Annotated in this window: 58 protein-coding genes; 29 read left to right on the top strand and 29 right to left on the bottom strand. The window is 68.3% G+C overall.

The features are described from left to right. Positions 1-123: 123 nt before the first annotated feature. Complete coding sequence (locus tag NK1_RS06200) at positions 124-1,218, top strand: TIGR03857 family LLM class F420-dependent oxidoreductase (RefSeq protein ID WP_084460626.1); 1,095 nt, start codon at positions 124-126, stop codon at positions 1,216-1,218. 104 nt (positions 1,219-1,322) lie between these two features. Here the strand turns inward: NK1_RS06200 and NK1_RS06195 are convergent, their stop codons facing one another. The 6 genes from NK1_RS06195 to NK1_RS06170 all read right to left on the bottom strand — a co-directional run bounded on the left by NK1_RS06195 (position 1,323) and on the right by NK1_RS06170 (position 5,756). Continuing rightward, the gene (locus NK1_RS06195; protein WP_063007610.1) at positions 1,323-2,057 is read right to left on the bottom strand and encodes an SDR family oxidoreductase; all 735 of its coding nucleotides are present in this window, start codon (positions 2,055-2,057) and stop codon (positions 1,323-1,325) included. 232 nt (positions 2,058-2,289) lie between these two features. Then, the gene (locus NK1_RS06190) at positions 2,290-2,916 is read right to left on the bottom strand and encodes a TetR/AcrR family transcriptional regulator (RefSeq protein ID WP_063007609.1); all 627 of its coding nucleotides are present in this window, start codon (positions 2,914-2,916) and stop codon (positions 2,290-2,292) included. After that, complete coding sequence (locus NK1_RS06185; protein ID WP_063007608.1) at positions 2,913-3,290, bottom strand: hypothetical protein; 378 nt, start codon at positions 3,288-3,290, stop codon at positions 2,913-2,915. The genes NK1_RS06190 and NK1_RS06185 overlap by 4 nt, the downstream gene beginning before the upstream one ends. A gap of 58 nt (positions 3,291-3,348) precedes the next feature. Beyond that, the gene (locus NK1_RS06180) at positions 3,349-4,269 is read right to left on the bottom strand and encodes an NADP-dependent oxidoreductase (RefSeq protein WP_063007755.1); all 921 of its coding nucleotides are present in this window, start codon (positions 4,267-4,269) and stop codon (positions 3,349-3,351) included. Positions 4,270-4,310: 41 nt separating this feature from the next. Beyond that, positions 4,311-4,949: an HD domain-containing protein gene (locus tag NK1_RS06175; protein WP_063007754.1), complete on the bottom strand. Its 639-nt coding sequence runs from the start codon at positions 4,947-4,949 to the stop codon at positions 4,311-4,313. Positions 4,950-5,033: 84 nt separating this feature from the next. Next, positions 5,034-5,756, bottom strand: coding sequence for a hypothetical protein (locus NK1_RS06170; RefSeq protein ID WP_157104103.1), 723 nt, complete (start codon positions 5,754-5,756; stop codon positions 5,034-5,036). 500 nt (positions 5,757-6,256) lie between these two features. Between NK1_RS06170 and NK1_RS34910 the strand changes: the two genes are divergently transcribed. Then, complete coding sequence (locus NK1_RS34910; protein WP_167354227.1) at positions 6,257-6,424, top strand: hypothetical protein; 168 nt, start codon at positions 6,257-6,259, stop codon at positions 6,422-6,424. A 159-nt stretch (positions 6,425-6,583) separates the two neighbouring features. On the opposite strand, the gene NK1_RS06165 is transcribed toward NK1_RS34910, so the two are convergent. Further along, positions 6,584-7,018: a hypothetical protein gene (locus tag NK1_RS06165; protein ID WP_063007606.1), complete on the bottom strand. Its 435-nt coding sequence runs from the start codon at positions 7,016-7,018 to the stop codon at positions 6,584-6,586. 434 nt (positions 7,019-7,452) lie between these two features. Here NK1_RS06165 and NK1_RS06160 point away from each other — a divergent pair, with 434 nt between their 5' ends. The 5 genes from NK1_RS06160 to NK1_RS06140 are packed head-to-tail and all read left to right on the top strand — an operon-like array spanning position 7,453 to position 13,583. Beyond that, positions 7,453-8,274: an FAD binding domain-containing protein gene (locus NK1_RS06160; RefSeq protein WP_063007605.1), complete on the top strand. Its 822-nt coding sequence runs from the start codon at positions 7,453-7,455 to the stop codon at positions 8,272-8,274. Further along, positions 8,271-10,985 (top strand): molybdopterin-dependent oxidoreductase, encoded by a 2,715-nt coding sequence (locus NK1_RS06155; protein ID WP_063007604.1) that lies wholly within the window; start codon positions 8,271-8,273, stop codon positions 10,983-10,985. The genes NK1_RS06160 and NK1_RS06155 overlap by 4 nt, the downstream gene beginning before the upstream one ends. Positions 10,986-10,999: 14 nt before the next feature. Then, positions 11,000-11,968, top strand: coding sequence for an antibiotic biosynthesis monooxygenase (locus tag NK1_RS06150; RefSeq protein WP_063007603.1), 969 nt, complete (start codon positions 11,000-11,002; stop codon positions 11,966-11,968). 35 nt (positions 11,969-12,003) lie between these two features. Further along, positions 12,004-13,083 (top strand): hypothetical protein, encoded by a 1,080-nt coding sequence (locus tag NK1_RS06145; RefSeq protein ID WP_063007602.1) that lies wholly within the window; start codon positions 12,004-12,006, stop codon positions 13,081-13,083. Then, the gene (locus tag NK1_RS06140; RefSeq protein WP_245660365.1) at positions 13,053-13,583 is read left to right on the top strand and encodes a nucleoside deaminase; all 531 of its coding nucleotides are present in this window, start codon (positions 13,053-13,055) and stop codon (positions 13,581-13,583) included. The genes NK1_RS06145 and NK1_RS06140 overlap by 31 nt, the downstream gene beginning before the upstream one ends. Before the next feature lie 21 nt (positions 13,584-13,604). Here the strand turns inward: NK1_RS06140 and NK1_RS06135 are convergent, their stop codons facing one another. Continuing rightward, positions 13,605-14,720 (bottom strand): XdhC family protein, encoded by a 1,116-nt coding sequence (locus NK1_RS06135; RefSeq protein WP_063007600.1) that lies wholly within the window; start codon positions 14,718-14,720, stop codon positions 13,605-13,607. A gap of 132 nt (positions 14,721-14,852) precedes the next feature. Continuing rightward, on the bottom strand, positions 14,853-15,104 hold the full coding sequence (gene tatA / locus NK1_RS06130) for a Sec-independent protein translocase subunit TatA (RefSeq protein WP_063007753.1): 252 nt from the start codon (positions 15,102-15,104) through the stop codon (positions 14,853-14,855). 299 nt (positions 15,105-15,403) lie between these two features. Between tatA and NK1_RS06125 the strand changes: the two genes are divergently transcribed. Then, a complete protein-coding gene (locus NK1_RS06125; RefSeq protein ID WP_167354226.1) occupies positions 15,404-16,525 on the top strand; it encodes a PucR family transcriptional regulator in 1,122 nt (373 codons plus the stop codon). Between the two features lie 334 nt (positions 16,526-16,859). Then, complete coding sequence (locus tag NK1_RS06120) at positions 16,860-17,714, top strand: Cof-type HAD-IIB family hydrolase (RefSeq protein WP_063007752.1); 855 nt, start codon at positions 16,860-16,862, stop codon at positions 17,712-17,714. Positions 17,715-17,724: 10 nt separating this feature from the next. On the opposite strand, the gene NK1_RS06115 is transcribed toward NK1_RS06120, so the two are convergent. Beyond that, complete coding sequence (locus NK1_RS06115) at positions 17,725-17,976, bottom strand: hypothetical protein (protein WP_157104102.1); 252 nt, start codon at positions 17,974-17,976, stop codon at positions 17,725-17,727. Here NK1_RS06115 and NK1_RS06110 point away from each other — a divergent pair. The 6 genes from NK1_RS06110 to NK1_RS34900 all read left to right on the top strand — a co-directional run bounded on the left by NK1_RS06110 (position 17,963) and on the right by NK1_RS34900 (position 20,306). Then, on the top strand, positions 17,963-18,211 hold the full coding sequence (locus NK1_RS06110) for a hypothetical protein (protein ID WP_157104101.1): 249 nt from the start codon (positions 17,963-17,965) through the stop codon (positions 18,209-18,211). The two genes, NK1_RS06115 and NK1_RS06110, sit on opposite strands and share 14 nt — an antisense overlap. Before the next feature lie 57 nt (positions 18,212-18,268). Continuing rightward, on the top strand, positions 18,269-18,649 hold the full coding sequence (locus tag NK1_RS06105; protein ID WP_174552698.1) for a hypothetical protein: 381 nt from the start codon (positions 18,269-18,271) through the stop codon (positions 18,647-18,649). Positions 18,650-18,770: 121 nt separating this feature from the next. Continuing rightward, the gene (locus tag NK1_RS34905) at positions 18,771-18,926 is read left to right on the top strand and encodes a hypothetical protein (protein ID WP_086007330.1); all 156 of its coding nucleotides are present in this window, start codon (positions 18,771-18,773) and stop codon (positions 18,924-18,926) included. A 162-nt stretch (positions 18,927-19,088) separates the two neighbouring features. Further along, entirely contained in the window at positions 19,089-19,715 is a 627-nt protein-coding gene (locus tag NK1_RS06100) for a nitroreductase family protein (RefSeq protein WP_063007596.1), read from the top strand. A gap of 217 nt (positions 19,716-19,932) precedes the next feature. Next, on the top strand, positions 19,933-20,073 hold the full coding sequence (locus NK1_RS34230; RefSeq protein ID WP_157104100.1) for a hypothetical protein: 141 nt from the start codon (positions 19,933-19,935) through the stop codon (positions 20,071-20,073). Between the two features lie 77 nt (positions 20,074-20,150). After that, a complete protein-coding gene (locus NK1_RS34900) occupies positions 20,151-20,306 on the top strand; it encodes a hypothetical protein (protein WP_167354225.1) in 156 nt (51 codons plus the stop codon). A 31-nt stretch (positions 20,307-20,337) separates the two neighbouring features. On the opposite strand, the gene NK1_RS06095 is transcribed toward NK1_RS34900, so the two are convergent. The 3 genes from NK1_RS06095 to NK1_RS06085 form a co-directional block, all read right to left on the bottom strand. Then, on the bottom strand, positions 20,338-21,204 hold the full coding sequence (locus NK1_RS06095; RefSeq protein ID WP_063007595.1) for an alpha/beta fold hydrolase: 867 nt from the start codon (positions 21,202-21,204) through the stop codon (positions 20,338-20,340). Between the two features lie 144 nt (positions 21,205-21,348). Continuing rightward, positions 21,349-22,029, bottom strand: coding sequence for a DedA family protein (locus NK1_RS06090; protein ID WP_063905914.1), 681 nt, complete (start codon positions 22,027-22,029; stop codon positions 21,349-21,351). 76 nt (positions 22,030-22,105) lie between these two features. Next, positions 22,106-22,750, bottom strand: a complete 645-nt coding sequence (locus NK1_RS06085) for an alpha/beta hydrolase (protein WP_063007594.1) — start codon at positions 22,748-22,750, stop codon at positions 22,106-22,108. A 37-nt stretch (positions 22,751-22,787) separates the two neighbouring features. Here NK1_RS06085 and NK1_RS06080 point away from each other — a divergent pair, with 37 nt between their 5' ends. The 6 genes from NK1_RS06080 to NK1_RS06055 all read left to right on the top strand — a co-directional run bounded on the left by NK1_RS06080 (position 22,788) and on the right by NK1_RS06055 (position 28,544). After that, a complete protein-coding gene (locus tag NK1_RS06080; RefSeq protein WP_063007593.1) occupies positions 22,788-23,714 on the top strand; it encodes an alpha/beta fold hydrolase in 927 nt (308 codons plus the stop codon). A gap of 85 nt (positions 23,715-23,799) precedes the next feature. Further along, positions 23,800-24,570 (top strand): maleylpyruvate isomerase N-terminal domain-containing protein, encoded by a 771-nt coding sequence (locus tag NK1_RS06075; protein ID WP_063007750.1) that lies wholly within the window; start codon positions 23,800-23,802, stop codon positions 24,568-24,570. Between the two features lie 53 nt (positions 24,571-24,623). Beyond that, entirely contained in the window at positions 24,624-25,730 is a 1,107-nt protein-coding gene (locus tag NK1_RS06070) for an NAD(P)/FAD-dependent oxidoreductase (RefSeq protein ID WP_063007592.1), read from the top strand. A 108-nt stretch (positions 25,731-25,838) separates the two neighbouring features. Next, a complete protein-coding gene (locus NK1_RS06065; protein WP_063007591.1) occupies positions 25,839-26,207 on the top strand; it encodes a nuclear transport factor 2 family protein in 369 nt (122 codons plus the stop codon). A gap of 45 nt (positions 26,208-26,252) precedes the next feature. After that, positions 26,253-27,068 (top strand): alpha/beta fold hydrolase, encoded by an 816-nt coding sequence (locus NK1_RS06060; RefSeq protein ID WP_063007590.1) that lies wholly within the window; start codon positions 26,253-26,255, stop codon positions 27,066-27,068. A gap of 42 nt (positions 27,069-27,110) precedes the next feature. Further along, positions 27,111-28,544, top strand: coding sequence for an MFS transporter (locus NK1_RS06055; RefSeq protein ID WP_063007589.1), 1,434 nt, complete (start codon positions 27,111-27,113; stop codon positions 28,542-28,544). 50 nt (positions 28,545-28,594) lie between these two features. Here the strand turns inward: NK1_RS06055 and NK1_RS06050 are convergent, their stop codons facing one another. Beyond that, positions 28,595-31,342: an AAA family ATPase gene (locus NK1_RS06050; RefSeq protein WP_063007588.1), complete on the bottom strand. Its 2,748-nt coding sequence runs from the start codon at positions 31,340-31,342 to the stop codon at positions 28,595-28,597. 111 nt (positions 31,343-31,453) lie between these two features. Here NK1_RS06050 and NK1_RS06045 point away from each other — a divergent pair, with 111 nt between their 5' ends. Next, the gene (locus tag NK1_RS06045; RefSeq protein WP_063007587.1) at positions 31,454-31,882 is read left to right on the top strand and encodes a nitroreductase family deazaflavin-dependent oxidoreductase; all 429 of its coding nucleotides are present in this window, start codon (positions 31,454-31,456) and stop codon (positions 31,880-31,882) included. A gap of 55 nt (positions 31,883-31,937) precedes the next feature. Here the strand turns inward: NK1_RS06045 and NK1_RS06040 are convergent, their stop codons facing one another. The 6 genes from NK1_RS06040 to NK1_RS06015 all read right to left on the bottom strand — a co-directional run bounded on the left by NK1_RS06040 (position 31,938) and on the right by NK1_RS06015 (position 37,795). Next, on the bottom strand, positions 31,938-33,212 hold the full coding sequence (locus tag NK1_RS06040) for an MFS transporter (RefSeq protein ID WP_063007586.1): 1,275 nt from the start codon (positions 33,210-33,212) through the stop codon (positions 31,938-31,940). Beyond that, complete coding sequence (locus NK1_RS06035) at positions 33,209-34,318, bottom strand: PLP-dependent cysteine synthase family protein (protein ID WP_063007585.1); 1,110 nt, start codon at positions 34,316-34,318, stop codon at positions 33,209-33,211. Before NK1_RS06035 ends, NK1_RS06040 begins: the two co-directional genes overlap by 4 nt. 98 nt (positions 34,319-34,416) lie before the next feature. Next, positions 34,417-34,812, bottom strand: a complete 396-nt coding sequence (gene lpqS, locus NK1_RS06030; RefSeq protein ID WP_157104099.1) for a putative copper homeostasis (lipo)protein LpqS — start codon at positions 34,810-34,812, stop codon at positions 34,417-34,419. A gap of 325 nt (positions 34,813-35,137) precedes the next feature. Beyond that, complete coding sequence (locus NK1_RS06025; protein ID WP_036504207.1) at positions 35,138-35,746, bottom strand: sigma-70 family RNA polymerase sigma factor; 609 nt, start codon at positions 35,744-35,746, stop codon at positions 35,138-35,140. Positions 35,747-36,210: 464 nt separating this feature from the next. Then, positions 36,211-36,411 carry a hypothetical protein gene (locus NK1_RS06020; protein ID WP_036504209.1) on the bottom strand — a complete coding sequence of 67 codons (201 nt, stop codon included), beginning with the start codon at positions 36,409-36,411 and terminating at the stop codon, positions 36,211-36,213. A gap of 193 nt (positions 36,412-36,604) precedes the next feature. Then, entirely contained in the window at positions 36,605-37,795 is a 1,191-nt protein-coding gene (locus tag NK1_RS06015) for an alcohol dehydrogenase catalytic domain-containing protein (RefSeq protein WP_063007583.1), read from the bottom strand. Between the two features lie 126 nt (positions 37,796-37,921). Between NK1_RS06015 and NK1_RS06010 the strand changes: the two genes are divergently transcribed. Then, positions 37,922-38,296, top strand: a complete 375-nt coding sequence (locus NK1_RS06010) for a hypothetical protein (RefSeq protein ID WP_063007582.1) — start codon at positions 37,922-37,924, stop codon at positions 38,294-38,296. Positions 38,297-38,300: 4 nt separating this feature from the next. Here NK1_RS06010 and NK1_RS06005 read toward each other — a convergent pair whose 3' ends face one another. Together NK1_RS06005 and NK1_RS06000 are read right to left on the bottom strand one after the other, a co-directional pair. Next, positions 38,301-38,750 carry an STAS domain-containing protein gene (locus NK1_RS06005; protein WP_063007581.1) on the bottom strand — a complete coding sequence of 150 codons (450 nt, stop codon included), beginning with the start codon at positions 38,748-38,750 and terminating at the stop codon, positions 38,301-38,303. 235 nt (positions 38,751-38,985) lie between these two features. After that, positions 38,986-39,159 (bottom strand): CsbD family protein, encoded by a 174-nt coding sequence (locus NK1_RS06000; RefSeq protein ID WP_030518399.1) that lies wholly within the window; start codon positions 39,157-39,159, stop codon positions 38,986-38,988. 184 nt (positions 39,160-39,343) lie between these two features. Here NK1_RS06000 and NK1_RS05995 point away from each other — a divergent pair, with 184 nt between their 5' ends. Further along, positions 39,344-39,940 carry an Rv1733c family protein gene (locus tag NK1_RS05995; RefSeq protein ID WP_157104098.1) on the top strand — a complete coding sequence of 199 codons (597 nt, stop codon included), beginning with the start codon at positions 39,344-39,346 and terminating at the stop codon, positions 39,938-39,940. 24 nt (positions 39,941-39,964) lie between these two features. Here the strand turns inward: NK1_RS05995 and NK1_RS05990 are convergent, their stop codons facing one another. Continuing rightward, entirely contained in the window at positions 39,965-40,168 is a 204-nt protein-coding gene (locus NK1_RS05990) for a DUF8691 family protein (RefSeq protein ID WP_063007579.1), read from the bottom strand. Positions 40,169-40,201: 33 nt separating this feature from the next. Beyond that, a complete protein-coding gene (locus NK1_RS05985) occupies positions 40,202-40,576 on the bottom strand; it encodes an SHOCT domain-containing protein (RefSeq protein ID WP_063007578.1) in 375 nt (124 codons plus the stop codon). A gap of 625 nt (positions 40,577-41,201) precedes the next feature. Between NK1_RS05985 and NK1_RS05980 the strand changes: the two genes are divergently transcribed. The 4 genes from NK1_RS05980 to NK1_RS05965 all read left to right on the top strand — a co-directional run bounded on the left by NK1_RS05980 (position 41,202) and on the right by NK1_RS05965 (position 49,154). Further along, entirely contained in the window at positions 41,202-41,633 is a 432-nt protein-coding gene (locus NK1_RS05980) for a low affinity iron permease family protein (protein WP_245660376.1), read from the top strand. Between the two features lie 221 nt (positions 41,634-41,854). After that, positions 41,855-42,316 carry an ATP-binding protein gene (locus tag NK1_RS36145; protein WP_084460623.1) on the top strand — a complete coding sequence of 154 codons (462 nt, stop codon included), beginning with the start codon at positions 41,855-41,857 and terminating at the stop codon, positions 42,314-42,316. A gap of 200 nt (positions 42,317-42,516) precedes the next feature. Continuing rightward, the gene (locus tag NK1_RS05970) at positions 42,517-46,770 is read left to right on the top strand and encodes a HAMP domain-containing protein (RefSeq protein ID WP_063007575.1); all 4,254 of its coding nucleotides are present in this window, start codon (positions 42,517-42,519) and stop codon (positions 46,768-46,770) included. Next, a complete protein-coding gene (locus NK1_RS05965; protein ID WP_063007574.1) occupies positions 46,770-49,154 on the top strand; it encodes a SpoIIE family protein phosphatase in 2,385 nt (794 codons plus the stop codon). The genes NK1_RS05970 and NK1_RS05965 overlap by 1 nt, the downstream gene beginning before the upstream one ends. 57 nt (positions 49,155-49,211) lie before the next feature. Here NK1_RS05965 and NK1_RS05960 read toward each other — a convergent pair whose 3' ends face one another. The 4 genes from NK1_RS05960 to NK1_RS05945 all read right to left on the bottom strand — a co-directional run bounded on the left by NK1_RS05960 (position 49,212) and on the right by NK1_RS05945 (position 54,271). Next, positions 49,212-50,255, bottom strand: a complete 1,044-nt coding sequence (locus NK1_RS05960; protein ID WP_063007573.1) for a YdcF family protein — start codon at positions 50,253-50,255, stop codon at positions 49,212-49,214. 185 nt (positions 50,256-50,440) lie between these two features. Then, positions 50,441-52,393, bottom strand: a complete 1,953-nt coding sequence (locus NK1_RS05955) for a VWA domain-containing protein (RefSeq protein ID WP_063007572.1) — start codon at positions 52,391-52,393, stop codon at positions 50,441-50,443. Then, the gene (locus NK1_RS05950; protein ID WP_063007571.1) at positions 52,390-53,784 is read right to left on the bottom strand and encodes an ATP-binding protein; all 1,395 of its coding nucleotides are present in this window, start codon (positions 53,782-53,784) and stop codon (positions 52,390-52,392) included. The genes NK1_RS05955 and NK1_RS05950 overlap by 4 nt, the downstream gene beginning before the upstream one ends. Positions 53,785-53,833: 49 nt before the next feature. Beyond that, on the bottom strand, positions 53,834-54,271 hold the full coding sequence (locus NK1_RS05945) for an STAS domain-containing protein (RefSeq protein WP_063007570.1): 438 nt from the start codon (positions 54,269-54,271) through the stop codon (positions 53,834-53,836). A 177-nt stretch (positions 54,272-54,448) separates the two neighbouring features. On the opposite strand from NK1_RS05945, the gene NK1_RS05940 reads away from it, so the two are divergent. After that, on the top strand, positions 54,449-55,417 hold the full coding sequence (locus NK1_RS05940; RefSeq protein ID WP_063007569.1) for a TIGR03557 family F420-dependent LLM class oxidoreductase: 969 nt from the start codon (positions 54,449-54,451) through the stop codon (positions 55,415-55,417). 22 nt (positions 55,418-55,439) lie between these two features. On the opposite strand, the gene NK1_RS05935 is transcribed toward NK1_RS05940, so the two are convergent. After that, positions 55,440-55,886: an ATP-binding protein gene (locus NK1_RS05935; RefSeq protein WP_245660364.1), complete on the bottom strand. Its 447-nt coding sequence runs from the start codon at positions 55,884-55,886 to the stop codon at positions 55,440-55,442. Positions 55,887-56,223 lie beyond the last annotated feature (337 nt).

The following is a 56,223-nucleotide window of genomic DNA, read 5'->3' as shown; positions in this document are numbered from 1 at the left end:
ACGCCGGACCCGAGGCGCTCGGCGTCTTTCGAGAGAGGCATCGACCAAAGCCCGGACACGAACGAACACCTCGCTCAGCTCGATCACCGCGGGAGTGGCCGGGAACGAGAGAGGGACTCGCAGATGACCGATCCATCCGCCGGCAGCGGTCGAGGAGGGCAGCTCGAACCCCCTGTGCCCGAACCGCTTTCGGAGCTCGGGTTCTATCTGCTCGCCGGGGCGGGCGGCGAGGGGCCCGCAACGCTGGTCCAGGAAGCCCGCCGAGGCGAGGAACTCGGCCTGGGCACCGCGTTCATCTCAGAACGATGGAATATCAAGGAGGCGTCCTCGCTGACGGGCGCGGCATGCGCCGTGACCACCCGTATGCGGATCGCCACGGCGGCCACCAACCACAACACCCGCCACCCGCTCATCACCGGCTCGTGGGCGACCACCATGCATCGGCTCTCGGGTGGCCGCTTCACCCTCGGCATCGGCCGCGGCATCGGCGCGCTCTACGCCGGCTTCGGCATTCCCGCGGTGACGACCGCGCAGCTGGAGGATTTCGCCGCCGTGATGCGACGCCTGTGGCGCGGGGAAGCCGTCATCGGTCACGACGGGCCGATCGGACGATACCCGGTCCTCTTCCTGGACAGCGACTTTCGCGAGAACATTCCGCTGGGACTGGTCGCCTTCGGCCCTCGTACCCTCGAGCTCGGCGGGCGCGTCTTCGACGACGTCATCTTGCATACCTACTTCCCGCCCCCCACCCTGCGACGGTGCGTCGCCACGGTGAAAACGGCTGCCGAACGAGCCGGTCGCGACCCCGGCACCGTGCGGGTGTGGTCCTGCCTGGCCACCGTCGGCGACCACCTCCCCGAGGAACTGCGGCTGAAGAAGACCGTCGCACGCCTCGCGACCTACCTCCAGGGCTACGGCGACCTCCTGATCCGCACGAACGACTGGGATCCCGCTGTGCTGCAACGCTTTCGCGACGACCCTGTCGTGCAATCGATCGGCGGCGGAATCGATAGCAAGGCCACCACCGCCCAGATCGAACACATCGCCGGCCTGATCCCCGACGAGTGGCTCGCCTCCGCCGCCACCGGCACACCCGAGCAGTGCGCCCGGCGCATCCGCGACGAATTCGGTGACGGCGCAGACCGGGTCATCCTGCACGGCGCCACGCCGGACGAACTCGCACCGATCCTCGCCGCCTACCGCGCCGGCCGGACATGAGAGCAACCCGCAGGTCCGAGGCCGCTCAGAACCGCCTTTCGCGCATGATCATTTCGGCGTACTGGGAATCACCCGCCGATCTTTCGCCCGGCAGGCGCACTCGGTCAGTGTGAGCGCAGCCAGTCGCGGTAGTGGGTGGCGGCCAGGTAGGCGCCGGGGGGCGCTGTCAGCTCGTCGCCTTCGACCGCGGCGAACAGGCCCGCGGTGTTGTCGGTGACGACGTGGCGGTGGTCACCGGTGGCTTCCAGTGTGAGGCGGCCGAGTTCGTCGAGGGTGAAGACATCGGGGCCGGCGATGTTGCGAATGCCCTGCAGCGGTGAGCCGGTGGCCACCGCCGCGACCTCGGCGGCGACCTCCGCGGAGCTGATGGGCTGGATCGGGGTGGCGGGCAGGTGTATCGCGTCGCCGTCGGTGGTCGCGTCCATCGTCGGCGCGATGAACTCCATGAACTGGGTGGCGCGCACGATCGAATACGGGATCGGGCCCGCCTCGACCAGGTTCTCCTGCAGGGTCTTCGCCCGGTAGTAGGCAAGGGCGGGCACCCGGTCGACGCCGACGATGGACAGCGTCACGAGGTGCCCGACCCCGGCCGCCTCCGCGGCGGCCAGCAGGTTGGTCACCGTGGTGCGGAAGAAGTCGAGGGACGCGTCGTCGAAGGTCGGCGAATTGGTCACGTTCACGACGACCTCGGCGCCGCCCAGCGCCTCGTCGAGGCCCTGCCCCGTGAGCAGGTCGAGACCGGTCGAGCGGGAGTGCCCGGTCGCCTCGTTTCCCGCAGCGGTGAGACGCTCGATGACCTGGGAGCCGATCAGTCCGGTGCCGATGACGGAGACTTTCATGAATGCTCCTACGGTTGGGTGTTCGAACTCGGAGGCCCGGATCACCTGTGCCACAGGTGTCAGGGCGTAGCGCCCGCCTCGGCCGATGGAGCGTCACCGTCGTGGCGGCGTCGTAGTTCAGCGCAGCAATCGTATCGGCGCGCGGTCGCCGGCCGGGTCGATGCGCCGAGAGGGTTTCGACGGCGCTGCCGAGTTGCTGCCGTCTCGTGATCCGACGAGCAATGCGACCGGCTCATCGTTTCCGCGTCGGGGTGATCCCGGCCAGGAGTACGTCGGCGACGTGGTCGGCGTAGGTGAGGGGGTCGATGTCCGGGTTCGTGTCGAGAAATTCGAGCATGCTGTCGACCATCCCCTGGTAGGTCACCGCCAGCAGGTGCGGATCGAGATCCGCGCGCAGCTGCCCCCGTTCCTGTCCGCGCCGCAGGAGTGTGGCCTGCCGGGCATACAGGGCGCTGTACTCGCGGTCGCGGAGCGCGGCACCGCCGCCGAACGCGCCCAGATTGAGCACGATCTGGCGAATCGTTCGCAGCTCGGCGCCATGCGTCGCGGGCAGTTGGGCCGCGCGCCGAATCGCCGCTCGCAGCAGATCGCCGACATCGGCGTCGAGGTCGATATCGGCCGCTACGTCCGCTTCGAGCGAGGTGAACGCACGCCGGGCGGCGTGTGCCATCAGATCGTCGAAGTCGGTGAAGTAGTGCCACAGCAAGCCTTTCGACACCCCGGCGGCGCGTGCGATCGCGTCGGCGGTGGCCGCGGCGAGCCCGTCACGTCCGACGATCTCGATCGCGGCGGTCTCCAACTGGAGGCGGCGGGCCTCGGCGGTGAGCCGTTGCCGGGCACGCTGATTCGCGGCCGTCATATCCGCTCGCGAACGACCAGGACGATGATCAGCGCCATCAGCACGGCGATGCCGAACATCTCCACTCGCATCCACCCGGGGACGAAATGCGGCAGCAGCGCTTCGATGACATTCACCAGCAACAGCGCGGCCGCGATCACGCCGACGGCGCGCAGCGCCGCGACACTGCCACGACGTGCCGACCGGAACCGCAGCGGCAACAGCACCGCGAATGCCGCCACGATCACCGCGTGCCCCCACGCCTCGCGCGGCGCCTCGCGCGGAGACGTCAGCGACAGAATCGCCAGGGCGGCAACGGTCGCGACCGCAGTCACGAGATAGGCCCACACCAGCATGCCGAGACGATCGGGCTCGATCGACGTCTTATTGACCATGCAGTCAACACTAATGACCGGCCAGTCAATACGTCAATGCGCACCCGGCACATCCGCGCTATTCGTCGGCGACTCGAATGATCGTCCTGCCGGGCGTGCGGTGTCGGCGGGCGAACGCGGCCGCGGTCTCGGCGAGCGGTCGAACGGAGCCGACGACCGGCTCGAGCCTCCCCCTCCTGACCCGCTCGGCGAGGTCGGCCAGGCGCGCACGGTCCGGTTCGACGACGAAGAAGACGGCCCGCCCGTCCCTGGGCTGCATGGTGGGCGGCATGGCGATGGTGACGAGAGTGCCACCGGGACGGACCAATTCGGTCGATCGCTCGAGGATTCGGCCGCCGATGACGTCGAAGACCACATCCACCGCACCGGCGTCCCGCAGGTCGTCGCCGTCCAGGTCCAGGAAGGCCTGGGCGCCGAGTCCGAGCACGATGTCACGGTCGCCGGATCGGCCGGTGCCGATCACATGCGCGCCCACCTCGCGCGCGAGTTGCACGGCGATCGAGCCGACACCGCCCGCGGCGCCGTGAATCAGGACCGTCCGGCCGCACGTCAGGTGCGCGTGGTCGAACAGACCCTGCCATGCGGTCAGGCCCGAAATGGGCAGCGCGGCGGCCACGGTGTAGTCGATGTCGGCCGCGAGCGGGGCGAGATTGCGAGCCTCCACGGCGGTGTATTCGGCCAGCGATCCGTCGCGCGCCCAGTCGGTCGGCCCGAACACCCGCTGGCCGACGGTGAGACCGGTGGTTCCGTAGCCGAGTTCGACCACGACCCCGGCCAGCTCGTGCCCGGGGATGGTGGGTGTGCGGTCGCGACCGGCGCGGTCGGACCAGGTCGCGGGCCACTCGAGTTCGCCGGGCGTGAAGCCGGCGGCGTGCACCCGCACCACGACATCGTTCTCCGCGGCGTGCGGGTAGGGCATGTCGGTCAACGTGAGCCCGGCGATACCGGAATCACGGTCGCGCACGGTGATCGCTCGCATACTGGAGTCCTTTCCGGGGCGTCGCCCGTCGCGGCGGCCGATCAGCTCGGCCACGGCGAGCCGAGGATGCTCTCGACCGTCGTCGTGCGCCGGAAGCCGGGGATGAAATGCTCGAGCACATCCGAATTCACTGTGCCGTCGGTGGTTTCCGGACGGTTCCGGAGTCCGTCGACGTAGGTTCGCAGGAACTCCTTCTTGAAATCCCCCCTCGGGTGGGCCGCGAGGATTTCGCTCAGCTGATCGTGGTCCAGTACGTCCATGCCGAAGCCGACCACATCGGTGAGGACGCCGAGGTGCGTGGCCGCGATCTCCGCCGCCATCCGAGCCGGAATGCCCGGCGTGGTGTGCAGCGCGACCGCAGTCCAGACCCTTTCGGCTGCGGTGGTCGAAAATCCGTGCGCCACAAGGAACTTCCGTGCGTGGTCGGCACTGTCGACCTCGAAACGCTGAACGGCGTCGGAAAAAGGGGTCAGCAGGCCGCTGTCGTGGAATATGGCCGCCAGGTACAACAGTTCCGGATCGGGCGTCAGGGCGAGCCGCTCGGCGTGGAGGAGGCCGAAGAGAAATACGCGCCTGGAGTGATGGTAGATGAGAGGGCTGGTCGTCTCCCGAATGAGCCGGGTCGCTTCGACGACCGCCGCAGTGTCGGGAATCCTCAACCCCGCGATGACCTCTGGCATCATGTGTCCCCTTCGACTCTGCATACCTCATCCCCCCGCGGTCGGGACGACCACGGGGGGTGCGACCGGAGCGATGAGAGTGCCTTACGCCGCGGGGACGAGCGCGTCGGCTGGGACGGGCGCGTCGGTCGGGGCGGGGTTCGACGGGAGGGGCGCGGTGAGCCCGACGACCGCGCCGACCGCCGCTCCGAGTGCCCCGCCGAGCGCGGCCGCGGGACCGGCGACGATCGCGGCGCCGACGGCAGCGCCGACCAGCGGACCGACCACCACGCCGGTCGGCAGGAACGGGAGACCGACGACGAATCCGGCGGCCGCACCGAGTGCCGCGGCCGGGATCGCGAGCGGCGCGGACACCGCCGCACCGATGCCGGCGCCGATGGCCGCGCCGACGCCCGCGTCGACCACCGTCGCGGCGCAGCGATCGGGATCGGCCGGAACCTGTTCGCAGAACGTCTCGATCGGATGCTGATCCTCGACGGGCAGCGCGTCCGCGACCGGGGCCGGTATGGCGGCCACTGGATGGACGGGTACTGCGGCCGCGGTGGCGGCGGCCGTCTCAGCGACAGACGGGGCGTCCGTCGTCACAACCGGGGCCGAACCGTCGTCGACGGATGCGTTCTGCGGGGCGACAGCCGAATTGTCCTGAATGACAGGCCCCTCGGCGGGCGGCAATGGCAGCGGGAAGGGAAGTAACCCCTGCACGTCGTGCGCCACCGTTTGCCAGTCCACTGCCAGCGGCGGCACAGCGGGCGCATGCGCAGCATCGGCCGGAGTGAGAACGAGATCGCCGGGAGACGCGGTGGCCACTCCCGTGCCTAAAAAGACTGCAAGCGGCAACATGCTCGCAATCAACAGTGGACGTGACATGCGCCGATGACCAGTCTCCGGCATTTCACACCTCCCGGGTGTATATCTTCGAGTTTGTCCCGACCCTCTCGCATGGTGGTGCACGTTGCAGCTGAGGTAGTTTAAGCTCCAACTGGGACCGGACAGTGAAGAAACGGCGAATCCATGTGCGTCGATCGAATGACGATTTCCGGTTTCGAAACCTCGAATACGAGCTGCGGGCGCAGCCACCGACGCGACTTGGCAAATTTGCGGCAGTCCACCGGTGGCGCGCGACACACGACACGTCCACACAGCCCAGGAAGGCACACGGCTATGCATGCCGTTGATTAGCTGTCCGAGCGACTCACGCCGCCCCGGCCACCGCCCGGCGTAGAAACACGGACGCGGAGCAAACGCGGAGTGAGGAGGCCTCCCCCGAATTTTCCTCCTGCCGCGGCGACCAAGCGTAGAAAGAGACCATGAGAAGGCAGGCAGCCGTCGTTGTCTACGTGCTCGCGCTGGTGGCCGTCGTGGTGAGCGTGGACGTCCTGTTCTTCCGGCACTATTTCCGGGAACGGCTGCTGGTGAATGTCGGCATCGTGCTGGTGTTCGCCGCGTTCTATCTCAGGTTCGTGCAGCGTTCGTAACGCGGCGGGCGATGTCGGAGACGAACACACTCGCCTCCTGTTCGAAGCGTCCGTAACGGAGTTGCGAGTCACCGGAAGCACACGAAGGCCTGGGATACGCTGGCACGCAGCGTATCCCAGGCCGGTTCCTTCGTTCGCGACCGCCGACGCGAGTCGGCGTCAGGGTTGGGGTTGCGCGGTGCCCGACACTCCGGCGCCGCGCCGGGTGAAGGGATTACGCAGGCGCGGTTTCGGCGTGGCGGCCGGTTGCGCGGGTGCGGTCCTCGCGACGACCGGCTGGACCGGCGGCGTCTTCGCGAGATCCTTACGGGTGGCGGTCATTTCGCGGCGCGAATGCCGCAGTTCACGCCGGATCTCCGCATGTCGGCGCGCCGAGGAGAACGCCCCGGTGAGGGCGATGCCCAAGCCGAGCATGCCGACCGCACCGAGAGCGGCGCCGGCGGCGAACAGTTCGTTCTGAGTGGGAGTGAAATGGGCTCCGAAGACGGTGAATTCGGTCGCCAGCACGTGCGTGTCGCCAGAATTGGCCAACGCTGCGGCGATTCCGACCACCACGGCGGCGAACAGAATGATCAACCCGATGAATACAATCATGGCTACTACCGATTCTCAACATCGATGGACTGTTGTAGTTCGGAGATAACCGGCTTTCGGATCGTCAAACAACCGCCTCGGCAAGACACTTCGAACACGCGGCTCCGCGCGGCCGCCGGAACCGGCCGAGCCCAACCACTTTCGGATGAGCCGAGCCTGCGATGGAGGTCCTCGGCCCAGCCGCGCGACACCGCCGCTGCCACCGTCTCGCCACCGGCGACTGGATGGGGCGCGATGGACGTTCCCCGGGCTCACGGGCGGAATTGCGGCGCGAGTTTCGGCGACCCGTCGCGACAGACCACTGATCGAATATGCGAGAAAATCTAGAGCAATTCATCGGCAAATACGAAAAGTTGCGAAACACCTCCGGCTTAGGCGTAAAACTCTAGAGTCGATATGTCCAGCAGAGCCGGTCGCGGGTCTTGGAGGCTCGTATGGATCTGAACACCGTCGAGGACGTCATTCGCCGGCCCTCGGCCCGGCCGGGTTCCGACTGGCACGCCGGAGACGCGTGGCTGGCCGGGGGGACGTGGTTGTTCTCCGAACCGCAGCCCACACTGCGCCGGCTCGTCGATCTCACCGCGCTCGGCTGGCCCACCCTGGTGCCGACCGACGAGGGTCTGGAAATCGGCGCGACGTGCACCATCAGGGAGTTGCACGAGTTCACTCCGCCGGAGGACTGGTCCGCCGGCAGTCTGCTGCGTACCAGCTGCGATGCGTTCCTGGCGTCGTTCAAGGTGTGGAACGCCGCCACCGTGGGCGGCAACATCTGCATGTCGCTGCCGGCCGGTCCGATGATCACCATGAGCGTGGCACTCGAGGCGACCTATCGCCTGTGGGCGACGGACGGGACGGAGCGAACGGTCGCGGCCGCGAATTTCGTGGGCGGCGATCACCTGAATGCGCTGGGGCCGGGCGAAATACTGCGCAGCATTCATATCCCTGCCGCCGCGTTACGGAAATCGTACGCACACCGGCGATTCACGCTGACCAAGCTCGGCCGGTCCACGATATTCATGGTCGGCACTCGAACACCGGGCACCGACGACCTGACCCTCAGCATCACAGCGGCAACCGCATATCCCATTGTGCTGCGTTTCGATTCCGCTCCCGACGCCGACACCGTGCGGGACCGTACCGATGCGATCCCGGCGGACGTATGGTTCGCCGACCCCAACGGCACACCGGAGCACCGCAGACACCTCGCCCGGCACTACGCCGAGGAACTCCGGGCCGAACTCGGAGGCGCGAGATGAGCTTCGTCGTGAACGGCAAGACATTCTCCCAGCAGCCGCGGCCCGGGCAGTGCCTGCGGACCTTCCTGCGGCATCTGGGCTGGTTCGGGGTGAAGAAGGGCTGCGACGCCGGCGATTGCGGCGCCTGCACCGTCTGGCTGGACGGGCGTCCCGTGCACAGTTGCCTCACACCGGCATTCCGCGCGCACGGGCACGAGGTGACGACCATCGAGGGGCTCGGCACGCCCGAGAATCCGCATCCGATGCAGCGGCAGTTCCGCGACGCCCCCGGATTCCAGTGCGGCTTCTGCACCGCCGGCATGATCATGACCGCGGCGGCCCTGACCGACGAACAGAAGCAGGACCTGCCGCACGCGCTGAAAGGAAACCTCTGCCGCTGCACCGGTTATCGGGCCGTCGAGGACGCGATCAACGGCGTCTGCGCGATCGAGGTGGCGGAACCGGGCGCGGTGATCGGCACCAGCGTCGCCGCACCTGCCGCCACCGGCGTGGTGACCGGCCGCGCCGAGTTCACGATGGATACCGCACCGGAGGGCATGCTCCATCTGAAAGTGCTGCACTCCCCCCACGCGCACGCGCGCATCGTCTCCGTCGACAAGTCCGCGGCGCTCGCCGTGCCGGGCGTACAACGCGTCTACACCTGGGAGGACGTGCCGCGCAAGCTGTTCACCACCGCCGTCCACACCGATCATCTGGTCGACCCCGACGACACCTACATCCTGGACGACGTCGTGCGTTTCGTCGGCCAGCGGGTCGTCGCGGTCCTCGCCGATTCGATCGCCGCGGCGGAAGAGGGCTGCCGCCGGGTCGTCGTCGAGTACGAGGTGCTGCCCGCGGTGTTCGATCCGGAGCAGGCGATGGGCTTCGGCGCGCCGCAACTGCACGGCACCGACGATCCGTTCGTCCAGGATCCGGCGCACAACATCCTCGTCGAACTGCACGGTGAAATCGGCGATACCGCAGCGGGTTTCGCCGCGGCCGACGTCGTTCACGAAGGCACGTACTTCTCACCGCGGGTACAGCATGTGCATCTGGAGACGCACGGATCGATCGCCTGGATGGAAGCGGGCCGGCTGCACGTGCGGACCAGTTCGCAATCGCCGTGGGTCGCCAAGGGCAAACTGGCCCACCTGTTCGACCTGCGTCCCGACCAGATCCGGGTCTTCTGCGAACGCGTCGGCGGTGGTTTCGGCGGCAAACAGGAGGTGCTCAGCGAAGACCTGGTGGCACTGGCAACGTTGGACACCGGCCGCCCGACCTGCCTGGAATACACCCGTGAGGAGGAGTTCACCTGCGCCCCGACCCGGCATCCGATGAAGATCACCGTGAAACTGGGAGCGCGTGCCGACGGCACCCTGACCGCGATCCACTTCCGCAACGTCTCCAATACCGGCGCGTACGGCAACCACGGCGGCGAGACGCTGTTCGCCGGAGGCTCGGCCGTCGCCGCCTACCGCTGCCCCAACAAGAAGTTCGACGGCTACGTGGTCTACACCAACACCCTGCCCAGTGGCGGCTTGCGCGGCTACGGCATGACCCAGCCGGTCTTCGCGATGGAATCGGCGATGCACGAACTGGCCGTCGCGCTCGGTATGGATCCACTGGAATTGCGGCGCCGCAACATCGTTCGCCCGGGTGACGCGCTGCTGTCGATACACGACGAGGCCGACGACGTCTCCTTCACCGAGGACGGACTGGGTGCGTGTATCGACCGCGTCGACGCCGCGCTGCGCGCGCACCCGGACGGGCAGGCGCTGGGCGCGGACTGGTCGATCGGCGTCGGCACCGCCTCCTCGATACACGAAACCGCACCGCCGACCGAACACATCTCGGTCGGACTGGCTACCCTCGGTGACGACGGAATCTACGAAATCGCCGTGGGTACAGTCGAATTCGGTGAGGGCACCTCGACCGCGCACGTCCAGATCGCGGCGGCCGAGCTGGGAACCACGCCGGCGCGGATCCGGCTCGTCCAATCCGATACCGACAGAACCGGTTTCGACACCGGCGCCTTCGCCAGCGCGGGACTTTTCGTGGCAGGCAACGCCGTCGCGCGATCGGCGGCGGCGTTGCGCGATCGGATCCTGCGCTTCGCCGCCGCCCACACCGGTGTCGCCCTGGATTCGTGTGCCATGGACGACGACGCCGTGCGCTGCGGTGACACCCGCGTCCCGCTGGCCGACCTCGCGGTGGCCGCCCGGAGCCGGGGCGCGCGACTGACCGAATCGCGCAAGGCGTACGGCTCGCCGCGCAGCCTGTCCTGCAACGCACACGGATTCCGGATCGCGGTGCACCGCGTGACCGGCGAGATCCGGATCCTCTACAGCGTGCAGGCGATCGACGCCGGGGTGGTGATCAATCCGGAGCAGGTCCGCGGGCAGATCGAAGGCGGCGTGGTGCAGGGCGTCGGTTTCGTCCTGACCGAACACCATCTGATGACCGACGGCGTCGTCACCAATCCGACGCTGCGCAACTACCGCATCCCCACCTACGCCGACGCTCCGCGCACCGAGGTGATCCTGGTCGGTTCGACCGATTCGGCGGGACCGGTGCGGGCCAAGGGCATCGCCGAATCCTGCGTCAATCCCGTGGCGCCCGCATTGGCCAACGCGGTGCAGGACGCGACCGGCATCCGCTACCGCGAGCTACCGCTGACGCCCGACCGGATCTTCCAGGCGCTGCGGACATCCCGGCTGACCTCGACCGGCTGAGCCTGGAGATCACGATGCCCCGCGAGACGCCGGCCGGTCACGCCGCCACCGTCATCATCGGTGAGAAGGTTCGTCCCGGCTGCGAGGAGGCGTTCCTGGCCTGGCAGCACGGGCTCAACAGCATGGCGGCGCAGTATCCGGGATTCATCGCCGCGGAGATCGATCCGCCCGCCCACCCGCAGGCGCACTGGTCGCTGATCTACCGGTTCGACTCGATTCCGAATCTGCGCGCCTGGATCAACAGCGCCACCCGCCAGGACAGCCTCGCCGAGGGGCGGCGCTATCTCGACGGCCCGCCCACGCAGCAGATCCTCACCGGCGCGGCCGCGCCGCCCGATACCCTCGTCACCGCGGTGGTGACCCATCGAGTGGTTCCCGAGCAGGTCGACGAGTTCCTGGCGTGGCAGGAACGACTTCGCCACGCGGAGAACAGGTTTCCCGGATTCCGCGGTTCGGAGATCTTCCGGCCGATCGAGGGCGTGCAGGACGAGTGGACGATGCTCTACCGCTACGACAGCGCCGCCGATCTGGACCGCTGGCTGACCTCCAGCGAGCGGCAGCGACTGCTCGACGAGGGAAAACGGTTCAGCGACTTTCGATTACGCACGATCGACAACTCGTTCGGCAGCTGGTTCGCCTTCGACGAGGACGGTCCCGCACACACACCGTCGCAGACGAAGACGTCGATCGCGGTGTGGGTCGGGTTGTATCCGACGGTCGTGCTGCTCTCGCTGGCGTTGGCGCCGGCGGGAATGCCGCTGTGGCTGGGCATGCTGATCGGAAATCTGTTGTCCAGCTTCGTCATGACGTTCGTGACGATGCCGCGCTATGTGAATCCGTTGCTCGAACGCTGGCTGCAGCCGGCCCCCGGGTCACCGCGCAAGGCGATCGAGATCCGCGGCGCCGTGCTCATCACCGCCGTGATGGCGTTCTGGACGGTGCTGTTCTGGCTGGTGACCTCCGTGTTCTGGCATCTGCCCTGACACCGGCCCACAACCGAGAAGGAGAAGTGACGACAATGACCGAATCCAACGGCAGCGCGGTCCCGGCCTTCATGCGCCCGGTGGTCGCCGACGAGCCGCCCGCCAGCGCCCGCACCGTCGCCGAACAGTCGGTGCTGGCGCTCAACGCCGCGATGTTGCAGCTGTACGACACATCGCTGGAGAAATTCAAACAGAACATGCTCGACCAGGTGCCCATCATCCTGGCGCTGTTCACCGGCGCGGGCGGGCAGATGATTCTGTACCGGCCGGGCCGGGAACCGGAGGTCGCCCCGCCGGTGCCGATCATCTATCAGCTGGCGAAGTCGGTGGGCCACAGCACCATGGCGATCTACGAGATCGTCGCACCGTACATCTCCAACGCGTATGCGAATCAGCTGTGGCGTCCTCCGCTGGAGATGTACCGGGCACAGCACCGCACCGCCTTCGACAGCCTCGGCGCGCTGGAGATCTCGGACGAGGACCGCGCGGTGCTGCACGAGATCCTGCAGCGCAATCTCACCTTCATGGACGAATGCCTCGACCGCGGCGGTTACACCTACGACGACGTCGAGAAATTCATTCGCGACACCGAACCGTATTCGGCCCGGTCGATCGGCATCGGCTCGGGCGCTCAGGTCGGCCACTGGATGTCGGTCCTCGACGAATGGAAGACGAGCCTCGGCGAGGACTGGGAGCGCACCTATGCGGTGAGCAACTCGCTGTACGTCGCGCGGCAGAACAACATCCTCTACAGCGTCCTCGTCCAATTCATGGGCACCGAGACGATGGGCGACCGGTTGCTGCTGGTAGAGACGACCGAATTCGAGACCACACCAGAGAAGTTGCTCGACGTGCTCGGCCGCATCGTCGCCGACCGCTCGCTGGGCATGGTGTTCTTCCGCGACTACTACCTGATGGACGTCGAACTGCTCGGTGGCGGCGGGCGCGCGGCCATCGAACGCGAAATGGCCGCGCGCGGAAGGGAACCGGTACTGCCACCCCTGGCGCCGTTCCGTTCCGACGATTGGCCGTGGAAGACCGACCCCGCCAAGGGAACCGGCCCGGCACGGCTCGAGGATGTCGGATGTCCGATCCGCCGAGAGCCGGTCGGCTGATGCCGGAGGCGACGAGTTCCGCGGAATTCGCACAGCGTGCCGTCGACATCGCTCGCGACAGTGTCGCCGCGGGTGGACTGCCGTTCGGGACCGTCATCGTCAAGGACGGCGCGATTCTCGCCGAGGGCAGCAATTGTGTTGCCCGTACTCATGATCCGACCGATCACGCGGAGATTCACGCCATTCGCGAGGCGTGCCGGACATTGGGGACAGAGTATCTGACCGGCTGCACGGTCTACGCCATCGCCCACCCGTGCCCGATGTGCCTGGCGGCGCTGTACCACTGCGCGCCCGACGAGGTCGTCTTCCTGGCCACGCGGGAGGAATGCGCGCCGTACATGGCGGGCGGGAAGGACAAGTACTTCGAACCGGCCACCTTCTATGCCGAGTTCGCCAAACCCTGGAACGAGCGGCGGCTGCCGATGCGTTATGTGCCGCGTGCCGATGCCGTGGAGGTGTACAAGCTGTTCGGGGCGCGACACGGCGTTGTTTCGTTGTGACACAACGGTATTCGTTCCGTATCACGGCGTGTGGTCGTGATGGATCCGTCCTCCGAGTTCGGTCAGCGGGTGACCGGCGCCGCCGTGGGTGCGCATGATGATCTCGGCGACGATCGACACCGCCGTTTCCTGTGGGGTGCGAGCGCCCAGGTCGAGACCGAGCGGACTGGCGAGCCGCCACAATTCGGTGTCGGTGAGTCCGGCCGCGCGCAGCCGGCGCAGCCGATCGTCGTGGGTGCGACGGGATCCCATCGCGCCGACGTAGCCGAGCGCCGGGAGGCGCAATGCCACCCGCAGCAAGGGGACGTCGAATTTCGGGTCGTGGGTCAGGACGCAGACCACGGTCCGTCCGTCGACGGTGTTCCGCTGCGCCTGTGCGGTGAGGTAGCGATCCGGCCAGTCCACGACGACCTCGTCGGCGGCCGGGAAACGGTCCGCGGTCGCGAACCTCGGGCGGGCGTCGCAGATCGTCACCCGGTACCCGAGCAGCGCGCCCTGCTGTGCCAGCGCGGCGGCGAAGTCGATGGCGCCGAAGATCAGCAGCCGCGGGCGGGAGGCGACGGTGTTGACGAAGACGTCCGTGCCGGCCTCCAGCGACGCACAGCCGATCAGCTCGGCATGGTCGGCCGCGAGCAGTTCGCGGGCCCGCTCGGCCACGGCGGCGTCGGCTCGGGCGGATCCGAGCGAGCCGTGGACCGCATCGGGGGTCACGATCAGTTGCCGGCCCGGCCGGCCGCAGCCCCCGTCCGCGACGACGGTGGCGAGCGCGACCGGGCGGTCCGCGGCGACAGCGGCGATCACCACCGGCAGCTGCGGGAACGTCTTCCGGGATATCGGCTCGGCGAAGATGTCGATCTCACCGCCACAGGTGAGCGCGGTACCGAACAGTTCATCGGTATCGACCCCGTAGCTCTGCAGCCGGGGCCGCCCGGTCCGCGCCACCTCGGCGGCCAGTTCGTAGACGGCCGCGTCCACACAGCCACCGGAGACCGATCCGGCCACGGTCCCATCGGGAGCCACGACCATCGCCGCACCCACCGGTCGCGGCGCCGATCCGCGGGTGCGGACCACCGTGGCGACACCGGCGGTGCCACCGGATCGCCAGACGGAGGTCAATGCCGCGAGGATGTCGCGCACTGCCGTACGCGCCCTTCGATCGTGGCCGCAGCGCTCGACTGCTGTAACCGCATCCTTGAATGATGCCCGCCCCCGCGCCCTCGTGCGGCCACAACGCGTCGGCGAGCCGCGGCGAACGGCGGCCGACAGTGGTCAGCTCGTGTGACGATCCTCGACGGCAGGGCTTGCCGGATTCGCCGGTTGCGCGGGCGGCAGCGGAGCCGTGGGGGCCGATGCGGGACGCGGCGAGCCGGAATCCTCGGAGTGCATCTCGCTCATTTCGCTTTTGAAGATGCGCAGCGAGCGGCCGAGACCGCGGGCGGTGTCGGGCAGGCGTTTGGCACCGAACAACACCACGACAACCAGTGCGATGATGAGCCAGTGGGTCGGACTCAACGAACCCATCGGAACCTCCGTTCGTGCGCCGGAGCCGCTCGGACGGTGATCCGCGGCCCGGCGGATTCCACCGGCCAGACCACTCGTCCCGGCACCGACATTGGACGAGTTCATGGTAACTTACCACGCCCATGAACACAGCGAATTGCGCTTTTACCTGGTTTGATGAAGCCTTTCGAAGCTACCGCAAGATGTGAATGTGCAGTAACATACTCGCCGTTGTCGACGTGGTGGTCACCGGGCCGGCAGCGATAGAGTCGAACAGCCGGTCGCATGTGATGTGCACCGGAACGCAAGTGGAGGTTGCCATGGGTGTCGAGATCGCCGCGGCCCCTTCGTCCGTCGAGCAGCTGCCCGTCGAGGTGGACGAGATCACCGGCCGGTGCCACGACGTTCTGGACGAATTGTCCTTCGGCGGAAGCTGTTCGGGCGCGGCCGCGCGACTGACCGCCGCCGCGGACCGCTGGGTCCGGTGCGGGTTGAGCCTCGAGACCGTTCAGCACACGGTGTTCGAGGCATTCCGGCTGCACCTGGGGTTGCTGCGGACTTCCGGCGACGACGTCGACACGATCGTGACGTCGGTCGATCGCGTGCTGGACGCCCTGGAGATCGTGACAACCGGTATCGCGGACGCCTATTCGGCGGCGGTGCCCGACGCGGCCGAGGACTACCGGCCGAGCAGCGGCGCGGTGACCTCCGCGTTGCTCGGCGGCCGATCCGCCGCCGCGGCGGCCAGGGAATGCGGAGTGGAACTCGCCGACCGCTACCACGTGCTGGCGATGTCGTTCCCGGCCGAGTCCGGCGCCGACAGCCCCGGTTCCGACGTTTCGGTCCGGGCGCGACGAACCATGCGCCGGGCGCGCGCCGTCCTGGAGCGGATGAACAACGGCGCGGTGCTGTTCCAGTTGTCGCCGAGCGGCGGCACCGTGCTGGTCCCCTATCCGGTCGTCGGTTCCGACCGCTGTCTCGATCACGTCGTGCACACGCTGGCCGCGGCCACGCGGACACCGATCACCGCCACCGTGGTCCACGCCGCGCGGGCCGCTGTCCCCGCGGCGGCCACCCAAGCGCACGAGTTGCTCGACACCGTGCACGCACTGCGATGCCGGCCCGGCCTCTACCGCATGCGCGACCTCGCCCTCGAATATCAGCTCACGCGGCCCGGACCGGCGCTGGAAATCCTCGGGACCCTCCTCGACCCGCTCGACGACCATCCGGAACTGACCGAGACGCTGGTGCGCCACTGCGGTAACGAGCTGAATCGGCAACGCACCGCACATGAGATGCGGGTGCACACCAATACGGTCGACTACCGGCTCAAACGCATCGGCCGGCTGATCGGAGTGGACCCGACCTCCCCGTCCGGGTTGCTCCAGGTCCGGGCCGCGCTGGTCGCCCGCGCCTATCGCGCACATACGCCGGCCCGCTGACGCACCCGGCGACAGCCCGGCCGAGATGGAGCGCGGCGCTGCGGCTCGGTGCGCGCCGCGCTCCACCGTATCTTCGGGCCGCGCAGCGTACCGGATGGTGAAAACGGCTGACTTTCCGGCAGATTAGGGTCTCGCGCACCTCCCTAGGGGACGTATCCGACCGGCGGCAGGGTCGCCGACCCACCGGGGCTTCACACCGCCGCGCCGGCACCGTACATACTGACCACGTCACAGCAGAGGCGACGACGACCGTGGCCGCGGCGTCGTCGACGGCGAAAGTGGATAGGTGCGCAGCGGATCGGCGAGCGAGGAACTTCCGGAAGACGATGGCCCCGTGGGCGGTTCGACGGACCCGGCGCCACCGTCGTGGTCCTCGATCCCGCCCGGCGACCACGGCGTGCGCTTGGTCGTCTGCGATATGGACGGCACCCTGCTCACCAAGGCGGGGACCGTGCCCGACACGTTCTGGCCGCTGCTCGAGGTGATGCGTTCGCGCGGAGTGATCTTCGTGCCGGCCAGCGGGCGGCAGTACGCGACGCTCGCCGCACTGTTCGAGCGGGCTGCGGACGAGGTGTCCTACATCGCCGAGAACGGTTGTCTGGTAGTGCATTCCGGCGTCACGGTGTCCGCGACCTGCCTCGATGTCGATATCGTGCGACAGGTCGTGCAGGCGGTGCGGGAAGCACGCGGCGCCACCGAACTCGGCTTGGTGGTGTGCGGCCTGGACAGTGCCTATGTCGAGCGGACGGATCCGGCGTTCGTCGCCGAGGCGGCGAAGTACTACGCCCGTCTCGAGCATGTCGACGATCTCACCGCGGTGACCGACAAGGTGCTGAAACTGGCTATCTACGACTTCACCGACGCCGAGCGGACAGCCGAGCGAGTCTTCGGATCCATCGCCGCACGCGAGCAGGTCGTGGTGTCCGGTAAACACTGGATCGACATCATGAGCCGCGAGGCGGACAAGGGGCGCGCGGTGCGGTCGCTGCAGGAGGCACTCGGCATCCCACCGGACCGGACCGCGGTGTTCGGCGACTACCTCAACGACATCGAGATGCTCGATGCCGCGCGGTGGTCGTTCGCGATGGCCAACGCTCACCCCGATGTTCGCGCGCGCGCCCGCTACCTCGCACCCGCCGACGACGAGGACGGCGTGGTGACGGTACTGTCGCGGTTGTTCGGTTCCTGAGCGCCGATCGTCATACCGTGCGCTCCGGCGCTCCGGCCATCCGCAGCACCGCGGCGGCCACCCGATCCGGACATTCGGCCGGCACGATGTGCTCGCAGTCGGCGTCTTCGAACCGGCCGTTCACCCGATCGGCGAATCGGCGCTGGTATTCGCGAATGGTGTCGTGATGCGGTCCTATCGGCTGCGCGCCGACCGACCCTTGATCGATGACAAGGCGGCCGCGGCCATGAGCCTCGACGACCACCGCCGTGGATTTCGCCACCGCCATGGCCGTCCTGATCGCCGAATTCGACGCCTATCTCGACGAGCCCGGCGCGGATCCGGTCGCGGACTCGGTGGGCTATCGCCAAGGCACGCTGTGGCTTTCACCCGACGAACTGAACACGATGCTCGACGGTTTCCGCCGCGTCCTCGCCTCGGTCACCGGGAACGGTCCCGGCCCGAACCGCCGCCCCTACCTGATCAGTCCGGTCATGTTTCCCGGTGCGCGAACGTGAGCCGGTCGCACCGCATTCGCCGTGCGTGCGGGATACGAACGTGCGAGGCTGAGCGACATGTCCGAACGTGCGGATGTCTCACCGAATCTCACCGAACAGGGCCGCGGCCCGGCCATCGCGCGAGTCGCCACGGAACTGATCGCCTGGGTCGCGGCGCCGTGGGCGCTGGCGTCGTGGTCCGTGGCGGCGGCGGTGATCGCGGTGGTCGTCCTGATCGGCGTGCCGTCGATCTTCGCGACCCGCGGTGACAAGAAGCAGGTGCTCGTCGCCGTCCCGGGCTGGGCCACCATCGCGATGATGCTGGTGCTGATCGCCGCGGCGGTGCTGGGCGCCTGGTTCGCCTGGCCGGCCTGGGTTGCCGTCCTCGTCACCGTGCCGGCGGTCGCGACGGTCGGCACCGAACTGCCGCGCTGGCGGTGGCTGGCCCGAGCGCCCTGAGGCCATTCTCTCCCGATACGGTCTGTTTACGCCCGTCGAGGCCGGGTATCTGCGATTTGTTATCGAAGTACGGCCGAACGCGGCAGCGCCTGGATAACAAAAGGCAAAGGGAGAGTTTCACATGATTATTCTGGGAGTCATCCTCCTCGTTCTCGGGTTCGTTTTCAGCATCCCGATCCTCTGGACCCTGGGCATCATCGCCGTCGTCATCGGCGCGATTCTCGCCCTGCTCGGAGCGTTCGGACGTCCGGTCGCCGGCCGCGCGCATTATTTCTAGCGGCAGCGAATTCCATTCTCCGGAGCGCGTACTTCCCCCGTGCGGTGGAAGTGCGCGCTTCGCTGTTCGTCTGTGCGGACCACATCGCCTCGGCACGTCCGGGAACAAAACCCGGGTCGGGCATCCTTGGACGGAAGACGCCGATCCAGAAGGAGACCCGTAGTGACCGAACTGCTTCCGCTCACCCCGGACGAATTGCTGACCACCACCCGTGCGGTGCGCCGCCGTCTGGATCTGACCCGGCCGGTGCCGCTGGACGTGATTCGGGAAGCACTGGAGGTGGCGCTGCAGGCACCGTCGGGAGGCAATCGCCAGCATTGGCAGTGGATCGTGCTCACCGATCCGGCGATCAAGGCGCAGGTCGCCGAGTATTACCGGCGCTCACATCTGGCGTACCGGGAAGCCGGAGGCGAACCGGCCGACGAGAGCGCCGCCCGCATCGCCACGAGTTCGGATTATCTGCGTGAGGTGATGGCCGAGGTCCCGGTACTGGTGATCGGGGCGATCAGCACCGGCGGCAACGCCGCGCTGCCGGAGAATCAGGCCGGACTGTGGGGGTCGCTGCTCCCGGCGGCGTGGAGCCTGGCGCTGGCATTGCGCGCACGCGGCCTCGGAACCACCTGGACGACACTGCATTTGCAGTACGAGCGCGAGGTCGCGGAAATTCTCGGTCTTCCCGACGATGTCCGCCAGGGTGTGCTACTCCCGGTCGCCTACACCAAGGGCACCGACTTCCGGCCCGGCCCACGCGTGGATCTGGATTCGGTCCTGCACATCAACGGCTGGTGACGGGCGGGACTCGAATTGCCGAGCGGGACAGCCGGATCGGGGCCTCCCGCGATCAAAACAGGAAAATTCACGACTCTCGCCGGACGACGTTCGAAACCACCGGGTTCCCGGACGCTGTGACACAACCCATACACCGAAGGTGCGGAAAATGTTGTGGCGCATCGGGTTCGGGGTAGGCCGATCGGTAGTACCGACCGATCGCGGAAGGAGAGAGCTCGTGAACGTTTCGATCACCGCTTCCCACCGTCGCCGCCGGGCCACGCCGAACGAACCCGAGGACGCCCGCTCGGCCCTCCTCGTCCTGATGGTCTGGGCCGCATTGATCGTCGCGGCCGGAGTGCTGCTGATCTCGCTCTAGCCGACGGGAACGGGCGTCGGCGTTTGCCGCCCGGCTGTCGAGGTAGTCCGCTACGAACCTCGAGAAAGGACGGATTCATGTCCCATCCGAATCATCCGCACGACGACGACACCGACGAACCGCGAGGCGGGCGGCCCGGACCGGTGGACGAGGGCGACAACGGCGGGATGGCGACCCGGGAGGTCGCCGACGACGTCGGCACCGAGGAGAACGCCCAGGAACCACCCGACTGATCCGCCGCCGCGATTCGCGACGGCATCTCGATCAGGGACGGCCGGCGACGCCGGCCAGCGCAGCTCGCAGATGGTCGAGGAGCAGTGCCGCGACCCGGTCGGAGTCCTGTTCGGGCAGCCAATGCGAGCCGCCGTCGAGGGCCTCGTAACGATACGGGCCGGTGACGTAACGGCCGCACGCCTGCGCGGCGGACCGTGTGACGTAACGGTCCGCGGTGCCCCAGCAGAACAGCGTCGGAACGTCCACGGAGCCGACCGGTCGGCGGAGCGCGAACGGCAGTCCCCGATACCAGTTGACGGGGCCGCGCATATCCCCTCGATGCGCCGCACGGGCCGCGTACCGGTTCGCGGACTCCGCATCGAGCCCGGCGCGGATCAGGGCCTGCCGCATCGGCCGGCCACCCTGTGCGGAGAGCACGAGTTCCGGTAACGACGGCAGCTGACAGGCGGCCATGTACCACGACCGCAGGGCCTGGCTGCTCGTGACCATGGCGCGCGCGAAGGCCATGGGATGCGGCACCGACAGGGCGGTCAGCGACATCAGTCGGTCGGGCCGCTCGGCAGCGACGGACCAGGCCAGCGCGGCACCCCAATCGTGGCCGACCAGATGAAAGCGCTCGGCGCCGGCCGCGTCGGCCAGGGCATACACGTCACCGGTCATGCGCGCGGTGGCGTACGCCGACCGCTCGGCCGGGCGCGCGCCCGGTGAGTAGCCCCGCAGATCCGGTGCCAGTACGCGATAGCCCGCCGCGGCGAGGGTCGGCGTGATCGCATCCCAGCAGTGACGATCCTCCGGAAAGCCGTGCAGCAGCACCACGGTTTCCGGCGTTGCGCTGCCCGAGGGCGCTGGCGTGTCGGTGACGTCGAAGACGAATCCGGCGTGCGTGAACGTGTCCATGTCCGTGCCTTCCCCTGATCGTGCGCGAACAAGTCACCGCCGCGAGCGCGGCGCCGATCGACGCGGTGCCGACAGTAACGGGCCGCAGGGGCCGCGCTCATCCACCCGCGGACGGATTCCGTGACCGCCCCGGGGACGAGGTCGTCAGGATCCTCGCCTGCCTTGCGCGATCCATGCGTCGTCCTCGCCCCGGCTGTCGTCGTCATGCTCGGCGCCGGATCGGTCCTCGTCGGTTCCGGGGAAGAAGTGCCTCACGATGCGGTCGACGAGGAAGCCGAGGACGATAGCGCAGGCGATGCCGATCACGGCGGCCAACAGTGGCTGATCACGCAGCCAGCGTCCGAAGGCACTGGCGATCGCCACCGAATACGCCGCCCAGCTGATGCCTCCGATCACCGTCAGCGGTACGAATTTCCGGCGCGGATAACGGGTCGCCCCGGCGGTCATGTTGACCGCGATGCGACCGACCGGGATGTAGCGGCCGGTGATGATCAGCAGGGCCGCGCGTTTGTCGAGCATTCCGCGCGCCCAGTCGAATGCCCGCCGGATCTTCGGCTTGCGCATCCACGCGAATCGATCGGTGCCGATCGCGCGACCGATCGTGTAGGCCAGGTTGTCGCCGATGATCGCGCCGATCGCGGCGGCGATGATCAGCAACCAGACGGAGGGTTTCCCGGTCGAACTGCCGATCGCAGCGAGTGCGGCGATCACCGATTCACTGGGGACCGGCGGGAAGAAGGCGTCGATGATGCAGACGCCCAGCAGCGCGAAATACACCCACGGCGACCCGGCCGCGCCGGTGACGAGATCCTGCAGTTGGTTCATCCCATCGACACCCTTCCTGGTCTCCTGGCGAGTGCCCAGGATCGCGCCGCCGAACCCGATCCGGCCGAGGTCGCGCTCAGGTGGCGAGGGACCCGCTCATCGCGACGCCGTGGGCGTGGACGAACTCGACGATCTCGCCGGTCACTCGACGGTGGACGGGTTCGTGCAGCAGATCGTGCCCGGCATCGGGGATTTCGACGGTCCGGCAGTGGCGGACCTCGCTCGTCCACGCGCGGATGGGGGCCAGCGGCGCGCGCCGGTCGTCGACACCGTGCAGTACCAGGGTAGGCACCGGCGGTAGCGAGAAGCCTTGTGCGGGAGCCTGTTCCGGAGTGCCGAGTAGAACGACTCCGGAAATGTGCGCGACCGCCGCGGCATCGGAGACCATCGCCACCACCGCGGTGCCCGCGCCGAGGGAATGGCCGATCAGAACCAGCGGCAGGTGCGGGTGCGCGGCGTGGGCGAGGCCGGTCAAGGTCAGCGCGTCGGCGGCGAGATCGCCGATCGGGGCGACCGTGCCGAATTCGCCTTCGCTGAGGCCGTGTCCGATATGGTCGATACCGAATACCGTTATGCCGCAACGGTTCAGCTCGCGCGAGAAGCGATGGTAGTCCGCGCTCTGCTGGCCGAGACCGTGCAGCAGCACCGCGACCGCACGAGACGACTCCGCGTTCCACACCCGATAGTGGATCGCCCCGCTGACACCCTGAAAGAACCGCATCCCAGCATCCTGACATCTTTAGGTTAGGCTAACCAATGTGATTGGGAGCACGCAGGGGATTCGGGTCGCACCGCACAGCCAGGGCACGGCGAGCACGGCGCCCACCCGCGACGGACGCCGGCTGTACTACATGCACCGGCCGGGGCGGGACGACAATCGTTCGGCCCTGGTCGTTTTCGAGAGCGGACTCGCCTGCACCCGCTCCTACTGGGCGGCGGTGCAGCGGGAATTCGACGACTACACGGCGACCGTGGTCTACGACCGCAGCGGTCTGGGCCGCAGCGCCGCCGACAGCGCACCGCGCGGCCTCCGACGCCTGGCCGACGACCTCGTCGATCTGCTCGATCACCTCACCGAACGCTTCACCGCACCGCGGTTCGTGCTGGTCGGCCACAGCTGGGGCGGTCCGATCGTGCGGGTCGCCGCCGCGGACCGGCCCGACCGGATCGCGGGCACGGTCCTGGTCGACCCGACCGACGAATTCTGCGAGGACCTGTTCACCGCGGCGTCGCGGCGGGCGGCGCGAACCGGGCAGCGGCTCAGCGCCGCACTCGCACGGATCGGCGCACTGCGGCTGGCCTACCGTGACATCCTCGCCGCGCTGCCCGCCGATGCCCGCGCCGACTTCCGCGCCGAAGGCTTCACAGCGGCGGCGATGCGTACCCGTGCCGACGAACTCGCTTGCCACACAGCCGATCTCGAACAATTGCGTGCCGCCGGCCCCGACCTCCGGGATATCGCCGTCACGATCGTGTCCGCCGACTCCCCCTCGGTCGGCATCTCGGCCCGCTCGCGTGCCGCGATCAATGCCGCACATCGGCGGCGGGCGGCACGGCCGCACGGCAGGCATGTCGTCGCCGAGCGCTGCGGCCATATGGTGCCGACCCAGCGTCCGGGGTTGGTCGCGGCCGAAATAGTCCGGATCATCGACGAATACGGACCGCATCGGCGAATCACCGGGTGACTTCCGGCGGTGAGGGGGTATGCGTCCATCAGGACGGATCCGCCACGGCGTCCGGGCGCCGCGGGCCCGGTCGGAGGAGATGCCGATGGTTTCACACAGTGCCGCCGAAGCGTTGCCGGAATGGGAGGCCTTCGCCCGCGCCGTGCAGGCGCGCCGGCCCGACGCGGGCACCTGGTGCGAGGGCTGGACCGTCCGCGATGTCCTGATCCACAACACCGGTAACGCGGCCGAACTCGCACGGGTGCTCGCCGCCCATGCGGCGGGCAGTCCGGTGCCGACCCGCGGTTTCGAGGAGCGCGAGGCGCCCTACCGCGCGATGTCCGACGCCGAGTTGTGGGCGGCGTTCGTGGACCGGTGCGAACAACTCGTCGAGACCGCCGAGGTGATCGACACGCTGTCTCCACTGGAGGCGATCGGCTGGACCGGGAGAACCGTCGCCCCGGACTTCTTCCTCGAGCACATGCGCCAGGAGATGGTGCTGCACCGCTGGGATATGACCGGCGACGACGCCACGGCAATCGATATGCTCATGCAGCCGTGGATAACTCGCCACAGCGTGCGCGATGTGGGTCTGCCCCTGCTCGCGCGCGGCAGCAGGAATATCGATTTCGGTCCCGAGGGCCGCATCGAGGGCAGACTGCGAGCGCCGGGCACCGACGACGTCCTGGTCGTCGCCGAGCCGGACGGCAACTCCATCGACTTGGTACCGCCGGAGGGGCAGGCGACGGTGGAGAGCGATCCGGCCGTGCGCGCGCTGTTCCTGTGGGGTCGACGCCCGGCCGACCCGACGCGCTGGCACAGTACCGCGGGCCCCGAGGAACTGGGCCGGCTCCGCGCGCTGCTCGGCGGGTATTGAGCCCACCACCACCGGCCGGGATTGCGGGCCGTGCGGGCGGGTAGTCCGCGGAGATGGGTGCCGCAACCGATGTCGCCGTGGTCGGAGCCGGAATCGTCGGCCTGGCCACCGCGCACGCGCTACGCCGGGCCGGGCTGTCGGTCACCGTGTACGAGTCGGGCCGGCCCGGCGGCGGCCAGTCGGCCGGTCATTCCCGCATCTTCCGCCACGCGCACACCGATCCCCGGCTGGTCGAGATGGCGGTCGCCGCGCGGCGCGTCTGGCGCGACTGGGAAGGCGAATTCGGCGCCGAACTGATCTCGCGGGACGGCGCGGTCGCGCTCGGGGCGGGCGTGGCGGACAAGCTGGAGATCCTGCGGCGAACGCCCGGAATCGACGCCCGCGGTATCGACGCCGAGGAGCTGGCGACCCGGCTGCCGGTGCTGGCCGACTACCACGGACCGGCCATGCTGGACGCGACCGGTGGCTCCATCCGCACCGTCGCCGCGATCGACGCTCTCACCGAACGATTGCGCGATTCACTGGTCGCCGACCACGTTCTCACCCTGCGGCACACCGCGACCGGAACCGTCGAAGTACGCACCGGCACAACCTGTTCGGACTTCGGCAGCGTCGTCGTCTGCGCGGGCCGCGGCACCGCGCCGCTGGCCCGGACGCTCGGTCTCGCCCTGCCGGTGCAGGTGTCCGCACACGTCCGGTTGACCTTCCGCCCGCGCTCGGCGCCGCCCGCCACACTGGCCACGCTGCAGGACAGCAGCGGCGAATTCGGCGAAACCGGAATCTATGCCGCCGCGTTCCCCGGCAACACCCATTACGCGCTCGGACTCAGCGATTCCGTGCCCAGCAACGACGGTGGCTCGGTCGATCCCACGGCGCTGGCCGGGCTGGCCGAGCGCGCCGCGGGCTACGTCGACCGCGCACTTCCCGGACTCGCACCCGAACCGGAGGGTTATGTGCACTGCTGGGTGACCCGGCTGCCGTGGGGTGAGGACGGGCTGGCCGCCTGGCAGGACGGCGGCGCCACCTTCCTCGCCGGGCACAATCTGTTCAAGCTGGCCCCGGTCCTGGGCGCCACACTCGCCGACAGCATCACCACCGGACAACCCGCCGCCACCCTGGACCCGGCGCGGCGACTCGGCGATCCCGCCGCCGACCGGTAGGACACCGCCCGGCACTACCGTCGAAAGTACTTAAGCGCGACAGATTCCCCGTCGCCCGGAACTCCATAACTTTGTGGTCGCAACGTCACCACCACGAAGGAGAATCCCGTGAGCGACATCAACGACCTGGTCGAACGCTACCTCGCCGTCTGGAACGAGACCGATCCCGCCGCCCGCGCCGCGCAGATCGCCGACCTGCTCACCGACGACGCCGAATACACCGATCCGCTGGTGTCGGTGCGCGGCCACGCCGGACTCGACGCGGCCGTCGCCGCCGTCCAGCAGCAGTTCGCCGGAATGGAATTCACGCTCGGCGGCCCGATCGACAGCCACCACGGCATCGCCCGCTTCACCTGGCATCTGGGCCGGCCGGGTGAGGAGCCGCTGGTGATCGGCTTCGACGTCGCCGCACTCGGCGACGACGGCCGCATCCGCCAGATTCTCGGCTTCCTCGACAAGGTGCCCACCGGCGCCTGATCCCCCTCCCGGCACCAGACACTCATCCCCGCAAAGGACAAGGTCATGTACTTCACCACCACCGACGGAACCACCCTCGCCTACGAGGATTACGGCACGGGCGAACCGATCGTCTTCGTCGCCGGCGCCATGCTGAACACCGAGATGTGGGAGTACCAGATTCCGTACTTCACCGAGCGCGGCTACCGCTGCATCGCCCTGGACCGCCGCGGCCACGGCCGCTCGGACCGCCCGTCCACCGGCTACGACATCGACACCACCGCCGATGATCTCGGTGCCCTGCTCGATCATCTCGATCTGCGCGGCGCCACCCTGGTCGGCCACTCCACCGGCGGTGCGGAGATCGCCCGGTATCTGGCCCGTCACGGTGAAAGCCGGGTCGCCCGAGTGGTTTTCCTCGCCGCGATCCTGCCCTTCATGAAGGCCACCGACGACAACCCCGGCGGCATCCCGGAAGCCATGCTCGACGCGCTGGTGGACAGCATCCGCACCGATCGCGGGCGGTGGCTGGCCCGCCAGTCGCAGATCTACTTCAACAGCCACCTGAATCCGGACGTCTCCCCCGAACACATCGACATCACCTACCGTCAGTGCCTGTCGACCGCGCCGTGGGCGACGCTGCACATGCAGCAGGCAGTCTTCCACTGCGACAATCGGGAAGCGTTGCGCGGCATCACCGTTCCCACGCTCATCGTGCACGGCGCCCTGGACTTCTCCGCGCCCGCCGAGGTCACCGGCCGGCGCACCGCCGAGCTGATGCCGGCGGCCGTCTACAAGGAGTACCCGACCGCCGGTCACGGTCTGTACACCTCGCACGCCGCCGAATTCAACGACGATCTCCTGGAATTCGTCAAGGGCTGAACGAATCTTCCTGTCCCGCAGCATGATCCCCGAGGAACACCCATGTCCACACCCACTCTGCTCATCCGTGGCACCCACTCGGCGAGCGCACCGCCCGCACGGGCCACCCTGCTCGTCCTGCTGGCCGGAATCTTCATGGCCACACTGGACTTCTTCATCGTCAACGTCGCCATCCCCGATACCCAGGCCGATCTGCACGCGAGCAGCGCCACCATGCAGTGGGTGGTCGCCGGCTACGGCCTGGCGGTCGCTGCCGGGCTGATCACCGGCGGGCGGCTCGGCGACCTGTACGGCCGCCGCCGGCTCTACGGCCTCGGCATGGCGGTGTTCACCCTCGCCTCCCTGGCCTGCGCGCTGGCCGGTGACGCCGCCGAACTGGTCGTCGCCCGGATCGCCCAGGGGGGCGGGATGGCGCTGCTGATGCCGCAGGTCCTGGGTCTCATCAGCGTGGTGTTCACCGGCACACGCCGAGTACGCGCCTTCGCCGCCTACGGGCTCGCCATGGGCCTGGCCGCGGTCTTCGGCCAGCTGATCGGCGGGCTGTTGATCCAGGCCGACCTGTTCGGCCTGGGCTGGCGCACCATCTTCTGGATCAACGTGCCGGTGGGTGCGCTCACCCTCGCCGTGCTGACACGGCTGGTCCCCGAATCACGCGGAGACGGCGGCACCCGCCTGGACCGGCTCGGCGTCGGCCTCATCGCGACCGCGCTGGCGGCGGTGGTGTTGCCGCTGATCCAGGGCCGAGAGCAGGGCTGGCCGCTGTGGACGTGGCTCTCGCCGGCCGCAGCCGCCGTGCTGATCGCGGTCTTCGTCACCGCCGCGCGGCGATCGGCGGCCCGCGGCGGGGAGCCGCTGGTGAATCCCGCGCTGTTCGCCGAACGCTCGTTCGCGATCGGTTCGACGATCGCCCTGAGCTACCAGATGACCATGGGATCGTTCTTCCTGTTCTTGGCGCTGTATCTGCAGCAGGGACGCGGCCTGTCGGCCCTGGGGTCGGGCCTGCTGTTCCTCGCGCTGGGCGGTGCCTACCTGCTCACCTCGATGCTGTCGGCGCGGGCAGCCGCCCGCCTCGGCCGGCAGGTCGTCGCGGTCGGCGCCGTGCTGCAGGCCGCCGGATTTCTGCTGCTCGCGATCACCGCGCACGAGCTCGGCGGCAACGGCTCGGTGCTCGCCCTGCTGCCGGGAATGATCGTCGCGGGAGCGGGAATGGGGTTGGCGCTCGTGCCGATGCCGGGCATCGTGCTGGCGGGTGTGACGCCGCAGCACGCCGCCGCCGCAGGGGGCGTGCTGGCCACCGCGCAGCAGGTCGGCGGCGCGGTCGGAATCGCGGTGGTCGGCATCGTCTTCTACGACCGGCTCGCAGCGCCGGGCGGATTCGCGTCGGCGTTCGTCGCGAGCCTGGTGCCGATGGCGCTGCTGTGCCTGCTCACCGCCGCACTGGTGCAACTACTCCCCGCCACCCGCATCCGGAAGTAGAGATCGGAGCCCCGGTGGTCGCCACCGGGACTCCGGCATGTCCGCGATTGTCAATGCAATTGATCCGCAATGGTTTTCAGTTCGCCGCGCGAGGTCACTCCGAGCTTCGGATACGCCTTGTAGAGGTGATAGCCGACGGTGCGGTGGCTGAGGAACAGCTGGGCGGCGATATCGCGATTGGACAGGCCCTGGGCAGCGAGACGAGCGATCTGCAATTCCTGCGGGGTGAGTCCGGTGACCGCCGCGCTCGACCGCGAATCCGATTGCCCGCCAGGCCCGCTCGGCGCCGCGCCGGTCGCGACGAGTTCGCTGCGGGCCCGTTCGGCCCACGGGCGCATGCCGATGCGGTCGAACATGTCCAGCGCCTCGGCCAGCACGGTCCGCGCCTCGCTCTTGCGACGGGCCCGGCGCAGCCACTCGCCGTAGAGTTGTGCGGTGCGGGCGTATTCCACCGGACGTGCCTCACGGTCGTGCAGCTTCAGCGCCCGCGTGTAGTGCGTCTCGGCGCTGTCGTCGTCGGACAGCAATGCGCGACACCGCAATACGAGCGCTTCGGCCCACGGCTGCCGCACCGCGGTAGCCCAGTCGGCGAGCCGATCGGCGTGGGGTTCGGCCCGATCGGCGGCGCCGACCCGCACCGCCGCCTCGACCAGATCGGGTATCGAACGCATCGCGCACAGATGATGGCGCAGCGGGTCCCGGGTCAGCCGCTCGAACCGCGACAGCGCCGATTCGGCCCGGCCCGAACCCAGTTCGAGCAACCCCAGCGACCAATGCGCCCACGCCGCGCCGGGAGACACGGATCCGGGCGTGCTGTCGGCGAGACCTGCCTCGGCATGGTGCCGGCACCGGTCCTCGTCGCCCTCGGCGGCATGGATATGCGCGAGAACGCTGCTGAGCTGACTGACCCATTGGCGCTGGCCCAGATCTGCGGCCAGGCTCAGTGCCTCGGCCGCGGTGGTTCGCGCATCGCGCAGACGACCCGTGAATATCTCGACCTCGGCGGCGAAGAACAAGGTGGTGGGCAGCCGGCCGGCGGCACCGGCGTCGCGATACTCCCGGCTCAGCGCCTCGGCGGGCCCGTAGACGTCGGCGTCCTGGCCGCCGGCCATCGCCACGCCACACAGCATCAGCCGCACCTGATCCGGCACCGGGCCCCGCCGCGCGGACTCTGCCAGTGTCCGGGTCAAATCCGGTGGTGCGCTCGCGATGTCGCGGCGATCCAGGACGCTCGCCATGTAGGTCACGACCGGGTGCAGCGGATCGGTGTCGGCCAGTGGCACCGCGGTCAACCGCGCCACGCAGTCGCGGACATGCTGTTCGCCCAGATACCAGCCGGTGTGCAGGGCCTGGATCAGCATCGTCGCCGCCAGCGCGGGATCACGGTCGGCGACCTGTGCGGCGCCGGCGCGCAGCAGCGCGTCCGCCTCGGCGAAACGGCCCTGCCAGAAATGCGCGAGCCCCTCGACGTGGGCGACCCGAGCCCGCAATTCCGTTGTCGCACCGGCTCTTCCGGCCACCCGGTGCGCGAGCCCCGCGGCCCGTTCCAGATCGCCCGCGTTCAACGCGGATTGGGCGGCCAACGCCTCCCGATGCGCGCGCAGTCCGGGGTCCGCGGTGAGCCGGGCGGCGCGTTCGTAGGCCGCGGCGGCCGCCTCGTGACCACCGCGGGCGAGCGCGCGGGCGGCGGTATCCTCCAGGGCCGCAGCGACTTCCGCGTCCGGGCCGGTGGCGGCGGCCGCCGCGTGCCAGGCACGGCGGTCCGCGTCGGCGGGGCCGTCGAGCGCGGCCGCCAGCGCGCGGTGAGCGGCCACTCGCTGTCCCAGCGGCGCTCGCTGGTAGACGGCGGCGCGCAGCAGCGGATGACGGAATGCGATCGTCTCCGCCGTCTCGCCGCGCACCAGCAGTCCCGCCTCCTCGGCCGGCGCCAGATCGTCGATTCCGGCGCCGACGGCGGCCGCGGCGCGCAGTATCGCCGACACGTCGCCGGACTCCTCGGCCGCGACGACCAGCAGCACGTCCTGTGTCGATTTCGGCAGCCGGCTGACCTGTCCGTGGAAGGCCAGCTGCAGGCGGTCGGTCAACGCCAGCGCACCGGGATGGGCCGCGCCGGGACGTTCGTCGCGTGCGGCATCGGCCAATTCGAGCAAGGCCAGCGGATTGCCCTGTGCCTCGGACAGGACCTGCCGGCGCACCCCGGCGGGCAGTTCACGGCGGTCGAGCAGCGCCGCCGCGGCAGCCGAGTCGAGCCCGGCGATGCGGCGTTCGGGCAGATCCGCGGACCGCGCGAACGTGGCACCGTCACGGGCGGCGAGGATGATCACGACCCCCTCGGCGTACAACCGCCGGGCGGCGAACAGGATCGTGTCCAGCGAGGCCCGGTCGAGCCATTGCGCGTCGTCGATCAGACACACCAGCCCGGTATCGCCGGCGTATTCGGTGAGCAGCGACAACACCGCCAATCCGACGAGCATCGCATCCCCGCCGGGATCGTCGCCGAGGCGCAGCGCCGCCTCCAGTGCCGCCCGCTGACGCGCGGGCAGGGCGGGGCGATGCGCGAGCGCCGGCCGCAGCAGCAACTGCAATCCGGCGAACGGAAGTTCGGCCTCGATCTCCACCCCCGCACCGCGCAGAACCTTCAGGTCGGCGCCGAGATCGGCGGCGTGGTCGAGCAGAGCGGTCTTACCGATTCCGGGTTCTCCGCGCAGCACCAGCCAACCGCTCTCCCCCGCGCGGGCCCGGTCCAGCAGGGCGGTGATCGCCGCGATGTCGGCCGCCCGCCCGTACAGCTCAGCCATGGCACCGCACCACGATTCGGATCACGAACACCGGACCGATCATCGCATACCGGCCGGCGCCGGTATTCCCACGTGCGCGCCTCCCGCCGCGGCCACCGGTTCGACAGCAGAATGCAGCTCATGAGCGATTGGAACACCGCGATCATCCAGGAATTTCGAGCCAACGAGGGACGCGTCGGCGGCGATTTCGAGGGCGCGCCGATGGTGCTGGTACATCACCGCGGCCGCAAATCCGGCCGCGAACTCGTGACACCGATGATGTATCTGGCCGACGACGAGAACCCGGACAGCATCTATGTTTTCGCGTCGAAGGCCGGCGCTCCGACCAATCCGGACTGGTACTACAACCTGACCACCGCCGGCACGGCGGAGATCGAACGCGGCACAGAACGCTATTCGGCGGCGGTCACCGAGGTGACCGGTGAGCGGCGCGACCGGATCTTCGCCGAACAGGCTCGCCGCTATCCCGGATTCGCCGGCTACGCCCGCAAAACCGAGGGAATCCGCACCATTCCGGTGCTGGAACTGCGCCGCGCCTGACCGACCCGGTACTCGTCCGCCACCGTGGCCGCGGACGAGTACCGGCCATCGCAGCTCACGCGGATTCGCGCACCGACTCCGCCGGAACTTCCTCTCCCCCAGCGGGTTGCGCGCGTGCGCTCCGGTCGAGCGCGGCCAACGCGAACGCCGCGAGTGTCCCGATGGCGGCGAATCCGGCCCACACCACGGCGTCGAGTCCGGCCGACCGGGCGGCGTCCAGCACTACGCCGGTGACGAGGTTTCCGGTCAGAATTCCGACTCCGACCACCGTGTTGTAGAACCCGTAGTGCGTGGCAACGAGAGCGCCGCCGGACAGCGAGACCACCGTATCCATTTCGAACGGGAACACCGCCGCGGTCCCGGCCGCGAGGATCGCCGCCGAAATCAGCAGCGCCGCAACGGCAGCCACCGTGCCGAAGGGCCGCGGGCCGGGTACCAGCAGCAACGGCAGGAAGGACGCGGCCAGCACACCCATGCCGACCACGAGGCCGCGACCGGTCCCCCACCGGCGTCGAAACCATGCGGTGATGCGCAGCTGCCCGGCCACCGCGACCACACCCGAGACCACGAACACCGCCGAGGTCAGCGCCTGCGCATGGCCGGGGCTCAGATATTCGGCCTGCAACGGCAGTGCCAGATAGACCTGGAACGACAGCACATACGAGCCGATCATCGCGACCGCGAAGGCCAGGAAACGGCGATTGGCCAGTACGGTCCGCCAATCCTGGAGAACCGTCGTGCGCACCGCGGGCTCGCTCGCCCGCCGCGGCGGCAATGCGAACAGTTGCGCGAGGGTCAGCACGGCGAAGACGACGGCGGCGGCCACGGCGGTCACCCGGAAGTCGGTCACCAGCAGAGCCAGCCCGGCCAGCGGCCCGACGAGGATGCCGGCCTGATAGAAGATGTTGAATACCGCGAACGCCTCCACGCGGCGGTCACCGGTCTCCGCGGCCAGACAGGCGCGCACCGCCGGATTGAACAGTGCACCGGCGAAACCTGTTGCGGCCGAAGCGATCAGCAGCATCGGGAGCGACGTGGCGAAGATCAGCAGCGCGAATCCCGCGGTGCGCAGCAGACAGCCCGCCACGATCAGCGGTTTGTAGCCGAGCCGGTCGGCGAGCGTCCCGCCGACGAGGAACATGCCCTGCTGGGAGAAGTTGCGCACGCCCAGCACCAGACCGACCGCCCACGCGGCCAAGCCGATCGGGCCGGCGAGATATCCGGCCAGGTACGGCATGAGCATGTAGAAGCCGAGGTTGATGCCGAACTGGTTGATCATCAGCAACCGGGCCGCGGGGTCGAAGCTGCGGAATCGGGCGAGGACATTCATGCGGCGGGCTCCGGGTCGAGGGTGCGGGGGTCGACGACGGTGGCGCAGCGCGTCCACGAGGTCACCACGCGTTCTGCGGGATGGCCGATCGTTTCGGGTTCGACGGGCGGATCGGCATCGAGCAGGCCGTGCTCGTCGCAGTAGGCGTCGTTGTAGACGGTGTCGGCGTAGCGGTGCGGGCCGTCGGGAAAGACGGCGGCGATTCGGGTGCCGGTGTCGTGCACGCGCGCGGCCCAGCCCGCCACCAGCGCCACCGCGCCGACGCTCCAGCCGCCGCTGGCGTGGTGGGTGGCGGCCAGTGTCCGGCATGCCCACACCGCTTCCGCCGGTGCCACCCAATGGATTTCGTCGAAGGCGTCGTAGTCGACGTTGCGGGGGTGGATGCTCGAGCCCAGTCCGCGCATGAGACGCGGCCCGGCGGGTTGGCCGAAGATCGTCGAGGACACGGTGTCGACACCGATCAGCCGCAAGCGCGGATTGTTGCGGCGCAGCACCCGGGCCACGCCCGCGGAGTGTCCGCCGGTTCCGACCGCGCACACCAGGATGTCGACGCGGCCCAATTGCTGCACCATCTCCAGCGCCAGCGATTCGTAGCCGTCCACATTGTCGGGATTGCTGTACTGGTCTGGGCTCCAGGCATCCGGTTCGGTGGCCAGCAGTGCCGCGACCCGATCGCGGCGTGCCTGTTGCCAGCCGCCGGCCGGATGCGGTTCGGTGACCGTCTCCACCCGTGCGCCGTAGGCGCGCAGCAGTCGCACCACCATCGGTTCCATGCCGGGGTCGGTGACCACGGTGACCGGGTGCGAGTACACCATCCCCGCCAGCGCGAGTCCCAATCCCAATGTGCCGCTGGATGATTCGACGATGCGCGCACCCGGCCGCAGATCTCCGCGGCGTTCGGCGCTGCGCACCATGTACAGCGCGGGCCGGTCCTTCATGCCGCCCGGATTGGCGCCTTCGAGTTTGGCCCAGAAGCCGCGGCCGCGGCCGCTCAGCGGTTCGCCGATCCAGAGCACCGGCGTATTGCCGACCAGGCCGCGCGGACGGTGCGCCGGGATCGGCGCTGCCGGAATCGGCTGTGGGTGGTCGAGCACGATGTCGTCCATGACTGTCGCTTTCGGTATCTCCGCCCGATGTGGGCGGTACGGATGCGGGCAGCGGACACCGGCCGCCGGCACGGGGCGGGCGGCCTGTCGCTGACCGATCAGCGGCGGGCGATACCGAGATGCGTCAGAATGTCGCGACCGGTGCGGGGCGGCGGACCCGGCGGCCCGCGCACGGCGGTCGCGTGGCGGTGCCACCGGGCGGGGGTCACCGCGGCCACCGCATCCCACACGTGTCCGGGCGGCCACAGCTTCACCGGATCCGCCGGCAGCACCGAATCCAGGACGACATGCCTGTCGTGCGCACAGCAGTCGTCCCAGGCGGGCAGATGCGAACCGAGATGAGCCAGTGTGGATTTCGTGGCGGCAGACGATGCGGGAGCGCCGGCCGTCGCGGCATCGGCGACCACGCAATCGGTGTGCAGCGCAACGAGAGTGAGCAGGGCGACGAAGATCATGGCCACGACACCCCGCCGCGACCGGAGGACGGAGCTCACCGCATCCGCACCCGCCGCTCGACCGACCACAGCGGCGCACAGACCCGAGGGCGGAGTCCACGCCGGGTCGGACACCGATCCACCAACCCAGCCTCCTCACCACGATCGCCACTGTCGCGCAACACCTTCGCACGGTGCTGCCGAGCATCGAGCCGGACGTCACCCCACCGCTGGGGAACGCGACCACAGGCTCGATAACATCTACTACTTACGTACGCAACTAGTAGATCATATCCGCCGCAGAGGGCGGGTGCCGTCAATGGGACGACACCTCGCAATATACCCCTAGGGGGTAGAAACGCCAACTACCGGGAAGCGGCCGCCCTCACTTCTTCTCGTCGCGCGACTTCTCGGAAAGTCTGGAACCGAGCGTTTTCAATCCGGCCCGGATCCGGGCCTTCGCGGTGGGCAGCGGGATCCCCAGATCCTGCGCCACCTCCGGATAGGTGCGACCCCCGTAGAACGCGAGCAGAATCGCCTCCCGCTGCCGATGCCCCAGCCGGTGCACCTCCCCCGCGACCGACCGCTCGTCCAGCCGCTGCGTCACCTCGTCGAACACCACATCACATTCGGGCTGATACTGACCGCGACCGAACGCGCGCTCCCGATCCGCCAGCGATTGTTCCGAGCGCACCCGGTCGACCGCACGCCGGTGCGCGAACATCATCAGCCAGGCCATCGGACTGGCCCGCCCCGCGTCGTAATCGCCGGCCGCGGACCACGCCTGCAGATAGACCTCCTGGCTCACTTCCTGAGCCAAGCCGGGACTGCGCAGAATCGCGGTCAACCGGGCCATCAGGCGGGCGTTGGTGCTGCGATAGAAGGCCGCGAAGGATTCGGCGTCCCCCGCCGCGGACTTGTGCAGCAAGGTAGCCAGTTCCGCCGCCGTGATGGTGGTCGAACTACTCTGACGGTAACGCTGATCGATGTCCATCGCACACCGTTTCGTTTCGCGGGATAGTCGTTACCTGCGGGGAGAATCGGCAATATTGCCGAACCGCCTGGTCAATCCTCATGCCACCGAGCGCCGATGCTCGCGACCGAACGCGTGATACCCGATCCGAGCCGTTGGAACCGGCCGATCGCTGCCGTCACAATCAACGACATATTTAGCATCGAAGTCCGGGTGCCAGATGTTAACCACAAAAGTGGAACAATCTCGAGAAGGTCGGAATTCCGCGATCGGCGCCGCTGCGAACAGTCGATATCCGATAGCTGCCGCCGCCGTAATCGGTGATAGCTGCTCGGCTCCCTCTTCGATATCCCACAAGGCGAAAAGCGAGCCCGAACGTTGTCACACACGCCCGCCGAAACGTCACGCCGCACTGGTCCCGACAGCCGCGTAGGCCGGATCCGTGATCCGGCCTACGCGCTCGAGTCCGTGTGTCGCGATTCGGGTCAGCGACCGCCGTGACTGTGCTGACCACCGGCCTGCTTGGCCGCGGTCGGCTGCGCCTGGGCGCCCTTGCGCCCCGCTTCGTGCGGATCGGCGGCGTTGCGCCGGCCGAAGCTACCCGTGCTGGCCTGGCCGCCGCGGCGAGCCTGTTCCTCGGTGTCGCTGCGGTTGCCGAACTGTCCGGGATTGTTCTGGTCGGCCATTGCGGACCTCCTTCGCAGTAGGGACTGTTCTCGATCGCGACCGGCGTACTTCCCGGTCACATCAGAGGCACTACCCGGGCCTCCCGGGTCTATGCACCGGGCTCCCGAACGATTGCGTACGTCCTGGTCGGACCCTGAAATATTTTGCGGCACCGGTCATTTCGGGCATTGCGGCTCCGATCGCACCGCGCGCTCACGCGGCCGCCGGGTCGAGCACCACCTTCACCATGCCGTCGGCCTTGCGCTGGAAGTCGTGATACACCCGCGGCGCCTCCGACAGCGGAAGCCGATGAGTGGCAAACGTTTCCACACCGAGCGGATCACCGTCCCGCAACAGCGGAAGAATGTCGCCGACCCACCGCTTGACGTTGGCCTGACCCATCCGCAGCTGAATCTGCTTGTCGAACAGGATGCGCATCGGCAACGGGTCGGCCATGCCGCCGTAGACCCCGGACAGCGATATGGTGCCGCCGCGGCGCACGATATCGATCGCGCTGTTCAATGCCGCCAGGCGGTCCACACCGACGGTGTCCATCAGCTTCTGCGACACCATCGACGGCAGATAGCCGGCCGAACGCTGCGCCAACTCCGCGACGGGCGACCCGTGGGCCTCCATACCCACCGCGTCGATCACGCTGTCGGAGCCCCGTCCGTCGGTGCGGTCGCGGATGACATCCCCGATCGAGGCGCCGATCTGTTCCAGGTCGACCACCTCGATACCGCGATCGGCCACCCGGCGCAGTCGTTCCGGCACCCGATCGACACCGATCACCCGATATCCCCGATGGGCCGCGATCCGGCACGCCATATCCCCGATCGGGCCCAGTCCCAGCACCACCACCGAGCCCCCGTCGGGCACACCGGCGTATTCCACCGCCTGCCACGCCGTCGGCAGGACATCCGACAGATACAGGAAGCGGCTGTCGTCCGGACCGGCCGGAATCGGGATGTGGGTGAAATCGGCATGCGGAACCCGCAGGTACTGCGCCTGGGCGCCGGGCACCTGCCCGTAGAGCTTGGAATAGCCGAACAAGGCTGCGCCGCTGCCGTATTCGCGCACCTGCGTGGTCTCGCACTGCGTCGGCAAGCCGGTATCACACATGACACAGTGCCCGCACGCGATCTGGAACGGCACGACCACTCGATCGCCCACCGCCAGCGACCGCACTTCCGAGCCGACGTCGACCACGACCCCGATCGGTTCGTGGCCGAGCACGTCACCGGCGCTCATGTACGGGCCGAGCACCTCGTACAGGTGCAGATCCGACCCGCACACTCCGGAGGAGGTCACGGCGATGATGGCATCGGTCGGTTGCTCGATCCGCGGGTCGGGCACCTCGTCCACCGAAACCTTGCGGCGGCCCTGCCACGTCACTGCTTTCATCGTGTCACCTCGATCTGCATCTGTGCTGGATACGGCCACCGTCGGCCTACCCGCCGCATGGGTGGCCAAACGAATCGGGCGCGCCGGCGGCGGTTTGCCGCGGGCGATTGCGGGCACGCGAAGCACATGGCTGCAAACGAACCCGACGAAGATCTGCTCACCTCGACCGAGGGACTGGATTCCGACGATGTGGGCAACGACGACGGCGACGAGATCGTGGAACCGCCCGACGATTGGTCGGGCGTCGACAGCTACGGCATGACGGCCGGCGAACAGCGCACGGAACGCCCACTGTCCCAACGACTGGCCGAAGAGGAACCGGACGTGGGGACCATGCCTTCCGCCGAGCCGACGCTGCCGGAATCCGGTGCGACCGAGGGCCTGGATTCGATCCGCACCGGGTCACCCGGTGGACCCAGTGACACCGAAGCCGTCGAGGAGATCGTGCGGCGCGAATCCGGTACCGACGACGACTCCTACTTTCCGCTCCCCGACGAGTAGCGGCTCAACCGGGGGTGGCGGCGATCGCGGGCCCGGCCGCGTCGTAGGTGGCGCGGCTGACGGCGCTCACGACCGTCAAATGGATGGGCAGTTGCCGGGTCTGCTCATCCAGCGCGGCGATTCGCATGATCGTCTGCGACTGGGTGACCAGGCACAGATGCACGCCGAGGGACCGGTAGCGCTGCGCCTCGCGGGCCAGCGTCAGGAGTGCGCGCCAGGACAGGAAGCTGAGGCAGTTGGTGTCGACGACGACGATGCGCACACCGCTGTCGGCGGCGGAGCGGATGCGTTCGCTCCATCCGGACATCGTGTAGCTGTCGGCCTCACCGCGGAACGACAGCACCAACGCCGGCCCGCGACTGCGTACGACTGCCGACAGACGCGCCTCGGCGACATGGACGGCGCCGGCTTCCTCGGCGGGGGGTATGGGACGTAATTCGGCGCTCGAGCTCATTGAGGTCTCCAACCGGAGCCGAGGGCAACGGGCACGAGCCCGCTGCGGGCGTCCTACCACATGAAGATCGACCCGCCCTACCTTCATAACAGAGACGCAGCGGTCTGTACAGCCGAAACGGCGTAAGCCCAGCTCCAGCGCGTGCGCCCGGACCGACCCCGAACGCGGCGAGGCCCGGACCGGGCGCATGGGCTGCACCGATCCGGGCCTCGCGACGAGGTGGATCCGGACGGGATCAGTGGTCGAAGGCGTCCTTGACCTTCTCGCCCGCGTCCTTCAGGTTCGACTTGGTCTGGTCGGCCTTGCCCTCGTTCTTCTTGTCCGGATCGCCCGTGGCCGCGCCGAGCTTCTCCTTCGCCTGACCGGCGGCGTCCTCGAGCTTGTTCTTGGCCTTATCGATGGCACTCATACCGTGCTCCTTCCGAATTGCCGGACCACCCGCACGATGCGGGTCGCAACCAAGCGATATCCCCGCAGATCCGGGTCAAACCTGCGGCCGAGCGTGGCGAAGATCCACTCCGAACACCGTTTGCCGGGGCCGCGAACGGTTATCCTCCGGGCGTGCCTCTGCCGGTCGTGGTGGGAGAGTGAAGATGGTGCGTACTACCTTCGCGGTGCTGCGGGCCGGACGGATCGCGCCCTGGACGCGGTCGCCGTTGATGCGCCCTGCCGACCGTGTCGAACAGGCGCTGCGGCTCGCACTGGTAGTGAGCGCGCTCGCCGCGGTCCTGCTGGCCGTCGTCGCCGGCACCGCGCAATACCGGGTCGAACTCGCCGCCATCCACGCCGACAACGCCACGAAAACGGCTGTGACAGCCGAGGTTACGAGCGATCCGATCCGGATGCCGGCGCCCAACGGCATGTTCGCCGACCAGCTCCGCGCGCAGGCGCAGTGGAGCCGGGACGGGCATCCCGGCCAGGCGATGGTCGACGTCGACGGCACCACCCATCGCGGCGACCGAATTCCGTTGTGGCTCACCGGCCAGGGCGATCCCACCACGCCGCCGGTCGCCGACGACGCCGCCGTCGCCAAGGGCATCGCCAGCGGCACCGCCGCCCTGCTCGCCTGCTGGGCACTGGCCTACGGGCTGGCCCGAGGTGCCGGTTACGCGCTGGATCGGCGCCGGGCCGGCGAATGGGAACGCGAATGGCGGCAGATCAGCCGGCAGGTGGGACACGGTCAATCCTGATCGGCCACATCGACAGGGCGCGCCTCAATCCGGCAGGCGTCGCATCTCGATCAGAGTCAGTCCCAAGGCGTCGATGCGCGCCAGCACGCTGCGCATCGCGGTGTAGTCCTCGAGCGGGCCGAACAGCGTGGTGGTCCCGGGCGCGGCCACCGGGCTGCGGACCAGTTCGGGAAATTCGGCGCAGATGTCGCCGGACAGCTCGCCGTCGACGGAGAATTCGTAGCGCACCGCACCGCCTCTCGATCGCCGGCGCCCTACGGCTCAAGCCAGGGCTCGGGTCTTCAGCCGGTCGAATTCCTCTGCGGTGATCGTGCCCTCGTCGAGGAGTCGTTTGGCGTCGGCGATCTGGGCGGCCGAACTGGTTCCGGCCACTTCCTTGATGTAGGCGTCCTGCGCCTGCTCTACCTGTTTCGCCGCTTGCGCCGAGCGCTGGGCCATGCCTCCTCCGCGCACGATCAGATACACCAGCGAGGTCAGCAGCGGCAGTACGAACAGGAACACCACCCAGATCGCCTTCACCCAGCCCGAGGTGCCGTGATCCCGGAACAGATCGGTGAAGATCCAGAACAGCAACATCAGATACGCGGCGAACGCGAAACTCATGATGATCAGCCAGAACACATCCCACACGGACATGACGTCTCCTCGATGACAGCGTCCGGCTTCCTCCGAACGGCTTTCCGCCACCGCATGCTCCCTCCCGGCAGCAGCGACCGCGGCATGCGACAAGTTCACGCCCCGGCCCCCGGGTAGCGCTTCACCCGTTGCGGGTGAGCCTGTGCGCGGCCCTGCGCCCCGACCACGGCATGCGACCGGCCGAATCGCGCCGCCCCGCGAGGCGTGCACCTCCGCCGTCCGTCCTGATCTGTTCACGCTTCGCCGGGCCTCTCGGCGAGGAAATCTATTATACCGCTCCATATTTCATCGTGCGGGCTCGCCCCGCCGGTTGCCCGGCACGCGGAATGGATACGCGTGGCGCCGAGAGCGAGAGATGTCGCTGTGAACAAGCTGGTGGCGGGCGCGTCTTGGGGCGTCGGCGGCGGAGGCCCAGCCGTGGGGGAGGTCGTTTGCCTTGTCCGGTCGCGGGTATCGCGCTTGTGGACCATACGCATCATCGCCGGCGTGGCGAATGCGGCGCCGGCTCTGTGCGGCGCGCTGGGACGCCCCGTGGCCGGTCGCACCCACTACTACTGCCCCCACGACACGGTGGCATCCCCGCGTTGCGGTCGGCTCGCGCCGATGAAGGAGATCGAGAGTGACAATTGACGAGGGCTGCGGGCCGCGCGCTCGAGCGCCGAGATCGAAGAGACCATCGCAGCTGACGAGCGGACCGTCCGCGTTCGACCGCTTCGCCACCGCGGCATGCGGGGTTGCTTCGCGGGCAATGTTTTTCGCGTTCTGCGTGCTGCTGGTGCTGGTGTGGGTTCCCAGTTTCGTGCTGCTGCCCAGCCTGGACAGCTGGCAGCTGGTGATCAACACCGTGACCACGATCATCACGTTTCTGTTGGTCGCGCTGCTGCAGAACACCCAAGCCCGCGCCAATGCGGCGGTGCAGCACAAACTCAACGCCGTCGCCGACGCGCTGGCCGACCTCATGGGCGAACTCGGCGACGAACATCCACGCCTGTGCCGGCACCGCGCCGAACTCACCGCCGCGGTCGGGCTCGAACACCACGTCTCGGCCTCCGAATAGAACGGCTACCGCCGGCAGTGGCCGCCGACCGACGCGCCTGCCTCCCCGACCGCCGGATCGGCCACTCTCCCAGCCGCATTCGTCGACGCACTCATCGTCAGCGGCTCTCCATGACAAGCAACGCCACGGCCACAACGACTTCCGCGTTTGGCGACCGGAATCGCGGCAATCGATGCACTAGCCGGTAACGGCGGCCGTGACGAATGGAGTGATGCATCCCGATGACAACCCGAGGCCGCATCGAGGAACTCGATTGTCCGTGTGCCGCTTTCGTTTCGCGTTCGCGCTCCCCTGATCTCGACATCGACTTCCCCGCCCGCGCCGACCGACTGCACGTGGTGCGCCGGGCTCTCCGAGACTGGCTGCAGTTCCTCTCGATCGGTTCCGTACAGGCAAGCGACGTGATTTTGGCGGTCATCGAAGCGTGCACGAACTCTGTCGAACACGGACACCGAGGAGACGGTGGACGCATTCGGCTCCTCGGCGAGCGGTGGCAGGGGTGCCTGCACATCGTCGTGGCGGACACCGGGAGGTGGAAGTCCGCTTCGGATTCCGAGACGTCCGATCGAGGCCGCGGCATGCAGATCATTCGCCGGGTCGCTGCCCAGCTGACGATAGACACCCACCGCGACGGAACGATCGTGCACTTCGCCGTCCCGATTGCGACGAGCGAGGCGTCATGACCGCCGGGAGCCGGTTCCGAGCCGATGCATCGCTGTGGACGGGGACTTCTCGTCGGGCGCGGCGCCGCCGCGCCGGGTGATATTTTGATCGTCCGAGGATTCACTGGTGCGTTCGTGTTCAGAAGCCAGCACAGGCACCGCCGGTCAGCGGCCCGACGGTCGGATTCGTATCCGAGTCGGGTTGACACAGCGAGGATTGCATGACAGACACGGCGGAATCCGCCCGAACTGCACCTGTACACAGTGTTCCCGTTCCCGATCAGGTCGAGTTACGACAGCTGCTGGCCGGGTTGACGGCGGTGCGCGACGGCGATTTCGGCACGCGGTTGCCGACCGATACCGACGGGTTGCTCGGCGAGATCGCGACGGTGTTCAACGGCATGGTGGATCAGTTGTCGCTGTTCACTTCCGAGGTCACGCGGGTCGCGCGCGAAGTGGGCACCGACGGCCGCCTGGGCGGTCAAGCCGAGGTGCCCGAGGTCTCCGGCACCTGGAAGGACCTCACCGACTCGGTGAACGCGATGGCGGGCAACCTGACCAGCCAGGTACGCGACATCGCCCAGGTCGCCACCGCCGTAGCGCGCGGTGACCTGGGCCAGAAGATCACCGTGAGTGCGCGCGGTGAGATTCTGGAGTTGAAGAACACCATCAACACGATGGTCGATCAACTGTCGTCCTTCGCCGACGAAGTCACCCGGGTCTCCCGCGAAGTGGGCACCGAAGGCCGACTGGGCGGCCAAGCAGACGTCAAGGGCGTCTCCGGCACGTGGCGCGACCTCACGGACTCGGTGAATTTCATGGCCGGCAATCTGACCGCGCAGGTGCGCTCGATCGCCCATGTCGCCACGGCTGTCGCGCAGGGCGATCTGTCGCAGAAGATCCGCGTCGATGCCCGCGGTGAAATTCTGGAGTTGAAGAACACCATCAACACGATGGTCGACCAGCTGTCGTCCTTCGCCGACGAAGTCACCCGAGTCTCCCGCGAAGTGGGCACCGAAGGCCGACTGGGCGGCCAAGCAGACGTCAAGGGCGTCTCCGGCACGTGGAAGGACCTCACCGAATCGGTCAACGTGATGGCCGACAACCTGACCGCGCAGGTGCGCTCCATCGCCCAGGTCACCACATCCGTCGCTCGCGGGGATCTGACCCAGAAGATCCGGGTGGACGCGCGCGGGGAGATCCTCGAGCTGAAGGAGACCATCAATACGATGGTCGACCAGCTGTCGGCGTTCGCCGACGAGGTCACCCGCGTCTCACGCGAGGTCGGCACGGAGGGCAACCTCGGCGGACAGGCGACTGTGCGCGGCGTCTCGGGCACGTGGAAAGACCTGACCGACAACGTCAACGTGATGGCTTCCAACCTGACCGGTCAGGTCCGCTCGATCGCCCAGGTCGCGACCGCCGTCGCCCGCGGAGACCTGAGCCAGAAGATCACCGTGGAAGCGAAGGGTGAGGTCGCCGCGCTCGCCGGGGTGATCAACACGATGGTCGACACGCTGTCCGCGTTCGCCGACGAGGTGACGCGCGTGGCCCGTGAGGTGGGCACCGAGGGCATGCTCGGGGGCCAGGCTCATGTGCCCAACGTTGCCGGTACCTGGAAAGACCTCACCGACAACGTCAACTCGATGGCGAACAACCTCACCAATCAGGTTCGCAATATCGCCCAGGTGACGACCGCGGTCGCTCAGGGCGATCTGACTCGCAAGATCGATGTCGACGCCCGCGGCGAGATCCTCGAACTCAAGACCACGATCAACACCATGGTCGACCAACTCTCCGCCTTCGCAGCCGAGGTCACGCGTGTGGCCCGGGAAGTGGGTTCGGAGGGCCGCCTGGGCGGTCAAGCCGAGGTGGAAGGCGTGTCGGGCACCTGGAAACGCCTCACCGAGAACGTCAACGAGCTGGCCGGCAACCTGACCCGGCAGGTCCGTGCGATCGCAGCCGTCACCAGCGCCGTCGCGGAAGGCGATTTGACTCGTTCGATCGCTGTCGAGGCGTCCGGTGAGGTCGCGGAGTTGAAGGACAACATCAACTCGATGGTGGAGTCGCTGCGCGAGACCACGAAAGCCAACCGAGAGCAGGATTGGCTGAAAACGAATCTGGCGCGCATCTCGAGCCTCATGCAGGGCCAGCGCGACTTGCACGTCGTGGCCGAGCTGATCATGAACGAGCTGGCGCCGCTGGTCTCCGCCCAATTCGGTGCCTTCTACCTGGCCGACGACACGAACGACCATCCCGAGTTGCGGCAGATCAGCTCGTACGGCAATCCCGGTGTGCCAGGAGAACCCGCGCGGTTCGCCTTCGGTCAATCGCTGGTGGGGCAAGCCGCGCGCAGCCGCCGCACGATCGCCGTCAACGACGTGCCCGGCGACTACCTCACCATTTCATCCGGGCTGGGGCAGACGGCACCGGTCGATCTTCTGGTGTTGCCGATCGTTGTCGAAGACCAGGTGCTCGGGGTGATCGAGCTGGCCTCGCTGCATCCGTTCACCCCGATTCACCGGGATTTCCTCGACCAGTTGATGGAAACGGTCGGTGTCAACGTCAATTCCATCATCGCCAACGCCCGGACCGGTGAACTCCTGGTCGAGTCGCAGCGGCTGACCACCGAGTTGCAGACCCGGTCGGCGGAGTTGCAGGTCCAGCAGGACGAGTTGCAGCGGTCCAACGCCGAACTCGAAGACAAGGCCGCGCTGCTGGCCGCGCAGAACCGCGATATCGAGGCCAAGAATCTCGAGATCGAGCAGGCGCGCCAGGAGCTGGAGACCCGCGCTCAACAGCTCACGATCGCTTCGAAGTACAAATCGGAGTTCCTGGCGAATATGAGCCACGAGCTGCGGACCCCGCTGAACAGTTTGCTGATCCTCGCGCAGCTGCTGGCCCAGAACCCGAGTCGCAACCTGACGCCCAAGCAGGTCGAATACGCGGGGATCATCCACTCGGCGGGATCGGACCTGCTCCAGCTGATCAACGACATCCTGGACCTGTCGAAGGTGGAGGCGGGCAAGATGGACCTTGCGCCCGAGCAGGTGCCGGTGCGCAAGCTGCTGGAATACGTCGAGGCGACCTTCCGGCCGATGACCACGCAGAAAAGTCTCGCCTTCCGCGTGACCACCGCCCCGGGCCTGCCGGCCGAACTGTTCACCGACGACTCGCGTCTTCGGCAGGTGTTGCGCAATCTGCTGTCCAATGCGGTCAAGTTCACCGAGGCCGGATCCGTTCAGCTGCGGATAGAACCAGCCGAGGCGAGCGAGTTGCCCGCTGCCGTGCGCCGCCACGGTGAGGCCATCGCGTTCCGCGTGATCGACACCGGCATCGGGATCGCCGACCATCAGCTGGAGTCGATCTTCGGCGCATTCCACCAAGCCGACGGGACCACCAGCCGCAAATACGGCGGCACCGGCCTGGGCCTGTCGATCAGCCGTGAGATCGCCTACCTGCTCGGCGGCGCGATCACCGCCGACAGCACGCTCGGCCACGGCAGTACGTTCACCCTCTATCTGCCGGTCGCCCGGCCGGACTTCCTGGAGCCGCCGGACCCGGCCGGTGAAGGCATTCAGCACACCGACAGCCGGGCCGAATCGACGCCCGCACCCGCCACGCCACAGCAGCAGCGCCGCTTGCTCGTCGTGGAAGAACGACCCCAGGGCCTGCTGGCTCTGGTCGCGCAGAACGCGGTCGCCGATCTCGCCGACAACAACGATCCGCGCGGCCCCGTCCAGATCGTCACCGCGGCCGGGGTCGAAGAAGCAGCGGCGGCGATGGCCGCCGAGGTATTCCACTGCGTGGTACTCGAGCTCGATATGCCCGACAATGCCGCACTGCGCTTACTGGAAACAATGAACGGAGACACCGGATCGAGCAGCGTCCCCGTGCTCGCCCACCTCCGCCGGATCGATGCGCGAACCGAACAGCTGCTGCACAGCAGTGCGACGCGCCCGTCGCTCGAGCTGCTGTCCAGCCTCGACGAACTGCGCGAGCGAATCGCCTTGCACGTCGCCGCCGAGGCGCCCGGCGACGTGCTCCCGTTGGTCCGACGTGACGAGACAGCCTCCGCCCCACAGCAATTCGACGGCAAGCTCGCCGGACGGACCGTTCTCATCGTCGACGACGATGCCCGTAATCTGTTCGCTCTCAGCAGCATCCTCGAACTGCACGGCATCCACGTCCTGCACGCCGACGACGGACGCGAGGGGATCGACACACTGATCGCCCATTCCGAGACCGATCTGGTCCTGATGGATGTGATGATGCCCGGAATGGACGGCTACACGGCCATGGCGAAGATCCGCGACATGCCACAGTACGAGCATCTGCCGATCATCGCCGTGACCGCCAAGGCCATGCTCGGTGACCGGGAGAAAAGCCTCGCGTCCGGCGCCAACGACTACGTCACCAAACCCGTGGACTCGGACCTGTTGCTCACCTGCATCCAGCGCCTCCTGGATGCCTGATGACCGACACCGACAACCCCGGCGTCGCCGCCGGGAGAGCACCGGATCTCTCGGCTTCGGAGCCTGCAGTCCATCGTCTCGCGGCCACCGTGGAGCGGCTGCGCAAACAGATTCAGCAGGCCCAGGCCACCGCCGACGGGCGCGCGTTGATCGAGATGGCCAAGGGCATCCTGATCGAGCGACTGAGCTGCGGACCCGCGCACGCTGCACACCAACTCGACGCACTTGCCGGGCAAGCAGGCATCACGCCCGTCGAACTCGCCGCCGACCTGGTCGATCAGGCGGCTCAAGATCACGTCAGCGCGACCGTGGCACAGTTCTTACTGCGTACGTCCACCCTCGGTGAGCCCTCGCCGGCAGTGCGGTTGCGTACCGTCGAAAGCGCGGTCCTCGCCGCTGGCGACACCCAGCGCGTAGCGGAGTCCGTCTTCGAACACGCCCTGACGCCCCTGGGCGCCACGGCAGTGGCGATCTGGTCCGCCGACACCGATGGCTCACTATCACTCGTCGGGTTCGCGGGAATCGACCCCCATGAGGCAGAGCGGTGGCGCCACGTTCCGCCCGGCGTCGCGACCCCGGCCCGGCAAGCGCTGATCGATCGCCGCACGGTGTGGGTAGCAGATCTGCAGCGGTCCGGACTTCCGTCGATCGGCGATCGCAACGGTGGCCGGGCAGCAATCCCGGCCGGAGCGGGAGGAAAACTACTCGGCGTCCTGGAAGTGTGCTGGCCACAACCGCTCGAGCCGCAGTCCCCCCGGGTGCAGCGACAGCTGGAGGCGTTGGCAGAGCTGTGCGCTCATCCTCTGGAGGCGGACCTGGCCGGCCTGGTACGACGGCCGGACCAGCCCGAGACCACCGACCTGATCCGGCTGGCGGACGGTCTGTTCGACCCGGCCCTCGTGTTGTCGCCCCACCTCGACGACAACGGATCACTGGCCGATTTTCGCATCCACCATCTCAATACGTGCTTCATCGACCCCGCCGGCCGCCCCCGTGGCCTCGTCCTCGGTGCTCTTCTGCTGGAGGCGTACCCGATGTCAGCGGTAGAGGGCCGGCTGTTCGAACGCGCGGAGCACGTCTTCGCCACCGGCGAGACCTACCGCGCCGATCGTGTCACGCTGACCGAAATGGTGGACCAGATCCCGCTGACGGTATCCGCCGCGCTCAGCATCATCCGCCACGGCGACGCCCTCCTCATGATCTGGCGCGTCGAGGACGAAACAGCGCGACTGGCCACCCTGCTCCAGCACGCCCAGCGGCTGGGTCGCGTCGGCGGGTTCGAAGAAAACGAAACGTCCGGCGAAATCACCTGGAGCAGCCAGCTTTTCGCGCTCTACGGATTGGGGTCCACCGCCGACCCCATACCGCTCGCGCGGCTTCCACACCACACCCACCACGACGACACCGACGCCGTAGAAACCTTCCTTCGAACCCTCCTGCACTATCACCGCCCCGCCTCCACCACGTTTCGCCTGATCCGCCCCGACGGCGGCGTCCGGCACGTTCGGATCGTCGCCGAACCGGTACTCGACGCGGCGGGGCAACTCCTCGCAATTCGCGGTGCCTACCAAGACATTTCGGCACAGCATTGGACCGAGGTCGCCCTGGCGGCCACGCGCGACCGCCTCGTCGACACCGAACAGCACGCCGCCGAGCAGAGCCAGCTTGCGCGGCAACTCCAGCAAGCGATCATGCCCGCCGAACAGCCCGCGATCGAAGCCTTCGGACTCAGTATCGCGGTGCGATACCAACCCGCCGAACAAGACCATCTCGTGGGCGGCGATTGGTACGACGCACTCGTGTTGCCCACCAAGGAGATCCTGATATCCGTCGGCGACATCGCCGGCCACGGCATCAAAGCCGCGACCGGCATGGTCGTGCTCCGCAACGCGCTACGCGGACTCGCCGCCACCGGCGCAGGCCCCGGCCAAATGCTCACCTGGCTCAACGTCGTCGCCCACCACCTGACCGAGAACATCCTCGCCACTGCGGTCGTCGGCCTCTACGATCCCCACACCCGCGTGTTGCGCTGGGCCCGTGCCGGCCACCCTCCACCGGTACTCGTGCGCGCGTCTCGCGCCACGAGCCTGCCCGAAATCAAGGGCATGATCCTCGGTGCCGTCGCGGAAGCGACCTACGACGAAGCCGAACTCCAACTCCAACCCGACGACACCCTCCTGCTCTACACCGACGGACTCATCGAACGGCGCGACCGGCTCCTGGACGACTGCGTGCAGCACCTACTCACCACCTCGGCGGCATTCTCCGGCAGCTTGGTGAATCGTCTCGACGACCTCCTCCACAGCAGTGACGCCGACACCGACGACGACACCTGCGTGGTGGGCATCCAGGTAGGACCAGGCCAAGCCGCGCCCGGAATGTGAACGCGCGCAGGGTCGACGGCGACGTGTGAGCGGACGGGGTGAAGCGCGGCCCTGTGTTCAGGGCAGGGCCATCACGGCCAGCAGGACGACCAGAAGCGAGACCGCGACCGTGATGTGGCTGCGCCGGTAATGGGTCGCCAATACCGCGACGAATTCGCGCAAGAACGCGGCGGGCAGGAAATAGGCGGCGGTCCGAGATCCCAGGACCTGGGCATCGATACCGAGGCGGCGGGTCAGCCCGGCTGTCCGGAGAACGTGAAAGTTGCTGGTTACCACTGTGATTCGAAGTTGCTCCGGATCGATACCGCGCCGGTTCAATTCCCGCAGGCAATTACGCAGATTCTCGGCGGTGTTGCGCGAGTGCCGTTCTCGGACGATGGCGTGTCCGCTGACGCCGCGCGCGGTGAGGTAGCGCGCCATCGCGTCGGCCTCGGTCGTCGCCTCGTCGGGCCCCTGTCCACCGCAGGTGACCAGGATCGGATGGCGTCCGGACCGCAGCGCGGTGCGGTAGGCATCGATACCGCGGTCCAGCCGCGCGGCCAGCAGCGGCGTGACAGATCTGCGATTCAGGCCACAGCCGAGGATCACCACGGCATCGGCTTCCGGACGAGCCGCCAGGCTGCCGTAGATCAGTGCGTAGCCGCCGAACGCGATCAGATGCGCCACGAAATAGACCGCGACCGCGGCGACCGGAACCGTGGCCCCGATGGCCCAGCTCGGCATCGCCGGACCGGACGCGACCGTGACGACCGCGGCCACCGCGCCGATCAGGCCGGCCCCGAGCACGACCGGCAACGCGGTCGTCGCCGCGAGCCCCTCCCGTGACATGAGCTCGATTCCGTTGACCAGCAACGCGATACCGGCCACCGCGAACGGAGCCGTGAGTACCACGACCACCCCGAACGACGACGGCGCGTCGGGGCCGAATACTACGACCGCGCTCGCGCCGCCGACGCCCAGCAGGGTGACCGCCGCCAACAGAACGAATCCCGTCGAGAGCCGACGAGGCTCCAGAGCCACGCGGATCGCCGCGATGAATGCCAGAACCGCTCCGCCCGCCACCAAGAGCCCGCCGATCGACAGATACGTCACCGTCTGCATCCGTCCGAGACTCCTCCCGGCCCCTGCCGGGCCACCGCGCCGAAGACACTTCGAAGTCGTCGGCGCGACGAGAAATCCGCGGCGACCGGGCGACGTAGCGACGAATTCCCCTTCCGGGACGCCGGAAACAGATCAACAGGGCGGACTGCTCGCCGGAAGCCACTCTCGGTGTTGATGACTTGGCCCTATCGGCGCCGCCCGCTGAGGTAGTCGGAGACCACCGCCGCGCCCAGGCCGTCGAGATCCGGGGCGATGACCCGGCCGCCGCTGCGGCGGGCCATCAGGTCGACGAAGGCTGCGAGCCTGGGGTTTTCGCCGAGGATGAATACCGAGACCGAGGCGCCGAGTTTCGCGAGAGCGTCGACCTGGGCCATGGTGACCGCGAGGGTGCGGGGGTCGGGTGGCCAGTTGAAGTACGAGCTGCCGTCGGGCTCCAGGTGCGCGGTGGGTTCGCCGTCGGTGACCACCAGGACCACCGGGACCGCGTCGGGGTGGCGGCGCAGGTGGCGGCCGGCGAGCAACAGAGCGTGGTGCAGGTTGGTGCCCTGTTCCCAGACCGCTTCGAGGCCGGTCAGCTCCGCGATGTCGACGGTGGTGGCGTGACGGCCGAAGGTCACGACTTCCAGTGCGTCGGAACGGAATCGGGTGCTGATCAGCTGATGCAGGGCCAGCGCGGTCCGCTTCATCGGCAGCCAGCGCCCGTCCTGCACCATCGACCACGACGTGTCGACGCACAGGGCCACCGCCGCGCGGGACCGCTGATCGGTTTCGGTGATCTCGACATCGGAGACCGACAGCGACACCCGGCGGCTGCCGGTCGACGCCGACCGCAGGACCGCGTTGCGCACGGTTTTCGACACATCCCACGGCTCGGTGTCGCCGAAGCGCCACGGCCGCGTCGCGCCCGTCGGTTCGCCGGCCGCTCCGGCGGTCACCGTCTCGCGCTGTCCGCGCTGCGCGCGCAACCGCCCGATCACATCGCGCAGCGCCACCTCGCCGAGGCGGCGTAACGCCTTGGGCGTCAAGCGAAGCGACCCGTCGGGGGCACGTTCGAACAGGCCCTGGCGGCGCAGTTCGCGTTCCAGTTCGGCCAGGCGGGCGGCATCGACGGCGGCGTCGGCGCCGAGCTGGCGAGTAAGGGCGTCGAGGTCGATATCCTCGAGCCGGGCGCCGGGATAGGACTGGCCGAGTTGTTCGGCCAGTGCGTCCATTTCGGCCAGATCCTGCATCGCCTGCGCGCCCTCGCCGAGACCGAGCGGATCCTGGCCGCGGAAGCGCTGCCCCGAATCCCAATCCTCGCCGGGACGCAGTGCGCGCAACGCGGCATCGAGTGCCGAAACCTGTTCGGCGATACGCGGATCGCCGAAGGCCTGGCCGATCAGTTCGCTCAACTCCGCCTGCTGCTGCGGCGAGAGCGAATTCATCATCCGCTGCGCGGCGGCCGCGCGCGCGGCCAGCGCATCGATCAATTCCTCGGTGTTGCGGGGGTTTTCGGGAAAGAACTCGCCGTGTTCGGCCATGAACTCGGCGAACTGCTGCTCGGTGTTCTCACCGCGGGCGTGGGCGGCCAGCAGCTGGTTCAGATCCGACATCATCTGCCGCACCCGCTCGACATCCTCGGGCGTGGCATTCTCGAGTGCCTGCTTCATGCCCTGGAACCGGGAATCGAGCAGTTCGCGGCCGAGCAGTTCCCGTATCCGCTCGTAGTTGGCGCGCCCCGTCTCCGAACGCCACTGATAGTCGGCGAGTTCGGTCACCGCGGCGGCGGTGCTCGACGGCAGCGCGTCGAGTTCGGCCTCGGCGAAACGGGCATCGTCGGAGGGGTCGGGGAACAGTGCGGTCCGTTCGGCCTCCAACGCCTCGTCGAGCAGTTCGCGCACCTGTTGCAGGGTGCCGTCGAGGCGGTGCTGCCGGGTGAGCTCGGCGCGGCGCTGCCACAACCGCCGGGTCAGCTCGTCCAGGCCGGGCGTGCGGCCGGTACCGCGGCGCAGCAGCTCCTCCAGGGCGGTGCGCGGGGAGCTGCCGTCCATCACGTCGCGGCCGATGAGGTCCAGCGCCTCCCGCAGATCGACCGGCGGCGCCAGCGGGTCGGGACCGTCGTGATAGGGCCCGTAGGAATAGCGGTCGGGGGTCGTCATGAGCCGTAGGTCGCCGTGCCGTCATCGGAGTCCTTGGCCAGCTGGCGGCTCAAATACAATGACTCCAAAGCGAATTCGACGGTCGCGGCGATCCGCGCCGGCGAATCGGTGGACTCGGCGCCGAGCCGCTCGGCCACCCGCGCCAGCACCGGCAGCTCGGGCAGCGCCGAGAGCACCTCCTGGCCCGGCACCCGTTCGCCGGTGGTGACCGGATGTCCCGCGCTCACCGCCTCGGCCAGCGGCCGCAGATCCACCCCGGCCAGGCGCCGGCGTGCGGTCTCGGCGAAGGCACGGCGCAGCAGATGGGTCAGATGCTCGGTCTCGCGGCCCTCCTCACCGGATTCGAATTCCACCTTGCCGCGCAGCACCGCGGGCACCGACTCCAGATCCACCGGGCGGGCGACGGCGGGATGTTCACCGGTCAGCGCGGTCCGGCGCAGTGCGGCCGCGGCCACCGTCTCGGCCGCCGCCACCGCGAAGCGCGCCGAGACGCCGGAGCGCTGATCGACGGCCGGCGATTCGCGCAGCTGGCGCACGAAGCGCGCCAGCACTTCGAGCAGGGGGTCGCCGACCTCGGCGACCAGATCGGCCTCCTGGCGCACCAGCGCGGTCTCGGCCTCCACGTCGAGCGGATAGTGGGTGCGGATCTCGGCGCCGAACCGGTCCTTGAGCGGAGTGATGATGCGGCCGCGGTTGGTGTAGTCCTCCGGGTTGGCGGTCGCCACCAGCAGCACATCCAGCGGCAGCCGCAGCGTATAACCGCGCACCTGGATATCGCGTTCCTCCATGACGTTCAGCAGCGCGACCTGGATCCGTTCGGCGAGGTCGGGCAGTTCGTTGATGGCGACGATGCCGCGATGGGCGCGCGGAACCAGCCCGAAGTGGATGGTCTCCGGATCGCCCAGGCTGCGGCCCTCGGCCACCTTCACCGGGTCGACATCGCCGATCAGGTCGCCGACCGAGGTGTCGGGGGTGGCGAGCTTCTCGGCGTAGCGTTCGCTGCGGTGACGCCACGCCACCGGCAGGTCGTCGCCCAGTTCGGCCGCGAGCCGCCGGCCCGCCGGACTGATCGGCGCCAGCGGATGTTCGCCGAGTTCGGCGCCGTCGATCACCGGCGTCCATTCGTCGAGCAACCCGACCAGGGTGCGCAGCAACCGGGTCTTGCCCTGGCCGCGCTCACCGAGCAGCACCACATCGTGGCCGGCCAGCAGCGCCCGCTCCAGTTGCGGGACGACGGTGCGATCGAAGCCGACGATTCCCGGCCACGGATCGGTCCCGGATCGCAATGCGGCGAGGAGATTCTCGCGGATTTCGGATTTCACTCCGCGCGGCTGATGACCGGCGGCGCGCAGTTCGCCCGCGGTGGCGGGCAGATGCTGAGGAACACTCACCCCAGCGACGCTACGACGATCTTGCGGCTCCGACAACGATTGTGCCGGCTCACTTCGCGTCGGCGGGCGGGGCGGGCAGGTTGCTCAAGGCGCCGACGACGGTGGGGTGAATGGCCAACTCGGCGGTCAGTGGATCCACCGCCGCCATCCGCGCGATCGTCGGCGTGCGGCTGACCAGGCATATCGCGACACCACGTCCACGCTGGTCGGCGGCTTCCTCGGCCACTACCACCAGTGCGCGCCAGCCCAGGAATCCGAGCCCGCCGGTATCGACGACCAATGGCCCGCCGTGGGCCGCGGCCAGCGCCGCGCCCTCGTGGATGAGACGTCGCCAGTCATCGAGAGTGCACGCATCGGCCTCCCCGCGCACCGACAGGACGACCGCGGCCCCGTGGGTGCGCATGACCGCACTGAGCCGGGCCTCGGCGCGACCCGGGACGGGAAGGGAACGGTGATGACCGATTCGGAATGTGGCGTTCGTCTTCATGTGCGATCTCCCAGGCGAAAATCGACATGTGAATTGCCCCGCTTCCCGAGGCAAATCCCGCTGTCACCTTTCTAACAAAGACGAAGCGGTCTGTATAGCCCGCCGGCATACGGTTGCGGACCGCGCGGCTGGGTAGCCGAGAATCGACTTCGTCCCACGCACGTGAGGAGCCCCGCAATGCAGATCGGCTACAAACTGGCGTCGGAAGCCTACGGACCGCGCGACCTGATCCGACAGGCGATTCGCGCCGAGGCGGCCGGATTCGACTTCGTGGAAATGAGCGATCACTATCACCCGTGGCTCGACAATCAGGGCCATTCCCCGTTCACCTGGACGGTGTTCGGTGCCATCGCCGAACGTACCGAGCGCATCCGATTGGTGACCGGTGTCACCTGCCCCACCATCCGGTACCACCCGGCCATCGTGGCGCAGGCCGCCGCCACCTTGGCGCTGGTGTCGGACGGGCGTTTCGATCTCGGCGTCGGATCCGGTGAGCGGCTCAACGAACATGTGGTGGGCCGGGAATTCCCGCCGATCGATATCCGCCAGCGCATGTTGCGCGAGGCGCTCGAGATCATCCGGCTGCTGTGGCGCGGCGGATATCGCACGTATCGCGGTGAGTACCTGTCGATTTCGGATGCGCGGGTGTTCGATCTGCCCGAGCGGCTGCCCGATATCATCGTCGCCGCGGGCGGTCCCGACGCCGCCCGGCTCGCCGCCGAACTCGGCGACGGGCTGTTCGCGACCGAGCCGGAAGCGCACCTGGTGGATACCTATCGAGGCGCCGGTGGGCGCGGCGGCGGCTACGCCGAAGTCGGAATGGCCTGGGCCGCCGACGAACAGACCGCGGCGCAGGCCGCACTGGAAACCTCCCGCTGGGCGCTCACCGGATGGAAAGTGATGAGCGAGTTGCCGAATCCGGTGAATTTCGACGCCGCGACGTCGACCGTGCGCCGCGACGATATTCTCGAGCAATTCGCCTGCGGCTCCGATCCGAAACGCTATCTGGAAGTGGCACAGCAATATGTGGACGCCGGATTCGACCATCTGGTGATGCAGAACGCCGGACCCGATCCGGAAGGATTCATCGACTTCTATCGCAGCGAACTGGATACCCCCATGCGCGAATTGTCTCCGGCGAAGTGACATTCGGCGGTATCGCCGCGGCTCACGCGGTGATACCGTGCCGGCGCACTCGGCGGAATTCCACCGTCACCGGATAACCGGCGACCTCCGAATCGAAAGGTGCGGTGGTGGCCTCGAGCGAGTCGGTGATGGAGGTCAGCACGTGCCAGCCGAGGCCGTCCTGGTGCAGCGCCTCGGGGGTGACCGCCACCGCCGTCACCGCGACCGACATCCGGTCACCGTCGTAGCCGAAATCGCATTCGATCGAGGATCCGGCGACGGCCCGTTCGATCAGTGCGGTGGCGATCTCGTCCAGCGCCACGCGAATATCGGTCACCTCGTCGAGCGCGAATTCGGCCATCAATGCGACCGTTTCGGCCAGGGCGCGCAGCATCAGCAACTGGCGCGCTTGTGCGAGTACTCGCACGCCGACCACCGAACCCGTGGGTGTCGGGTTCGTCGACGGCGAAATCCACTCGCTCAAGGACACGTCCTCTCCTTCCGCCGCGCAGTTGCGTCTCGCGATTACCGCTCGTCGTCGCCGATACCCGGGCATCGGGGGAACCAAACGTCGTCCGGGTACCGGGTCGGCGGCAGTCTGCGATTGGCCGCGACTTCCCCGGGTACCCGCAGGTCGAGCGGGTATGTGCGGCCCCGGGGCAGGAGGTGCGGATGCGGCGCGGCGGTGTGGTGGCGGAGGCGGCGGCCTGGTGGCTGATCTGCGTGCTGATCTGGCAGGCCACGGTGACCGTCGCCGCGTGGGAGGAGGTGATCGCCGCCGCGGTGCCGGCCCTGCCGTGCGCGGTGGCCGCTTGTGCGGCGCGACG

It is taken from the genome of Nocardia kruczakiae NBRC 101016, assembly GCF_001612965.1.
Lineage (GTDB): Bacteria > Actinomycetota > Actinomycetes > Mycobacteriales > Mycobacteriaceae > Nocardia > Nocardia kruczakiae.
The sequence above is the reverse complement of the archived record's forward strand: the minus strand, read 5'-3'. Positions and strand labels throughout refer to the sequence as shown.

What these genes read in the sequence shown, in the direction of transcription:
- NK1_RS06175 (WP_063007754.1), bottom strand. Translation starts at nt 4,949, where the DNA reads ATGCCAGAGGTCATCGCGGGGTTGAGGATTCCCGACACTGCGGCGGTC.
- NK1_RS06180 (WP_063007755.1), bottom strand. Translation starts at nt 4,269, where the DNA reads ATGCGAGCGATCACCGTGCGCGACCGTGATTCCGGTATCGCCGGGCTC.
- NK1_RS06090 (WP_063905914.1), bottom strand. Translation starts at nt 22,029, where the DNA reads ATGAACCAACTGCAGGATCTCGTCACCGGCGCGGCCGGGTCGCCGTGG.
- NK1_RS06140 (WP_245660365.1), top strand. Translation starts at nt 13,053, where the DNA reads ATGTCCGATCCGCCGAGAGCCGGTCGGCTGATGCCGGAGGCGACGAGT.
- NK1_RS05995 (WP_157104098.1), top strand. Translation starts at nt 39,344, where the DNA reads ATGGTGCGTACTACCTTCGCGGTGCTGCGGGCCGGACGGATCGCGCCC.
- NK1_RS06155 (WP_063007604.1), top strand. Translation starts at nt 8,271, where the DNA reads ATGAGCTTCGTCGTGAACGGCAAGACATTCTCCCAGCAGCCGCGGCCC.
- NK1_RS36145 (WP_084460623.1), top strand. Translation starts at nt 41,855, where the DNA reads ATGACAACCCGAGGCCGCATCGAGGAACTCGATTGTCCGTGTGCCGCT.
- NK1_RS06190 (WP_063007609.1), bottom strand. Translation starts at nt 2,916, where the DNA reads ATGACGGCCGCGAATCAGCGTGCCCGGCAACGGCTCACCGCCGAGGCC.
- NK1_RS06025 (WP_036504207.1), bottom strand. Translation starts at nt 35,746, where the DNA reads ATGGACATCGATCAGCGTTACCGTCAGAGTAGTTCGACCACCATCACG.
- NK1_RS06040 (WP_063007586.1), bottom strand. Translation starts at nt 33,212, where the DNA reads ATGAATGTCCTCGCCCGATTCCGCAGCTTCGACCCCGCGGCCCGGTTG.
- NK1_RS06005 (WP_063007581.1), bottom strand. Translation starts at nt 38,750, where the DNA reads ATGAGCTCGAGCGCCGAATTACGTCCCATACCCCCCGCCGAGGAAGCC.
- NK1_RS34900 (WP_167354225.1), top strand. Translation starts at nt 20,151, where the DNA reads ATGTCCCATCCGAATCATCCGCACGACGACGACACCGACGAACCGCGA.
- NK1_RS06165 (WP_063007606.1), bottom strand. Translation starts at nt 7,018, where the DNA reads ATGATTGTATTCATCGGGTTGATCATTCTGTTCGCCGCCGTGGTGGTC.
- NK1_RS06105 (WP_174552698.1), top strand. Translation starts at nt 18,269, where the DNA reads ATGTCCGAACGTGCGGATGTCTCACCGAATCTCACCGAACAGGGCCGC.
- NK1_RS05965 (WP_063007574.1), top strand. Translation starts at nt 46,770, where the DNA reads ATGACCGACACCGACAACCCCGGCGTCGCCGCCGGGAGAGCACCGGAT.
- NK1_RS05945 (WP_063007570.1), bottom strand. Translation starts at nt 54,271, where the DNA reads ATGAAGACGAACGCCACATTCCGAATCGGTCATCACCGTTCCCTTCCC.
- NK1_RS05985 (WP_063007578.1), bottom strand. Translation starts at nt 40,576, where the DNA reads ATGTCCGTGTGGGATGTGTTCTGGCTGATCATCATGAGTTTCGCGTTC.
- NK1_RS06145 (WP_063007602.1), top strand. Translation starts at nt 12,004, where the DNA reads ATGACCGAATCCAACGGCAGCGCGGTCCCGGCCTTCATGCGCCCGGTG.
- NK1_RS06200 (WP_084460626.1), top strand. Translation starts at nt 124, where the DNA reads ATGACCGATCCATCCGCCGGCAGCGGTCGAGGAGGGCAGCTCGAACCC.
- tatA (WP_063007753.1), bottom strand. Translation starts at nt 15,104, where the DNA reads ATGGGTTCGTTGAGTCCGACCCACTGGCTCATCATCGCACTGGTTGTC.
- NK1_RS06070 (WP_063007592.1), top strand. Translation starts at nt 24,624, where the DNA reads ATGGGTGCCGCAACCGATGTCGCCGTGGTCGGAGCCGGAATCGTCGGC.
- NK1_RS06150 (WP_063007603.1), top strand. Translation starts at nt 11,000, where the DNA reads ATGCCCCGCGAGACGCCGGCCGGTCACGCCGCCACCGTCATCATCGGT.
- NK1_RS06035 (WP_063007585.1), bottom strand. Translation starts at nt 34,318, where the DNA reads ATGGACGACATCGTGCTCGACCACCCACAGCCGATTCCGGCAGCGCCG.
- NK1_RS06075 (WP_063007750.1), top strand. Translation starts at nt 23,800, where the DNA reads ATGGTTTCACACAGTGCCGCCGAAGCGTTGCCGGAATGGGAGGCCTTC.
- NK1_RS05960 (WP_063007573.1), bottom strand. Translation starts at nt 50,255, where the DNA reads ATGCAGACGGTGACGTATCTGTCGATCGGCGGGCTCTTGGTGGCGGGC.
- NK1_RS06050 (WP_063007588.1), bottom strand. Translation starts at nt 31,342, where the DNA reads ATGGCTGAGCTGTACGGGCGGGCGGCCGACATCGCGGCGATCACCGCC.
- NK1_RS06000 (WP_030518399.1), bottom strand. Translation starts at nt 39,159, where the DNA reads ATGAGTGCCATCGATAAGGCCAAGAACAAGCTCGAGGACGCCGCCGGT.
- NK1_RS06095 (WP_063007595.1), bottom strand. Translation starts at nt 21,204, where the DNA reads ATGGACACGTTCACGCACGCCGGATTCGTCTTCGACGTCACCGACACG.
- NK1_RS06125 (WP_167354226.1), top strand. Translation starts at nt 15,404, where the DNA reads ATGGGTGTCGAGATCGCCGCGGCCCCTTCGTCCGTCGAGCAGCTGCCC.
- NK1_RS06055 (WP_063007589.1), top strand. Translation starts at nt 27,111, where the DNA reads ATGTCCACACCCACTCTGCTCATCCGTGGCACCCACTCGGCGAGCGCA.
- NK1_RS34905 (WP_086007330.1), top strand. Translation starts at nt 18,771, where the DNA reads ATGATTATTCTGGGAGTCATCCTCCTCGTTCTCGGGTTCGTTTTCAGC.
- NK1_RS05955 (WP_063007572.1), bottom strand. Translation starts at nt 52,393, where the DNA reads ATGACGACCCCCGACCGCTATTCCTACGGGCCCTATCACGACGGTCCC.
- NK1_RS06185 (WP_063007608.1), bottom strand. Translation starts at nt 3,290, where the DNA reads ATGGTCAATAAGACGTCGATCGAGCCCGATCGTCTCGGCATGCTGGTG.
- NK1_RS06160 (WP_063007605.1), top strand. Translation starts at nt 7,453, where the DNA reads ATGGATCTGAACACCGTCGAGGACGTCATTCGCCGGCCCTCGGCCCGG.
- NK1_RS06010 (WP_063007582.1), top strand. Translation starts at nt 37,922, where the DNA reads ATGGCTGCAAACGAACCCGACGAAGATCTGCTCACCTCGACCGAGGGA.
- NK1_RS05940 (WP_063007569.1), top strand. Translation starts at nt 54,449, where the DNA reads ATGCAGATCGGCTACAAACTGGCGTCGGAAGCCTACGGACCGCGCGAC.
- NK1_RS06015 (WP_063007583.1), bottom strand. Translation starts at nt 37,795, where the DNA reads ATGAAAGCAGTGACGTGGCAGGGCCGCCGCAAGGTTTCGGTGGACGAG.
- NK1_RS06085 (WP_063007594.1), bottom strand. Translation starts at nt 22,750, where the DNA reads ATGCGGTTCTTTCAGGGTGTCAGCGGGGCGATCCACTATCGGGTGTGG.
- NK1_RS06020 (WP_036504209.1), bottom strand. Translation starts at nt 36,411, where the DNA reads ATGGCCGACCAGAACAATCCCGGACAGTTCGGCAACCGCAGCGACACC.
- NK1_RS06045 (WP_063007587.1), top strand. Translation starts at nt 31,454, where the DNA reads ATGCAGCTCATGAGCGATTGGAACACCGCGATCATCCAGGAATTTCGA.
- NK1_RS06195 (WP_063007610.1), bottom strand. Translation starts at nt 2,057, where the DNA reads ATGAAAGTCTCCGTCATCGGCACCGGACTGATCGGCTCCCAGGTCATC.
- NK1_RS34910 (WP_167354227.1), top strand. Translation starts at nt 6,257, where the DNA reads ATGAGAAGGCAGGCAGCCGTCGTTGTCTACGTGCTCGCGCTGGTGGCC.
- NK1_RS06060 (WP_063007590.1), top strand. Translation starts at nt 26,253, where the DNA reads ATGTACTTCACCACCACCGACGGAACCACCCTCGCCTACGAGGATTAC.
- NK1_RS05970 (WP_063007575.1), top strand. Translation starts at nt 42,517, where the DNA reads ATGACAGACACGGCGGAATCCGCCCGAACTGCACCTGTACACAGTGTT.